Here is a 57671-nt window from a genome sequence, read left to right as displayed (position 1 = left end):
CACTATCGCCATCCATGCTGAATACCCCTTCTGAAATAACCAGTTTGTTTTCAGCTCGTTGGTGGGTATTTAAAATGCTGTCAAGATGTTGCATATCATTATGCTTAAAACGGTGCATTTTAGCAGCACTAATGGAGCCGGCTTCCATCAAAGAGGCATGATTTATTTTGTCTTGTACTAATAAATCATTTTTTGAGAGTAGTAACTTTATAAGAGCTTGATTAGCTGAATAACCAGAGCTAAAAAGTGCAACGGCTTCTAACCCTAACCATTCTTGAAGTTGTTGGGTCACATCGTGATGCACTTTATTATACCCAGTCACCAAATAGGAGCCACCACTGCCAATACCAAATAAATCAGCACCTTTTTTCCAAGCATTAACTAATAACGGGTCTGAAGCTAAGCCCAAATAATCGTTGCTAGAAAAATTAAGGTATTGTTTTCCGTTAACTTCAATATAACGAGCTTGTTTACCCGTGATGGGGACAGAAGCACGGTGCAAGTGTTGCTGTTTACGCTGAGCAAGCTGCTCAGCAATAAAGGAAAAGGCCATGTTTATACTTTACTGGTTGCATCATAAAATAATTCATCTTTCTCACTATGACGAATAATAGCGGCATCTACTGTTTTTTCGGTTTCGTAAGGAGATAGGTTTATTTCCTCTTTATTGATACCTAACTTATTAAACAAACGCATATCCGAATTTTCATCGGGGTTTGCTGTGGTTAGTAACTTGCAACCGTAGAAAATAGAATTCGCCCCAGCCATAAAACATAATGCCTGTGTTTGTTCTGACATATCTTCACGGCCCGCTGATAAGCGCACATGCGATTTAGGCATCAAAATACGTGCGATAGCAATAGTTTTAATAAATTCAAAATCATCAAGATCTTCTACACTATCCAATGGTGTGCCTTTGACTTTCACTAGCTTATTAATCGGTACACTTTCAGGTTGTACGGGTAAATTAGCTAATTGCACTAATAACCCTGAACGATCTTTCCCTTCTTCACCTAAACCAACAATACCCCCGCTACATACTTTCATACCAGCTCTACGTACATTGTCCAAAGTATCTAACCTTTCTTGATAGCTACGCGTAGTAATAATTTCACCGTAATATTCAGGTGAAGTATCTAAGTTATGGTTGTAATAATCTAAACCAGCGTTGGAGAGTTGTTGTGCTTGGTTATCATCTAACATACCTAAGGTCATGCAAGACTCTAAGCCTAACGACTTAACTTCTTTAATCATTTCTACAAGATAAGGCATATCGCGTTGCTTTGGGTTTTTCCATGCTGCGCCCATACAAAAACGGGTAGAGCCCGTCGCTTTTGCATCTTTAGCAGCCTTAATTACTTTTTCGACTTCCATTAACGTTTCTTTTTCAAGACCCGTATCATAACGTGCACTTTGCGGACAGTACTTACAATCTTCTGGGCATGCACCGGTTTTGATAGACAATAAAGTACTAACTTGAACTTGGTTATTTGGAAAATGAGCTCGGTGTATTGTTTGTGCTTGAAACATTAAATCCATGAAAGGTAATGCATATAACGCATTCACTTCTGCAACAGACCAATCGTGACGAATTTGTGTTTTATTAACCATGTTATTTGAAATAGCATTGTGCATTGTTATAACCCTGAGCAGAAAAATATTTGGTTAGTTTAATGTTGAAAGTTACACTGTCAACTTTAAAGCTCACTTTTACTTTACATGTGGTCACAAAATGAACGATAAACAGATAAATAAGCAAAAAATCGACTTATCTTATGATAAACAGCATATTTGGCATCCTTATACTTCAATGACATCACCCATTCCTTGTTATCCCGTAGACAGTGCAAGCGGATGTACTATTTCACTAACTTCAGGTGAAGTATTAGTCGATGGCATGTCATCTTGGTGGGCTTGTTTGTTTGGTTATAATGTTAAAGAATTAAACGAAGCCGCTACTCAGCAGCTCGCAAAAATGTCACATGTGATGTTTGGCGGCTTAACTCATCAACCAGCTGTTGACCTTGCAAAAACATTAGTAGAAATAACACCAAAGGGTCTAGAAAAAGTATTCTTTAGCGATTCAGGTAGCGTTGCTGTGGAAGTCGCCATGAAAATGGCACTTCAGTATTGGCAGTCACTCGGGCAAAATAAAACAAAATTTATTGCGCTTAAAAAAGGCTATCACGGTGATACCTTTGCTGCCATGAGTGTGACGGATCCTGACGGTTCGATGCATGAACTATATCAAGATTTTGTTGCTAAGAATTACTTTACTGAGCAGCCTAGTATTAACTTTGACCAACCTTGGCAACAGAGTGCAATGGATGATCTTTCTACTCTTTTAGCAGAAAATCATCAACACATCGCAGCTTTAATTCTAGAGCCTATTGTCCAAGGTGCTGGTGGCATGCACTTTTATCATCCTAATTACCTCAAAGCAGCAAGGTCTTTATGTGACCAATACGGGGTGCTATTGATTGCCGATGAAATTGCCACGGGGTTTGGTCGAACCGGAAAACTATTTGCCTGTGAACACGCCGATATAAGCCCTGATATTTTATGTTTAGGTAAAGCTATCACAGGTGGATGCATGAGTTTTGCTGCAACGCTTGCTACAGAAAAAGTTGCCACAACAATTAGTGAGGGTAAAGCGGGTGTTTTTATGCACGGCCCTACTTTCATGGGGAATGCATTAGCTTGTTCGGTTGCAAACGCTAATCTTAAAAAGCTCTTAAACACAGATTGGCAAAATTTAGTGTTCTCTATTTCTTCGCAATTAAATACTCAGCTTTTATCCTGTGAGCAATTACCAAGTGTTAATAAGGTGCGCGTATTAGGTGCGATCGGTGTGGTTGAATTACACAAAGCGGTTGATATGGTTAACATTCAAAAACAGTTTGTAGATTTAGGGGTTTGGATCCGCCCATTTGGTAAGCTTATTTATGTCATGCCACCCTACGTAGCATCCAAGCACCAAATTAATAAACTATGCGATGCGATTTACCAAGTATGTAAAAAAATCGATGGATAAAAATCGAAAGTAATAATAAATGAGCTAAATAACATTAGCTAAATAACATTAGCTTCAACTCTTTACTTTACCTTTTATTTTAATCTTGTATTTATCAACTGAATTAAACCCCACTAACGGGATAAAACCCTGTGGTTAGCGATGATGGCTATTTAATCCGCTTTTATAGGGCAATAGTGGCATTAATATAGAATGAGAGACTTGTATCTAAAACTGGCCAAGGTAATATAAGCAGCTATCAATATTTTTAGTATAAAACAGTTAAGACTGTGATTATGGAGCACTATTTAAGATGTCAAAAACACCAATTGTTGATATTTTCAACAGCAAATTTGCATTAGGCAGCCAAGTAACAGTAAAAGGTTGGATCCGAACTCGTCGTGATTCAAAAGCAGGGATCTCTTTTCTAAATATTTATGACGGTTCATGCTTCGATCCAATTCAAGCTGTTGTACCTGCTGAATTAGAAAATTATACTGCCGATGTATTGAATTTATCAGCAGGTTGTAGTGTTGCAGTAACTGGTGAGTTAGTTGAAAGCCCAGGAAAAGGCCAGCAATTTGAGCTACAAGCAACATCTGTAGTAGTACATGGTTTTGTACAAGACCCAGACACTTACCCAATGTCAGCTAAACGCCATAGTATTGAATATATGCGTGAGCATGCACACCTTCGCCCACGTACTAATATGTTTGGTGCTGTTACCCGTGTACGTAACTGTTTATCTCATGCAATTCATAACTTCTTCTATGAGCGTGGATTTAATTGGATCAGCACGCCAATTATTACAGGTAGTGATGCTGAAGGTGCAGGTGAAATGTTCCGAGTTAGTACATTAGACTTAGAAAATTTACCTAAGAATGATGCAGGTAAAGTAGATTATAAAAATGATTTCTTTGGTAAAGAGACATTTTTGACTGTTTCTGGTCAATTAAATGCTGAAACTTATGCTTGTGCATTAAGTAATGTTTATACTTTTGGTCCAACTTTCCGTGCTGAAAATTCAAATACAACTCGCCACTTAGCTGAATTTTGGATGGTTGAGCCTGAAATCGCTTTTGCTGATTTAGCAGATGCAGCTCAATTAGCAGAAGACATGCTTAAATATGTATTTAACGCGGTATTAACAGAACGCGCTGATGATATGGCCTTCTTTGCAGATCGTGTTGATAAAGACGCTATCAAACGTTTAGAGAAAATGGTGAGCTCTGAATTTGTTCGCATGGACTACACTGACGCAATCGAGATTTTACAAAACTGCGGTAAGCAATTCGAATACCCTGTTGAATGGGGTGTGGATTTACAATCTGAGCATGAACGTTACCTTGCCGAAGAACACGTTGGTGCACCAATCATTCTTCAAAACTACCCTAAAGATATTAAAGCCTTCTACATGAAGTTAAATGCAGATGGTAAAACGGTTGCTGCAATGGATGTATTAGCACCGGGTATTGGTGAAATTATCGGTGGTAGTCAGCGTGAAGAAGATTTAGACGCGCTAGACAAACGTTTCGAAGAAATGGGGTTAGATAAAGAAGAATACAGCTGGTACCGTGATTTACGTAAATACGGAACTGTTCCTCACGCAGGTTTCGGACTTGGTTTTGAGCGTTTAGTTTCATACGTGACGGGGGTTCAAAATATCCGTGACGTTATCGCATTCCCACGTGCTCCAGGTAGCGCAGAATTCTAAACACGTCAGTAATTGGCACTAGTAATTATTCTAGTAAAAAATTTAAACCAGCTTAATCGCTGGTTTTTTTATAGCTAAAATAAATCTATTAACAATTTGCCAGTAATATTTACCTACAAATAAGCTATCAATAATCTAATTAAATGCATGTTCAAATATTACGTAGAGGATAGATAACATAATTTTTAAGATGGATTTTTCATTGAAGCAAATACTAAAAAGCACAGCCGAAGCTGTGCTTTTACATGACTCTAAAACAACTAATCAATAGGATTACGATTCGTTGTACATTTCTAAGTTAGCAATTTCTTCTTTTTGAGTTTGGATTTTCTTCGCATCTTCACTACGTAAACTTGCTAAATAATCAAAATATTCTTTATTGATACCCGCAGTCACGTACTTACCATCAAATACTGAACACTCAAACTCTTTAATCGATGGGTTTTGTTTACCAACCGCATCTTTTAAATCCTGTAGGTCTTGGAATATTAATTTATCAGTACCAATACAATCGCTGATTTGTTCAACATTACGACCATGTGCAATCAACTCTTCAGGTGTAGGCATATCAATACCATACACATTTGGAAAACGCACTTCCGGTGCAGCTGAAGCTAGGTATACTTTTTTAGCACCCGCTTCTCTTACCATTTCGATGATCTGCTCTGATGTTGTGCCACGTACAATTGAATCATCAACTAATAAAACATTTTTACCTTTAAATTCAGCGGTAATTGGATTTAACTTACGACGTACAGATTTACGACGTTGAGTTTGTCCCGGCATGATAAAGGTACGGCCAATGTAGCGATTTTTTACAAAACCTTGGCGATATGGTAACCCTAATTCAACAGAGATTTCTAATGCGATATCGTTTGAAGTTTCTGGAATAGGAATAACCGCATCAATTTCTAAATCTGACCACTCACGTTTTATTTTTGCACCTAATTTACGGCCCATTTCTAAACGTGCTTCATAAACAGAAACACCATTTAATGTTGAATCTGGGCGTGCAAAATATACATATTCAAAAATACATGGCGTTAACGATGTTTTCTCGGCACATTGCTGGGTGAATAACTTTCTGTTTTCAGTGATGTATACTGCTTCACCCGGTTCAACGTCACGTAAGAATCTAAAACCAATAGTATCAAGACCTACACTTTCAGAAGCAACAATGTACTCAATATCACCTTCATCTGTTTGACGAGATCCAAGTACTAAAGGACGGATACCATCTGGGTCACGAAAAGCAATTAAACCATGGTCAATGATCAATGCAGTCACTGCATAAGCACCACTGATTTGTTTATGTACTTCTGAAATTGCATTAAAGATATCGTCAGCGGATAAATGATCTGTTTTAGTTTTACCTAATTCAGCAGCCAGTGTATTTAACAACAACTCTGAATCAGAAGTGGTATTAATATGACGACGCGACTTGATTAATGCAGCACGTAATTGCTTGGCATTAGTTAAGTTACCGTTATGTGCTAGAGAAATTCCCCAAGGAGAATTAACGTAGAAAGGTTGTGCCTCAGCAGCGCTAGAGCTACCTGCAGTAGGGTAACGCACGTGACCAATGCCACTATTACCTTTTAGACGTTGCATATGTTTAGTTTCAAAAACATCTTTAACTAAACCGTTTGCTTTACGTTGTTTGAAGTTACCACCATATGTAGTAACAATCCCCGCTGCGTCTTGCCCGCGGTGTTGCAATACGGTCAATGCATCATAAATACTTTGATTGACAGGAGTTGAACCAACGATACCCACTATTCCACACATAAGTTAAAGCCTTTCTATTTTTGAGAGTGTTCACAAAAAAGTACAGATTAATGTACCTTAAAATTGAGTAACTAATTTAAATCAACCGCTAAATAGTGGTCGATTTAATGTTTTTTAGAAAACTTGACGATCCTTCCAAATGTTCAAAAAACCATTCGATTACAATCCCAAATTCAGGGATTAAAGTAGATTCTTTCCACCACGTGCTGTCATGGAATGAAGTAAAGGAATCAATAAAAAAGAGCACTGCACTGACAATTAAAATGCCACGTATTGCACCAAAAATCACACCTAACAAACGGTCTGTTCCTGATAACCCAGTGACAGCAACAAGGCGATTAATGATGTAATTAATTAAAGCGCCAATTAATAAAACCGCAATAAATAGAATGCCAATAGCAGCAATATTACGTAGTTTATCGTCATTGATTTGAGTTAAGTATTGTGTAACTTCAGGATAAAAATTGCTGGCAACAAAAAATGCAGCAAACCAAGTAACAAGTGAGATGGCTTCTTTGGTGAAACCGCGAACTAAACTGATTAATGAAGAAAAACCAATTACACCGAGAATAGCGATATCAAACCAATTCATAAGAACCCTAATTTGTAGTAAGTATTAAACGCGCGCATTCTAACAGAGATTTTTTTGAAAGGCTTCAAAAACTAAGGCTCAATCGGTGTAAACGGTACTAATTTTCCGTTTAAACTGGTCAAGTTTTTTAATCTAGGCAATTGACTTTCAAGCTTTTCTTTGGAAACATCTGGACCAACAAATACACGGGTTAATTGCCCGTCCATCACAACTTTTGGAATGGTATGTGCCCTAAATCCAGCTTTATTAAGCTTTTTCAATAAGGCATTAATATTGGCTTTATTTTCAAATGCACCGAGTTGAATAGTCCATGCAGGGTCAGTAAAGTTCACTTTTTCATAACTTGAAACAGCATTACTGTGTTTAGTAGGTGCCGCAGTCTGCTTAGTAGATGCTGTTTCTGTTTCTAAGACAGCAGCAATTTCTTCTACTTTCCATTCTGCATTGTTGGTTTTTTCTTTAACTGACGGAGAATTTTTTTGCTCAACAGTTTTAATAGATTGAGAGACTTTGATGGGTTCGACAACCAATTTAGGATCATTAATGCTCACAGGCTCAGCGAAAGTTTTAGTATGAGGTTGTAATTCTGGTTTGATAGGCGTTGCAACAAACTCTTGTTGGTATGATGTTTTTTTACCATCAATCAATGAAGGTAAAAAGATCACCACAAGGGCAACTAAGATGGTGACGCCTACTAAACGGTTTTTAAACTGAGTTGCCACGTTTTACCCTTGCCAATTAGTTAAAATATCAGAAACGGTATGAAAAGAACCGAATACAATAATTATATCAGAAGCTGCTGCACTTTTGACGACTTGATCGACAGCACTCTGTACATTTTTATAACAGGTCACATTATGCCTATTATTGATATTGCTAGTAGTGTCGTTATTAATGTTGCTAGTAATGTTGCTAACAATGTTGTTAGTAACATTATTATAATTTTGACTGTGTTGATAAGCTTCTAAAAGTAATGCTGAAGATGCGCCTCTGAAACAATTCAAATCAACAAAACTATAATCTGAAATAAATAAATTAGTTTCTGCTAGCGTAGCACTCATATCTTTATCAGATAACATGCCCACGACAGCATGTACTTTACAATCTTCGCCTTTGTCTGCTTTTAATCGTTGTAATTGTGTCGCTAGATATTGTGCAGATTGCGGGTTATGTGCCACATCAATATAGAAGTCACAAGGATAACCCGATAATGCTTGTAAACGCCCTGCTAACGATGCCGTTTCAACGGATTTAATAAGCTGTTGAGGAGCAATATCTATCGCTAACGCTTCTATCACTGCTATGGCAGTCGAGGCATTTTGCATTGGCATCAATGTTTGTTTAATGGGAGACAATTCTTTTTGCCCATGCCATGACCAATTTTTATCATCAATAACCGAAAAGTTAAAATCTTTACCGGCTAATTTAAGGTCAGCTGAAATGGAAGCCGCATGTTTTAAAATGGAGACTGGAGCATCTAACTCACCACAGATAGCAGGTTTGTGTGATCTAAATACTCCGGCTTTTTCAAAACCGATCACTTCTCTATCACTGCCAAGCCAATCAATATGATCGATACCGATGGTAGTGACTACACTCAAGTCAGATTCAACCATATTGGTGGCGTCTAGACGACCACCTAATCCTACTTCTAATAAAATATAGTCACAGTGCTGCTTTTGAAGTAAGTATAAACAGGCTAACGTAGCATACTCAAAGTAACTTAATGATATATCTAATCGAGCTTGTTCAATAATGGCAAAAGCTTCACAATGAGCTTTATCATCGAGTTCTTTTAGATTAATACGTAATCGTTCGTTGTAACGATGTATGTGTGGAGAACTATAAACGCCAACTTTAAACCCAGCATCAATTAATATTTTTTCTAAATAAGCACAGGTTGTACCTTTACCGTTGGTACCAGCAACCGTGATCACTTTAGCATCGAAATGAATTAAGTTAAGACGTTTACCCACTTCAGTAATACGTGTTAATCCTAATTCTATTGCATTTGGATGTAATTTTTCTAAGTGCGTTAACCATTCACTTAATGTCTCTGAACTGAAAACCGGTTGTATGGTGTTATTAGTCATAATAAATTTGCCACATTAAATATCTAGAAATAAAGGCCCACAAGCAGGTCTCGGTAATTCAAATCTTTCTGGGTAATCTACTTCTACAAGATACAAACCACCGGGCTTTGCTGTTGCAGCCGCTTTTGAACGATCTTTGTAATCGAGTAAAGTATTTAACCAATCAACGGGCTGCTTACCTTGGCCAATTTCAATTAAACTACCCGCAATATTACGCACCATGTGGTGCAGAAAAGCATTTGCTTTAATATCAATAACGATAAAGTTACTACGTCTTGTTACATTTAAATATTCAATGGTACGTACAGGGCTATTCGCTTGGCAATGTAACGCTCTGAACGATGTGAAATCTTGTTCGCCAACCAATTGTTGTCCGGCTAAATGCATTTTGTCAGCATCTAAATCACAGTGATAATGGCTTAAGCCTTTACTTAAAATACCAGGACGATAAACACCGTTATAAATAATATAGCGATAGCGTCTCGCCGTTGCGCTAAAGCGGGCATGGAAAGAGTCATCAACTTCTTTTACCCAACGTACTGCAATATCATCGGGCAATTTGGCATTAACACCTAAGGTCCATGCTCCGATCTGGCGGTCTGCATCGGTATCAAAATGCACGACTTGCCCTGTACCGTGAACACCGGCATCGGTTCGACCTGCACAATTGACACTAATCGGGTGATTGGCGATATTGGATAATGCTTTTTCAAGTTCTTCTTGTACAGAATTAACTTCTTTCTGTCTTTGCCAACCGTAATAGTTAGCACCATCATATTCAATACCTAAAGCAATGCGCATTTGAAACCACCCTTTTAAAAAACGCTAGTATATACAAATGTTTAAAAAATTAAACAAGCAAGCATACTGAAGCGAATAACATTCTTACTAGATGATGAAAAAACAAGCACTAAGCTAACGCTATATCTGGAAAAGCAATAATAGGCAGTAAATACTCAGTCACCATTTTAATTAGTTATAAAATTCATCAGATATAAAAATGGCAGCGAAAGCTGCCATTTTTAATTCAAAGAAAAGTTACTTTTTCGCTTTCGCTTTTTTAGCCACTTTCTTCTTAGGTATCTCTTCTACCCATTTATTATCGATATATTTTGCAGTCCAACCTGTTGCCTTTTTATCGATTTCGGTCATCACATATTGTTCTTTATTTTTTCTGCTATAACGAACAATTGCTAAATTTCCATCGGGATCTTGTTGTGGCGCATCAGCTAAATAGTAAAACTTTTCAGAAATTCTATCGCGGAATTTTGCTAATTCAACCACTTTAGGTGCACGTGTTTCTCGCGAACGAGGGAATGTACTCGCTGCTAAAAAGATACCTGCAGCGCCATCACGTAAAATAAAGTAAGCATCACTTTGTTCACATTCTAATTCAGGCAAATGAACCGCATCTTCTTTAGGAGGAGCAACTTCACCACTACGTAGAATTTTACGCGTGTTCTTACATTCCTCATTAGTACAGTCCATATATTTACCAAAACGACCATCTTTAAGCTGCATATCAGAACCACATTTGTCACACTCAACAACTGGGCCGTCATAACCTTTAATTTTGAACTCACCGACTTCAACCGTATGTCCATCACACAATGGATTATTACCACAAACATGCAATTTACGGGTTTCATCAATTAAGTAGCTATCCATCGCGGTATCACATTTAGGACAACGATGTTTTGCCATTAATGCAGCAGTTTCAAGATCTTCTGAACTTAAAATATCTTCAACTTCTTCACCATCAACTAAATTGATGGTTGTTTTACAGCGCTCTTTGGGTGGTAATGCATAACCTGAACATCCTAAAAACACACCGGTACTTGCAGTGCGGATACCCATAGGTCGCCCACAGGTTGGACATGAGACATCATCAATGATCACCGGATCATTAAGACGCATGCCACCTTCTTCTACGGGTAACTCGGCAGTATCAAGTTGAGTGGTTAAGTTTTTATAGAAACGGTCTAACTCTTTATGCCAATCAGCTTTGCCTTCGGCAATGGCATCCAGTTTTTCTTCCATTGCCGCAGTAAAGTCATAGCTCATTAAATCGGTGAAATTTTCTGTTAAGCGATCCGTTACAATTTCTCCCATTTTAACCGCAAAGAAACGGCGTTTATCGACTTTTACATAACCACGATCTTGGATAGTAGAAATAATGCTCGCATAAGTTGAAGGTCGACCAATACCTTGCTTTTCAAGCTCTTTTACTAATGCCGCTTCAGAAAAACGCGCTGGCGGTTTAGTAAAATGTTGTAAAGGCTCCAGCTCAACTAATGTTAATACTTCACCCACTTTTAAGTCTGGTAAATTAACTTCATCTGCTTTACTTTTTGTAACAGGTTGAGCTTTTGTCCAACCCGCAAAACGTAATGTACGGCCTTTTGCACGTAATTTATAATCACCTGCTTCAATAACCAAGGTAGAAGAGTCATAAAGTGCAGGTAACATTTGACATGCAAGGAACTGACGCCAAATTAATTCATATAAACGTTTTGCATCTTTATCGGTTACATCAATCAGCTCAGCACGTTGCAATACATCCGATGGACGAATAGCTTCATGGGCTTCTTGTGCTCCGGCTTTACTGCTGTAAGAAACAGCCGCTTCCGGTAAATAATTACTACCAAACTCTTTTTCTATAAAATCACGAGCAGAGGCAACCGCATCTTTACTCAAGTTTGTAGAGTCAGTACGCATATAGGTAATGTAACCCGCTTCATACAGACGTTGTGCTAACATCATGGTTTTTTTAACACCAAAACCTAAACGTGTACTCGCTGCTTGTTGCAGTGTAGAAGTAATAAAAGGTGCACTTGCTTTACTTTTAGTTGGTTTATCTTCACGTGCATGTAACGTGAAGGTTGCCTCTTTTAAGGCATCCACTGCAACTGCAGTTTCTTGTTCTGTCACTGGGGCAAATGTTTTATCGTTATGTTTATAAACTTCTAAGCGAAGTTGTGTTTTATCTTGCGCAACTGTTTGTGCATGTAGATCCCAAAATTCAACGGGATTAAACGCCTTAATTAAACGTTCACGTTCAACTAATAGTTTTACTGCAACAGACTGAACGCGTCCGGCAGACAAACCACGTGCTACTTTTTTCCAAAGTAAAGGGGAAACCATAAAACCAACAAGTCGGTCTAAGAAGCGACGTGTTTGTTGTGCATTAACGCCATCAATATTTAGTTCAGTTGGATGCTTAAAAGCTTCTTGAATCGCAGATTCGGTTATTTCATTAAAAACAACACGTTGATATTTACTGTCATCGCCACCTAATATTTCTCTTAAGTGCCATGCAATTGCTTCACCCTCTCTATCCAAATCGGTTGCGAGATAGATAGTAGGAGCGTCAGCAGCTAATTTGAGTAACTCATCGACAACTTTTTCTTTACCAGGCAAAATCTCATAATTTGCTTCCCAGTTTTTATTTGGGTTAATGCCCATACGCGTAACGAGTGCAGCTTGCGTTCTTTTCGCTGTTTCTTTTGCTTTTTGCGCGGGTGTTAGGCCAGCTAAAGATTTTTTCTTTTTAGCATCGATTGATTTTTTGGCACTGCCACTTGTTGGTAAATCACGTACGTGACCAACACTTGATTTAACAATAAAATCTTTACCAAGATATTTATTGATTGTTTTTGCTTTGGCAGGTGATTCTACGATAACTAGAGATTTGCTCATATTGCTTTGATACCTAAATAGTCTTGTCTTAGACGGAATGTAAACATGTCCACTGAATTTCTCTTTTTATATAATCCAAACTTTTAACGAATAGCAACCTATTTCTTTCATTTTGTACAATAAAAATAAAAGCCGACTGGTTCATAGTCGGCTTTTGCAATTATTTCAAGGTGAGCTATTTAAACAATCTAGAAATATTAGTATGCATAATTTGTAATAAGCTGGATTCTACAGAGGTTGCGACACTCTTACCTATCTTTTCAGCTAATTTTTTACTTTTTTTGTATTGTACTTGCACAATATGTTTAGATTCGAGCTGTTCGAGTAAATAATCATCACTGGTTTGAATCTTATCGACTAACTCTAAATCCAATGCCTGAGTGCCATACCAATGTTCACCCGTTGCAATTTTATCAATGTTTAATTGCGGGCGATGCTCACTTACAAAGAGTTTAAATAATTGGTGTGTTTCTTCAAGCTCTTGTTTAAATTTTTCACGACCAAGATCATCGTTCTCACCAAACATAGTTAACGTACGTTTGTATTGTCCTGCCGTTAATTGTTCAAATTCAACATCATGTTTTTTAAGTAACTTATTAAAATTTGGAATTTGTGCAATCACTCCAATTGAACCGATGATAGAAAAAGGCGCCGCAATCACTTTATCTGCTACACATGCCATCATATATCCACCACTTGCTGCGACTTTATCTACAGCAATGGTTAATGGAATATTTTTGTCTTTTAAACGTTGTAATTGTGAAGCAGCTAGTCCATAACCATGAACCATACCACCACCACTTTCAAGTCGTACAAAGACTTCATCTTGTTCTGAGGCAACACTCACAATAGCGGTGATTTCCTCTCGCAATGACGCCACTTCTTTTGCATCGATACTACCTTTAAAATCAAGTACATAAAGTTGAGGTTTAATGGTTATTTTGGTCTCTGATTTTGCTAATGCCTTTTGTTCTTTTTGCTCAGCTTTATGCGTTTTTTTGTCTTCTTTATGTTTTGCTTTTAATTGAGCGGGTGTTAATAATTGCTCGCTGATTGATGTTTTAGTGTCATTAATTTGCTCTGATAAATCGGTAATTTCCAACTCACCTTTCTTTGCTTTTTGCTTGCTGGTTAAAGCAATAATAGCAATCAAAACAGCCACTATTGTGATCACAAAGGTCACGGCTTTGGCTAAAAATAGCCCATACTGCATTAAATAATCCAAAATAAATCCTCTTTATAAATTAATTGTGCTCATAATGACAAAAAATGTCTCAACCTACAAAAGAGATTGTGAGTTTTTTTTAAAAAAAGCTATCATATTGTTTTTTTTACAACAAGAGAACAATAAATGGACTATATAGCGCCTGATAATTTATTAGAAAATAAAACTATCCTGATCACCGGTGCAGGTGCAGGTATAGGTAAAACCTTAGCCATCAAATGTGCAGAACTAGGTGCTAACGTTATCCTTTTAGGTAAAACAGTAAGTAAATTAGAAGCTGTTTATGACCAAATTGAAGCATTAAATAAACAATCGGCAGCTATTTTACCTGTGGATTTAAATGGAGCTTCAGAAGAACACTATCGAGATCTTGCCGATACGGTATTACGTGAATATGGAAAACTTGATGCACTTGTTCATAATGCCAGTCAACTAGGTGTATTAAGTCCATTTACGCAAGTTGAAAGTAAAATGTGGGATGAAGTAATGCAAACCAATGTTAATGCTGCATTCTTAATGACCAAGTATCTGATACCTGTATTGGCAAAAGCTCCACACGCGAGTACTATTTTTACGACATCAAGTGTTGGACTCAAAGGAAGAGCCTACTGGGGCCCTTATAGCGTGTCTAAATTCGCAACTGAAGGCATGATGCAAGTTATCGCTGATGAGTACGAGAATAGCACCTTACGCTTCAATGCGATTAATCCAGGTGCAACAAAAACCGCGATGCGAGCAAGTGCTTATCCCGCTGAAGATGTGAGTTTATTAAAAACACCAGAACAAATATTAGATGTTTATTTATATTTGTTAGGTGATGAAAGTATTGAAGTCACTGGACAACGCTTTAACGCCCAATAATATTGGTTTTATAGCGTTTTTGATTATCTTAGATAGGCTAACAATGAAAGACAGCAAGCTGTCTTTCATTTTTTAAAACATGTGAAATAGTTTTTAAACATGTAGAATTTTATAAAATTTTAAAGAGAATAACTGGCATTAGTCTCTCCTAGCATTATCCTTGCTTATAAATTTTCAAGCCAACTTCAGGCCTTGTTTTAAAGAGTTTTAAAGTCCACATGTACTGCGCCCTATTTTCATTAACAACACGTTCAATGGCAGCATTCATTAGATCAGTATCCTTTTGCTCGTCACCACTTGGAATGTCAGTTAATGGTGCATGACAGATCACATCCACTTTACCAGTTTTGGCGTTATAAGACGTATAGGTAGGGATCACGATAGCACGCCCTAGTTTCGCTAATCGACCGATAACTGGTAAGGTTGCTTTTTGTGTAGCAAAAAATGACGCAAAAAGACTGCTATCTCGACCATGATCTTCATCAGGCAAATAGTAGAAATGTGCTTTATCACGTAAGCTTTTAATACAAGGTTTCAAACCTTCACTACGGTGATACAAGGTGCCTTTATCATTAAGACGGCTAAAACGGGTTCTATAACTTGTAACAAACCAATCAAAAATAGGGTTTTTGTAATCATTAAACATGCTTGATAGAGGATAACCACGCGCAGAAATAGCGGCGACACCCGCAAAATCAAGACCATAACAATGCGGCGCTAAAAAGATGATCGCTTGCCCTGCTGCTTCCGCTTCTTTTACGTAATGTTCGCCGATAAAGTTAACACGTTTCTTTAGAAATGAAGGACTACGAAATGCAATTTCACCTAAGGCAAGTGTAATTTGTGCCACTGAACGTAAATTTTCACGCATCAACAAATCTTTTTCAAGCTCACTGTATTCTGGAAAACATAAGCCAATATTTATAAAAGCTATCTTTTTACGTTTATTGAGAAATTTTGCGTTATAAAATCGATCTGCCAACCATGCTGCAAATTTATCTCTAATACCAGTCGGAATAAAGCTAGCTATGAATAGTAGGCCTAACAAAATCCATGTTCCCCAATATTTTGGTAGAAAATGTTGTGCTTTAAGGGATGTATCAAATCGAGAATTATATTGGGTCATAATTAGACCTTAAGAGACTAAAGTTGAGTAAGGAGTGTATTATTATATGGATTTAACTAAATGAGTTCAATTAACTGAATTCTAATGTGCGATTGGAGTGATGTGGGTGGTAGACCTCCCAGCAAACTCTCGGCACTTGAATCACCTACTATGGCTGCTGCCTTCCGGCTCTGACCAGGTTAATAAGTTATCAATGCGAGAAACCAAGAGGCCTACCATTGTCACTGCATCAAGTCTTAACACTTGATGCGAGGAATTATACGTAAGCCAATTGATAATTCAATAGATAAATAACAGTTTTATGTTCAAACGATTAAATAGTCAGCAGTTTATTGAAAAATAAGTATTTTTATTAAATTAGAAGCACAAAATATGAGCATTAGCAGGATCAAACCACTCACTATGAATTTGTGTTGTGAATGAATAATTAAGGTAGCAATGATTTTTGGGGAATATGGATTAATTTTATGAGTATTGACTTGTTATGAAAATAACAATACTGCCAGTGTGTCCTAGTAAAATGGAGGGAATACGGCTAATAATTAGAATTGGAGCAGTCAGCGAACTATCTAATTATTATATTCAGTTTAACTATTTCACTCAGTTTAATAATTTAGGGGAGCAAAAATTAAAACGTCATCACTGTTAGCTTAAACGACAACGTTTGATTAGGAAATATCTTAAATGATACCTTTGATTATCTTATCTGCTTTTAATCTTCTTAATCGAGAGATAAGTTGTTTAACTTTATCAGGGTAAGTATCAATATCATCAATACCTTTATAACTACCAATTTGTCGAGTATGTTCAAGAATATTACTCAACTCCTCATTCATTTGCCCTGCTAACTGTTGATTTGGATCATCCACTAACAGTCCATTTTCTAGGTCTAAGCGCCAAGCACGAGGGTTAAGATTATGCCCCGTCAATAATGAAAATCTATGATCAGAATAAATGCCTTTTAAATGAAAACTATTACTATCATGCTTCCATAAATGCAAATTAAGATGCCCTTGTAAAATAGAAGTATGATGTTTTTTTGCAAAGTTTCTTAAATTCACTTCATATAGAAAAGGTAAAGCACCAATTGTTTTAAATGGTTTATCTTCAGGGATATAGAAATCATTCGCGGTTTTATCGCCAACAACGATAGTAATATTTACTTTGCGTTTTAGTAATGCAGTTATATCACGCGACAAAGCAGTAGGTAGATTAAAGTAGGGTGTAAACAACACTAACTCTTTCTCTGTAGAATGAAAAATGGCACGAATAACTTTGTTTAACAGATTTTTATTGGTCCCGATCCCTGTTAATGGCCGGATAGCTAAACCATCAGTGTAAACTGGGTCGAAACGGTATCCTGCTAACTTTAAATTGCGACTTAAATTTTTATGTTGTTTCTTAAAATCATTAAATTTTGGAACACTAGGCGCATTTAATTCAACCACGGCTTCACTGTTAATGATGACTTGCTGCAGGTAATCCACCATCGAATCAGCGAGAGCATGATCCTTAATCAACCAATAACGATCAAATCGGTATCGTTGTTGTTGATGAAGGTAGATATTATTAATACTGGCTCCACTATAAAAAACCATATCATCAAAAATAAAACCTTTTAAGTGTTGGACGCCAAATAATTCTTTTCTTTTTACTGGTAGGCCAATAATTTTAACACCGCGACCTTTTAGACTAGCAATCTGCTGATACCAGGTTGTATTTGTTTCTCCGCCCTTTACAGAACCAATCAAACCTCGTTGTGCACGATGAAAATCGATACAAACAGTGATATCCATTTCTGGATGGCGTATTTTTGCCGCATATAATGCATTCAATACTTCAGCACCAGCTTCGTCTGCTTCTAAATATAGAGCTGCGATATAGATCCGTTTGGTGGCTGTATTAATTTGATTAAATAACTCAGTTTTAAATGCAGTGGTAGTTAATAAGCATTTTACTTCGTCTGCAGATATTGGCAGCTTTTTCAATTTTGTTAAAAATGAAAGACTTTGATTTATTTTTTTACTCATAGATCTCTATTATGTCATATTCTCTTTGTCTCGTGTAGCTAGATAAAGAGAATAAAAACAATATTTTGATTGCAATAATGTGCTGCTTTTTATCTTCTAGTGATCGATTCTATTGATGATTAATAAACCAACAGAAAAAATACAAAAAGGTATACATGACAGCCAAAAGATCACTGTAACAATGAAATAAATAGATGCTCAATAGTGCTGATTGTAAAAAGCGAGTTATTAGTTAACTGTTATGTGACGACAGCCCTAATTAAACTCGCTTTTAAATCTAGCTTTATTGTTGAATCACATCAATAAATCGTTATTAATTAGATAACTTTTGCTAATGCATCACACAATGGTTGCATGTTATTTTTAGTCATACCGGCTACTGAAATACGGCCAGAACCAACAATGTAAACTGCAAATTCTTCTTTAAGTTGATTAACTTGCTCAACACTCAAACCAGAGAAAGAAAACATACCTAATTGGCGACTAATGAAACTAAAGTCACCAGGGACACCTTTCTCTTTAAGTGTTGCTACAAATAAATCGCGCATTTCTTGAATACGGTTACGCATATCAGCAACTTCTTGTACCCATTGTTCATACAATTCTTTGTCGTTCAAAATTGTTGTCACAATAGCCGCACCGTGACAAGGTGGGTTTGAGTAGTTAGAGCGTATACCTGATTTAACCTGGCTAAATGCAGCTTCTGCTATGTCACTGTCTTCTGCTACCAGTGTTATACCGCCAACACGTTCATTATATAAACCGAAGTTTTTAGAGAATGAATTAGCAATCAAAAGTTCTTTATTATATTGCGCAAATTTACGTAACCCCTGTGCATCTTCTTCAACGCCATTACCAAAACCTTGATAAGCAAAATCAAAGAATGGAATAGCACCTAGCTCAGCGATTAATTTAGCAAGGATATCCCACTGCTCTGGTGTTGGATCAATACCCGTAGGATTATGACAACAGCCATGGAATAATACCAACTCGCCGGGTTCAACAGATTGCAATGAAGCAATCATGGCATCAAAGTCTAGATCTTTTGTTTCCGGATCGTAATAATCATAAGTAACAACTTCTAATCCAGCAGTTTTAAACACGTTGCCGTGATTTGCCCATGTTGGATTACTTACCCAAATCTTTTTAATACCTAATTTGCTTACAGCAAAGTCAGCACCGGTACGTAACGCGCCAGTACCACCAGGAACCTGTGCAGTACGAGCACGTTTAGAAGATATTATTTCAGCGCCTTGACCAAATAATAGTGTCTGAACAGCCTCACCATAAGCTGCTATTCCTTCAATGGTTAAGTAGCTTTTGGTGGTTTCTTCAGCAAGTAGACGTTTTTCAGCTTCTTTTACTGTCGCTAGAATTGGGGTTTGACCCATTTCATTTTTATAAATACCAACACCTAGATTGATTTTATGATCGCGTTCGTCTTTTTTGAATGCATCTGTTAAGCCTAAAATAGGATCTGCAGGCGCCATACTTACTTGTTCAAACATACTTATTCCTTTATTAGTAATGATAAGATCTATACGTTGATGCTTTTATACCATTACTACTTTTTCAATCAATCAATTTAATGACTATTCTGACATTTTGCTGTCTATTTCGGCAATTTTCGCTTTCCAAATAGCAGGGCCTTGCTCATGTACGTTATTTCCTTGACTATCAACAGCAACAGTTACAGGCATATCTTCAACATCAAATTCATAGATAGCCTCCATTCCTAAGTCATCAAAAGCAACAACACGAGATTTTTTAATTGCCTTAGCCACTAGGTAAGCTGCACCGCCCACGGCCATCAAATAAACAGATTTATGCTTAGCAATTGAGTCCACCGTTTGTTGACCACGTTCAGATTTGCCAATCATGCCTAGTAAGCCCGTTTCTTCCAACATAAAGTCAGTAAACTTATCCATTCGAGTAGCGGTAGTTGGACCAGCAGGACCGACCACTTCATCACGTACTGCATCAACAGGCCCTACGTAATAAATAAAGCGACCTTTAAAATCAACTCCCTCTGGTAAGCCTTTACCACTGGTGATCAATTCTTGAATACGTTTATGTGCAGCATCACGACCAGTTAAGATTTTACCTGACAGCAATAATGTATCTCCACTCTTCCACTGGCTCATATCTTCTTTAGATAGACCATTAACGTTAACGCGTTTAACATTTTCGCCAACTTCTCGCGTAATTTCTGGCCATTGATCCAACGATGGTGGTGTTAATGTTGCTTCTCCTGAACCATCCAAAGTGAAATGTGCGTGTCTTGTGGCTGCACAGTTAGGGATCATAACCACAGGTTTTGAAGCCGCATGAGTTGGACAACTTTTAATTTTAATATCAAGTACTGTAGTTAAACCGCCTAACCCTTGTGCACCAATACCAAGATTATTTACTCTTTTGAAAATTTCTAACCGCAACTTTTCATCGGTATCTAAAGATTCAGGGTCAGCTTTTGCCTTAGCCTGTAACTCAAAAATATCCACTGGTTCCATTAATGACTCTTTTGCCATAACCGCTGCTTTTTCTGCAGTACCACCAATGCCTATGCCTAACATACCCGGTGGGCACCAACCTGCCCCCATGCTAGGAACTGTTTTTTCGATCCAGTCTTCAATAGAATCAGATGGATTCAGCATTGCCATCTTAGATTTATTTTCAGAGCCGCCGCCTTTAGCTGCAACCATGACTTCTACCTTATTTCCTTTGACCATTTCAACATGCACAACAGAAGGTGTGTTGTCTTTAGTATTTTTTCTTGCACCAGCAGGGTCTGCGACAATCGAAGCACGTAACGGGTTGCTTTGGTCGTTGTAGGCTTGTCTTACGCCTTCATCTACCAACTCTTGTACAGTTAACTCAGTGTCAAAGGATACTTTCATGCCAATTTTAACAAACACGGTTACAATCCCCGTATCCTGACAAATCGGACGTTTTCCTTCAGCTGACATGCGAGAGTTGATAAGTATTTGTGCTATTGCATCTTTAGCCGCCGGATTTTGTTCTGCTTGATAAGCTTTATCCATGGCTTGGATAAAATCCAATGGGTGGTAATATGAAATAAATTGCAGTGAATTTTTAACGCTGTTAATAAAATCTTGCTCTTTAATGACTGTCATCAGTCGCTCCCAATAAATAGTAAACCGTTTTCAATAAAACAATGGTAATATTATTGGCCTTATCCGCCTAACTTTTTGTTATAAGAATGTTGCCTAAATACGAAAAAATGACTTATATATCAACTAATACACTCATAAAACCTCTATTTCTTTCTGAAAAGATAATCACTCTCATTAAGCAACAACTTTCTTGCTTAAACTGGTCTATGTTTTTGGAATCTGCTAGCCCTGAACATGTTGATAGTAATTGGTCTATTTTCACAGCAGATCCAATTGCCACACTCACCTCTTTAGAGAGTGATGCGATTTTTCATGACCGACTTGCTGATACAACAAGCAATATGGGAAAAGATCCTTTAACTGCACAAAAAAAGATGCGTGAACAATTATTTCACCATGATGACCAATCCGATTATCCATTCACAGGGGGCGTAATCGCCGCTTATCATTACGAGATGGGTGAAGTGTTTGAGTCACTGCATAAACAACAAAAAAATTCAGGGTTGAACTTAGGCCCATTTCATTGTGGTTTTTATGACTGGGCAATTTTATATAACCTTAAACAGCAACAATATTTTTTAGTTCAGCAACGTACAACCAATCAAAATAAAACGGTCGAAAATCTTTGGCAATCTCGATATCATTGGCTTGAACTGCTTGCAGGAGAAAAATCAGGTGTTTTGAGCTCGGCTAGCACTTTCAATTTAAAAGAATCTTGGCAGTCTAACTATACAGAGCCTGAATACAGAGCTTCATTTAATAAAATACAAGATTATATTGTAAGTGGAGATTGCTACCAAGTTAATTTAGCTCAACGATTTCAAGCACCTTATCAAGGTGATGAATATCAGGCCTATCAGGCTTTGTTACTGGAAAATCAGGCCCCTTTTGCAGCCTTCATTCGTTTACCTGAACAAGTCATTATATCCTTATCCCCTGAACGTTTTTTATTACTATCAGGTAAACAAGTTCAAACCAAACCCATTAAGGGAACAACCCCACGGCATTTAGACCCTGAGCAGGATTCAATTAACAAGCAACGATTGTTGAATTCTGAAAAAGACCAGGCGGAGAACCTAATGATTGTGGATCTATTACGTAATGATATAGGTCGAGTTTGTAAGTCAGGTAGTGTTTCTGTGCCTAAATTATTTGATATTGAGAGTTTTCCCGCCGTGCATCATTTGGTGAGCACCGTCACAGGTCAATTAGATGCTCAATATCGTTGCGAAGATTTACTACGAGCATGTTTTCCAGGCGGTTCTATTACTGGAGCGCCTAAAATAAGATCGATGGAAATCATTTGTGAACTAGAAAAATTTCAACGTGAAATTTACTGTGGCAGCATTGCGTATATTAATGGTAATGGCGATATGGACAGCAGTATTACTATTCGAACTTTAGTGTGTAAGAACCAACAGATATATTGCTGGGCAGGCGGAGGTATTGTTGCAGATTCAAATGTTGAAAGTGAATATAAAGAGTGTTTCGATAAGGTCAGTAAAATTCTTCCCGTGCTAGCCAAACTCAATCACTAATTTATCTAGTTACAGAGGGTTTAATAGCAATCACACTAATTAACCTATTTTTTTGCTTGTTAAAATAACTTACTGAATATAATTGCTACAAAATATAATAAAAGCCCATCATGGGCTTTTATTAGTTAATACTGTACTGCTAAATAATATTGCGAAACTAACGAGTGGGTAACTCGATATCTTCAAATAACTTATTTACTTCTGCGGTATATTTAAGTTGGATAGCTTTTTCAACTAAAGGTCTAGTTAGGTGTGGTGCGAATCGAACCATAAAATCATACATATAATCACGCAGGAACGACCCTTTCCTAAATCCGATACTAGTCAGGCTAGATTTAAAGATGTGGCTTGCGTCCAACACACAAAAATCATCATCCTCATTAATCGCCATAGTCGCGATCACGCCAACGCCGAGACCTAAACGGACATAGGTTTTAATTACATCTGCATCTGTTGCGGTAAAGACTACATCTGGTTTATAACCTGCTGCATTAAAGGCTTCATCTAATTCTGAACGCCCTGTGAAACCGAATATATAAGTAACGATAGGATGTTTTGCAATGTCGTCAATAGTTAAATGTTTGATATTAGCTAAAGGATGGTCTTTGGGGACAATTACAGAACGATTCCAATGATAACAAGGCAACATAATCAAATCTTGATACAAATGTAGTGCTTCCGTTGCGATTGCAAAATCTGTTTTACCCTTAACTACAGACTCACTGATCTGTGTCGGCGTGCCTTGATGCATGTGCAATGAAACTTTTGGATAACGCTTGATAAAACCTTTAATAACATCTGGTAACGCGTAACGTGCTTGAGTATGCGTAGTAGCAATATTCAAGGTTCCCTGATCTGGCATAGTATATTGATTAGCGACCGCTTTAATACTCTCAACTTTGCCTAAAATTTCAGTTGAGTAGCGAATTATCTCTTTTCCCGCCGGTGTGACTTTAGTCAGATGTTTGCCACTTCGCTCAAAAATTTGAATGCCAAGTTCATCTTCCAACATACGTACTTGTTTACTGATACCTGGTTGAGAGGTAAATAGGTTCTCAGCAGTCGCTGATACATTTAAGTTGTGATTCAATACTTCGACAATGTAACGTAATTGTTGTAATTTCATAATGTTATCAGCTTATCATTCAATGAATTAAAATTAGGGCTTATTCCATTTAATTCTATCAGAGTTCTAATATTTACAAAGTTATACTTTCCTATTTTGCATACCACCATATATTTACACTAAATATTGAATTCGCTGTTTCGTTTTGTTATTTATAACCGTTACTATAAAGATCCAAATATTAGTCAGCTTTTACGGCCCTAGTTCTGTAAAAATAGTTCTAATTAATAATGTAACGTGAGGTATGTCTATGGATAATAATGATCAGTTAGATTTCAGCACAATATTAGCGACTAGCATCCATGACATGAAAAATTCACTATTTATGTTAATGCAGTCAATAGAAGATTTAGATCTAGCAGATAATTTGACTGCACATCAACATCAAACCGTTGCTGATTTACATTATCAAACCTCTCGTGTTAACGGTACTTTAATGCAGTTATTAGCCTTATACAGGGATGAAAAAAAACAATTACCTATTTTTATTGAAGAGAATTCAGTTAATGATCTAATGAATGATATTGTTGAGCGTCATCGACTCTACTTTCAAAGTCGTCATATCGATGTATCGCTTAATATAGATAAAGATTTATTCGCTTATTTTGATTTAGATTTAATAAAATATCTGCTCTCAGACATTTTCATTAATGCGTTACGTCATACTAAAAGTTTAGTTGCTATAACCGTTGTTCAAACGCCACCATATCTCGTTTTTAAGGTCGAGGATGATGGTGATGGCTATCCGCAGCATATGTTGGATGTCAATCATGGGACATCAAATTCATTTAATGCCAATAAGGGTCGCAGTGGTTTAGGGCTTTTATTTGCAAAAAAAATAGCAGAACAGCATATAACAAATCAACATAAAGGTTATATTTCACTTGAAAATAAACCTAACAATCGCGGCAGTATATTTACCTTACATATACCTTAATAAGATAATCCCCATGATGGGGTGGTAATGTTCTATACTCTGCCTTTCAACGCATTTTTTATTTAAGAGTTTCTATGTTATATACAATAATTTTTGGTCTGATTGCTTTATTGCTTTTTGTTTTAATTGGTTACAACATAATTGAACAATATAAACAAAAAGCTGAAGCTGAAAAACGTATTACTATGAGTAAGCAACGGGCGATCATTACTGAGGTCGACGAACTCCTATTAAACGCAACCAAAATTCCATTCACTAAATCATTGCTATTAATAATGCAAAATAGAATTAGAAATGCGCTTTTAACCATGGTAAATCTGTTTCCTAGCACCCCTGCTATTAGAGAGCACCTCACTAATACTGATTCGCAAATTAAACAAATTAGAGAAAACTATACTACACCCGATAGTAATAGTTTTAGAACACCAGAAGATAACAAAGAAGCGCTGGCGTTATTGCAAGTCACTAAAAAGATACGTGCTGTGCTACGCTCAGAACATGCAAAAGGTAAAATCAGTACTGATATATTTGTTGCAGAAGCACAACAAATTGAGATGATGCAGCTAAAAATAAACTTAGAAAATAGCATTAAACGTATTAACGAATCTAAAGCTGCACAGCAATTTGGCAGTGCGAATCAAATGATAAACAGAGTATTAAAAGCCATTGATTCTGTGCCCACCAAAGATAATTATCTGCAAAATAAAGAACAACAATTGAAACAATATGCAGAAGAAATACGATCCCATTTAGTTAAAACGAGCAATGAAGAGTTACAAGCAATACAGAAGAAAGAATCCGAAAATAAAAATGATTTAGATGCTTTATTTGCTGAAAGGAAAAAATGGTAGTCACAGCACTTTAGCTGTTATTTAAAATGAGCCTAAAAATCAAAATAGACATGATCTAAAATTGTATGCCTCTTAAGCAGATACATTTCACTTCATATTGATTAGTTAATATGTCAAAAAATAGTACTAAAAAAGATGTTCAATTTGATATAAATCAATAACTTTTAAATAATCTTACTTATTATAAGGGTACATAATAATGAGTAAGGCAATTGCTATGCAAGAAATTACAACTGAGCAGCAACATATTTTACAGCAGCACCTATTGTCTGAGTTTGCGGTGTTAAAAGAGAAAGTGAAAGCAAGATTAGCTACTTCATCAAAGTCATACCTTAATGACTTAGTTCCACAGGTAGATAATATGAATGCAGATACTTTGATAGATAGCTTAGTACACAGCGAAAGTCATTCACTTAACCTCTACAAAAAACAAATAAAAAGCATAGATGCAGCCCTGCAAGGTATGGAATTAGGGTTATATGGTTTATGTTCTGATTGCGAAACAGAATTAGACATTGATGCCCTCCTTGAATGTCCAACCAAACAGCGTTGTGATAGTTGCGAAACTAAATACCAACAACAAAAGGTTAAGGGTTTTAAACTATAAGCACATTTTATTGTTAACTTTATTAGGAGGGATGTGATAAATTGCCCTCCTTTAACGTTAACTAGAGCATACATTTTGACCAAAACTATTTCGCCTTTAACTTCAAGCAATGCCTCTAGCAAGAATGATCAGATTAGTGAGCAAATATATCCCCTGACGGCACAGCAATGTACAACACATTTTGAAGCCTACCTTAAACAGTATAAAGAAATTGAAAAGGATGAATTAGCAGAGCTCTTTCCCGACGCTGTTTCTATTGTTTCGCACTATTTAAAGTTGCCTACACCACTGTTATTAATTAATAGTCGTCACTGGTTAAGTGCAGAGCAACTGCTTAAACAGGTGATCCCTGATACATACCCTACTCAGTATCTTTTAAGTTTTAATCAAGAGACATTATTTGGACGCATATCATTAATGAATGATGGCGAGTTAAATTTTGCTGATGGACAGTTGAAAAAGTCTAATGGCGGGTTACTAGTTCTTAACATTAGTCCTTTATTAGTTGACCCTGGCCTATGGTTTAAACTTAAGTCGGTATTACAACGTCAACATTTACTCGCGAGTGATGCCATTAATGCTGAAAGAATAAAACAAGTATTACCTGATTTATCAACTCAACTTATTACGACCAAAATCATTTTAGTCGCCAGTCGGTTGCAGCTTGAAGAGTTAATTCAAATCGATCCTGAATATACACAAGTGTCTTCATTATTTTGTGAATTAGCAAACCAAGTACCAGTGTCTCAAAAATCTGTCAATGCGATTGTTACTTATTGTCATAATTTAACACAGCGATTAGGTTTGAAATCACTACAGGATGAAGCGTTAGCGACGTTATTAAATTTTTTGTCGATTCAATGTGAACATCAAAAACAATTGCTATTTTCACCTGAATTATTCAAACAAGTATTACAATATGCAAACCTGTTCACTGACAATAAAGAAATCACTAAACTTGATTTGATTGCTTATTTCGAAGAGATAGATCAAGCCCAGTCGTTAGCTAGAAAGTACAGTGAACAATCCTTACTTGAAGGACAAGTAAACTTGCAGTTGTCGGGAGAAAACATTGGACAAATTAATGGCTTAGCAGTTGTTGAGCTATTAGGTTATCCCTGTGAATTTGGTGAAGTATTTAGAATCTCTGCCAGTGATATGATTGGAGATGGTGAAATTATAGATGTTGAACGTAAAGTTGAACTTGCGGGTAATATCCATGCAAAAAGTACCTTAATCGTACAGGGGTATTTAAATCATTTCTTTAGCCATATCAGCGCATTTCCATATTCTTGTAATTTAGTTTTTGAACAATCTTATCAAGAAAGTGATGGAGATAGCGCTTCATTAGCTATATTGTTAGCTGTTAGCTCATGCTATGCACAATTTCCAGTGAAGCAAAATATCTTTGTAACAGGGTCATTAGACCAACATGGTAACGTACTAGCCATTGGTGGTATCAATCAAAAAATAGAAGCTGTTGCGCGTTTATTTGAATTGGGCTTGTTAGATGATCCTATTTCAATCGTAATGCCAAAGGCCAACCAAATAAATTTAACACTTAATTTAAATACTTTAGCATTAGTGGAATCAGGTAAAATAAATATTCATTCAGTTTCACATTGCCATCAGGCTTTTCCTTTATTATTAGGAAAATCCTTTGAGCAAGTAATTAAAGCAATTAATACAAGAATTGAGATCACTGCTAAAGAAGAGATGGAAGAAACATCAGCTGGCTTGTTTTCTCGGCTAAAAGACTCTATCTTCCATTAGTAGAATAAAAAATAAAATACAATCAAGGACTTTGATTATTCTTGATTGTTTTTACTAGCTCATATACAGTATGGCGCTCATTATTTCGTGGTATTAAGTTAATTTCCTCTTTAATACCCCACCTTATCAATTATCTTAAGAAAAGTGATTATGACTAAAATCGTATCCCAAAAAGAGTTGGGTAAAAACTCTTACAACAAAGAAGAACTTATTAAATGTGGTCAAGGTGAGCTATTTGGTGAAGGCAACTGTCAACTACCTGTTGATAACATGCTCATGCTGGATCGCATTATTTCTATTACTTCCGATGGTGGAGAGCATGGTAAAGGTGAATTAATTGCTGAATTAGATATTGATAAAGCTTTATGGTTTTTTCAATGTCACTTCCCTAATGACCCTGTTATGCCTGGCTGTTTAGGACTTGATGCAATGTGGCAACTAGTTGGCTTCTTCTTAGGTTGGAGCGGAGGTCCGGGTAAAGGACGTGCATTAGGTGTAGGCAACGTAAAATTCACAGGCCAAGTATTACCTACCGCGAAGAAAGTAACCTACCGCATCACAATGAAACGTTTAATTATGCGTAAACTTGTAATGGGTATTGCTGACGGTGTTGTAGAAGTAGATGGAAAAGTTATCTATACAGCAGAAGATCTAAAAGTAGGTTTATTTGTTGATACTTCAAGTTTCTAATACTAACTAATTTAAGAACACTTAAATTGGCCAAGCATTAATTAGCGAAGAAACTTTAGCTAAAAAAGCACTAATTATTCAAATAATTGGTGCTTTTTTATAGTTACTATTAGTTCCTATCTGTGTTTATATCAATTTCATTAAGTGTATGGACAATTATTAACAAAGAAAAATCCATTAATTTAATATAGAAATTACGTCAAACAGCTTGTCCCCTTTGTAAAACTTATAACGCACAAACGGTGAATTTTAAGCAACAACAATGATCAGCTATTAGGCAGAATTATTTACAGGGCCGCATAAGCACCAAACCATTTACCAAAAGTTATCTAACATCTTACCTTTATTGCACTTTTAACTTAAAAAACGTTTATTATAACTACCTTATAAGAGCAATATCAGTGTGACCTAATTTACTATCACTCACCTTTTTCTCTCAATTTACATTAATCATCACTGCATTTGAAGGATCAGCTATGGCTTTTATATTTCGCTTTATTAACCAGCTTTTTAGAAAATTATTTAAACTGATTAATTGCCTCCGTTTAATCATACTTAATACCATCTTTATTTTTATCGTTTTGTTAATTGTTGTTTCATTCAACGATACAGAAGAAAAAATCTATGTTGCCGATAACTCTTATCTGCAAATAAACTTGAATGGTTATATCGTGGAGCAAAAACAACCTGCAGATCTTTCTCAAAAAATAACAGATCAACTAACCGGTACTGAACAAGAGCAGGTACAAGAATTCGAAACACAAACACTAATTAATACAATTCAACATGCACAACGAGATGAAAAAATTACTGGTCTAGTGTTAGAGCTTAGCGGATTAATATCAAGTAGTTTAGATCAACTTTCGGATGTTGGTGAAGCAATCAATGAGTTCAAGAAGTCAGGTAAGCCAGTTTACGCTTATGCAGATAATTATAGCCAAACGCAATACTATCTAGCCGCCTATGCAGACCATATAACGCTTGCTCCCAATGGATTAGTGATCTTACAAGGTTATGCCGTTAATCGTTTATATTTTAAAGACTTACTAGATGAACTATTAATCACACCGCATATTTTCAAAGTCGGTACTTATAAATCTTTTGTTGAACCTTTTACTGAAACAAAAATGTCTCAATTCAGTAAAGATGCAAACAAACATTGGTTGGATCAATTGTGGCAGGGTTATATCGACCATGTGCTAGTACAAAGAAATAATATTGACTCTTTAACTACACAATCCATCAACCCAACTTTATTTCAGCTTAAACAACAATTACAAGCAGTCTCTGGCGACGGCGCACAGTACGCAATTAGTGTAGGTTTAGTAGATGAACTTGCCTATCATGAGCAGTTTATTGCTAATTTACCGATTAAAACAGATATGGAGAATAAACCACTAAATCGAATTAGTTATAACCGCTACGCGTCAACCTTACCTCCAGTTTATACATTTACCGGTAGCAGCAATCAGATTGCTGTTATTCATGGTTCTGGAGAAATAGTTTCAGGCAATAGCGATGCAACATCGATTGCAGATAAAAGCTTTAATGCATTATTGAAGCAAGCCCGCTTAAATAAACAGATAAAGGCCGTTGTTATTCGACTGGACACACCCGGAGGCAGTGCAACCGCTTCAGAGTTGATACGTCAGCAGATACTGGCATTAAAAGAACAGGGAAAAAGTGTTGTTGTATCAATGGGGTCAGTAACCGCTTCAGGTGGTTATTGGATAGCCTCTGCGGCTGATAAAATAATTGCCTCCCCGACCACCTTAACGGGCTCTATCGGTATATTTGGTATGTTTGCCACTATTGATAAAACTTTAAATAAAATAGGTATTCATCAAGATGGTGTATCGACCAGTCCATTATCTAACGTTGGTATAACTCAACCTCTTAACCCTCAACTTGCTGAAATTTTTCAGATAGGCATCGAGCACGGCTATCAAAACTTTTTAGAAGTGGTGGCTGAAGGGCGAGATATGACAGTGCAGGAAGTAGATAAAGTCGCTCAAGGTCGAGTATGGACAGGCGTTGACGCATTGAAACTGGGTTTAGTTGATGAATTGGGAAATTTACAAACTGCGATCAACTCAGCAGCACAATTAGCGTCATTAAGTGAATATGATATTGTGTCAATCCAACCTGAAATATCACCAAAGCAGCTATTCATCAATAAATTACTATCACAATCTATTAGCTTTTTACCGTCAGCAATCATGCAATCTTCGCCTTTAATTGAAGCTTTGCTTAGTTTAGAGAAACAAAGCAACTTCATTACACGCTTAAATGATCCAAAGAACCATTTTATTTACTGTACCCAATGTAATATAGATTAAACGTAAAATAAAACATGCTTAAACTTGTCTCATCATCACTTATTGAAGTAATGGTGAGGCAAACTTTTTAACTCCACAGTCAGTCAAAATTGTTAAGGCTTATTTGTGCAGCGATAAATTGCTTACCAGCTTTAATACTTGATCACAAATTTGGTGCGTGATCAAAATGTCCTCAGCAATACTTTTATTAAACAAACCAATCTGTAGTTGCTGTAACCAATCTTCAATTAATGAAACGAAACCTCGCTTATATAAAGTTTGCTCCCAATCATTAAACGATAAACGTTTGAATTGTTGTTGTTGATAAACCTCACCTTCATTCAAGTTGTCAACCTGCCAACTACTATCTTTAATGGTTGCCGATATTCTTTCTTGATTGATTCCAGCGATACGGTTCATATTGGCATTCACAATTGAAAATTGGCTCTGCCATGATACTTGTAGATTTGCTAATGAATCTGATTCAAATTGAGCCATTACATTTATATGCTTGGGATGAAAATTAGACTCACCTTCTAAGTAACGCACAGTATCAATAACATGTATAAAGTCGTCAAAAATAAAAGTTTCGGCTGCAGCAGGTAAATTAAATCTATTTTTTTGTACTGTGATATTTTTATTTGCAGTAACATTTTCACTTAATGATGATTTAATTTGCTGCACCAGTGGGGAGAAACGACGATTAAATCCCACATAAATTAAAACATTATATTGCTCTGCTAATTGTATTAATAAATTAACTTGCTGAATGTTATCGCTTAAAGGTTTATCTACATAGACTGCAATATTATGCTCAATAGCAAGCTTTGCGAGATGATAATGAGCAGATGTTGCGGCGTGGATCATTATCGCATCAGGTTTGCTTTTAAGTAACATCTGATAATCATCAAACACTTCTTCAATTCGATATTTATCTGCTAATAATGACAATGTGTTAATATTTCTAGAACAAAGTACGGGCGTTATTAGTGGATGATGCGCAATGATCGGCAAGTATGCTTTTTGAGCAATATCACCTAGCCCGACCATCGCAATGCGTTTTTTAATTAGATTATTTTCGCTCATTAACAATTCCTATTAGTATTCACCAGCACTTTCAATAATAATGAGATAAAAATTATTGAGTCAGCTATGAAAAAACGTTTATATGCATTACATCATTATACAGAATCCGGTGATTTAAAGGCGCCTCCCATACTGTTATTTATTTTGTTATTCCTTTCTAGGACATGGGTATTATTAATTATCTCTGTCGCTTCACAACAAACAGGTAATACACTACTACAAATTTTTTATCCTGAAAAAAGTCATTTCTATTTAGGCTTATCAGTCGGCGTACTCCCAGTACTTATTTTTGTTATTTCAGGACGTCGTCACGCACAGGACAAATGGGCAATACGTTGTTGGCCTTGGTGTTTCTTTCTTATTTTATTAACCACTTTCAGTGATTTAGCATTGCAGTTATATTATTTATATATGATGCATTTTACCTATTCAGTCGCTGCATCTTTACAAATAGTGTTGGTTACCTGGAGTTGTTTATATCTGTTCAAAAGTAAACAACTAAGAGATTGCTTTAACATTACAAATTAAAAAGGCATGAACAAAAATGCCTCAAACAAAGTGAGGCATTTTATTATTTTGAAAGCGTTAAAAATAAATAAGTCGCATTAGCAATAAATAATGAAACTTTAAGAGTTTAGATTTAATGTAACTTTAAGCGTGGACGTAAAACACGGTTAATACGTTCAACTAAAGTCATTAAGCCAGTTCGAATATAACCATGTAATGCAACTTGGTGCATACGATATAAGGAAATATAGACAACACGAGCTAAACGCCCTTCTATCATCATAGAACCTTTCATTAAATTCCCCATTAAACTACCCACTGTACTGTAGTTACTTAATGAAACTAATGAACCGTAATCAGTATATTTATAATCAACTAATGGTTTATTATTCAATGTAGCTAAAATATTTTTACCCACTAACGATGCCATTTGATGAGCAGATTGAGCACGAGGAGGAACAAAGCCACCACTTGGTAATGCACAACTTGCACAGTCACCAATCGCATAGATATCTTTATCTAAGGTAGTTTGCAATGTTTGTTTAACTATTAACTGGTTAATTCTATTGGTTTCTAAACCTGCCAATGATTTCATGTAATCAGGTGCTTTAATGCCTGCCGCCCATACGATCAGATCTGCTTTGATCAACTCACCAGATTTAGTTAACAACCCTTCAGAGTTTGCTTCAGTAACCATAGTATTAATACGTACATCTACACCTAGTTTTAGTAACTCTTGATGTGCTGATGCTGAAATACGTTTAGGTAAGGCAGGTAAAATACTATCACCCGCTTCTATTAAGCTAACATGTAAATCTGCACTTTTAATATGTGAGAACCCATAGCTAGAAACTTGTTTAAGTGAATTATATAGTTCCGCAGATAGCTCTACACCCGTTGCGCCAGCACCGATAATTGAAACATTTACAGATTTTGTTTCTTGAACTCCTAACTGCAGGTATTTGTTTAACATGCGATGATGGAATTTTTTGGCTTGTTGTGGACTGTCTAAGAAAATGCAATGTTCACGCACTCCTTTAGTATTAAAATCATTACTGACACTACCTAACGCCATCACTAAAATATCATACTCAACTTCACTAGCTGGTAATATCATAGTGCCTTCTTCATCTATCAAAGGGTCAATTGAAATAGTTTTTTTAACGCGGTCAAGATTACGCATTGCGCCAAGTTTGAAGTTAAAATGATGGTTAGTTGCGTGAGCACGGTAACTTACCGCATCAATACCGTCATCTAATGATCCGGCTGCAACTTCATGTAAAAGAGGTTTCCACAGGTGAGTACTATTTTTATCCACTAGCGTGATATGCGCTTTTTGTTTACGCCCTAATTTATTGCCTAATTTAGTTGCTAACTCTAACCCGCCAGCACCACCACCAACTATTACTATTTTCTTCATAACCACCTCAATAATTTAATTTTTTTACGAAAAACAACTTATTTTGTGACAAAAAGTATTCTTTTGTAAAAAAACTGACCTAGATCTTATTATTAAGAATTTAAGGTTATAAAAAAAGGCGACTCAAGTCACCTTATTTTATAGTTTGATTGTCAATAATGTTACTTGAAAGCTATTTTAGCTAGGAAAAGTAAAATTATTACCGTAAGAAGTGATTAACGCCTGCGAATGTTATACTTATTGAGTAGATAAATCCTGTGCAAAATATCTACATATACGGATTATATATCAATCATCTTTGAATTTTTTAATTGTCTGAAGGTGAGCTGCAATATCAGAAAATTTATGACTTTGTTTATCATCAACAATAATAGGGTAATAATTCGATAACTCATAATCACCAATTTCGGTGTTTCTGACCAAATCCGTTGCAGATAAAATGCATAAACAATTAGGTTTATTTTGCTCTCTAAAGTCACTAGCGCATTTAGTTGCGATATCTAAATATTCTTCAGGCCATTCAATACGACCAACCATATTATCTTCAGGGTGTAAATTAGGATTAAAAATAACTTGTTTAATACCACATAAAAAGCCTATACGTTCACTCCAATATCCACCTAAGCCTACACCACAAATCAGTGGAGATTTGTCATCACTATCTTGCACATGTTGATGTACCTCTTTGAGGATGTGGCTCATATCATGCTTAGGGTGAATAGTACTGTAATGAACAAAACGAACATCTTGATCAATGAATTTTAATTGCATCACTTTCTCGTGATTACCAGGGCTCGTCGCATCAAAACCGTGTAAATATATGATCATTTTTAAATTCCGCCTTTATTATTCTTAACTGTTATTTAGCGATCTGTCTTTTGAGTCTATAAAGCTTGCTAACGTTATTTTATTTTTTAAAAATTAGTGAGCAAGTCTTATTGTGATATTAGTAGTATAACTAAATCTCATTGCTAGTGCCTAAATTAAAAAATACTCTCAAAACCGGCACACAAACTAGCTTAATCTAGTCTAAGTAAATTGTTTCAGAGTGCAAGCCTTGCTTAATACTAATTAGACTCGCTTAGCAGTATTTAACTTTGATCAGAAAATTCAAGTAGTAAGCGCTTATTTTTCAACCAAATTTGGTTCTTTTGTAAGGGCAATTTAAGTTTGTTTTTTTGTGCAAGTAGCGACAGAATTAGTGATTCATTATTTCTATCATCAGTTAATGTTAATCCGTCTAAAATTTGCATCGCGGCAGGTGTGTCATTACACGCTAAAATAAGATCGCAACCAGCATTGATAGCACTTTTAGCTCTTGAAAGGTGATCACCTACAAAACTAGCACCATGCATTGAAATATCATCACTAATTATTGCGCCTTTAAAGCCTAATTGCTGCTTAAGGATTTTCTGCAGCCAATACTCAGAAAATCCACAGGGTAAATCATCGCATTGAGAATAGACAACATGTGAAGGCATGACCGCATCTAACTGACCGGCTTTAATCAACTCGATGAAGGGTTGCATATCATTGTTAAATATTTCCGACTCACTGCGTTTATCAACGGGCAATGCAATATGAGAGTCTGCTTTAACACTACCATGGCCAGGAAAATGCTTACCTGTACTCGCCATACCCGCTTCTCTCATTCCATCAATATAAGCACTTGCTATTAAACTAACTTGATCATGGTGTTGGCTAAAGCTACGTTCTCTAATAACATCAGAAATTCCGTTAATATCCAACACAGGTGCAAAGCTTAAATCAATATCACAGGCTAGTAATTCACTGGCCATCACAAAAGCACTGGCTTTTGCTAATTTCACAGCTACTTGTAAATCATCAGATTGCGTTAATAAGTCTCCACATGCAGGTAACGATGTAAACCCTTCTCGGAAACGTTGCACTCGCCCACCTTCATGGTCTACAGCAATGATAATCTGGCGTTTTGCATAAAAGCGGATTTGCTGCACTAGTTCTTTTAATTGCACAATGTTGTCAAAATTACGGGTAAACAAAATTACCCCCGCCACTAAGGGATGAGCTAAATATTCTTGTTCTGAAGGTGTTAAAGAGACCCCTTCCACATCCAAAATAATTGGTCGCATACTATTTATTCCAATTTAAAAAAAAACCAGCAATGCTGGCTTTTTAGATAGACAAATATCGGGTTAAAAGACTAGTGAGCTATGTTTAAAAAAATTTGCTCAATTAAGCTTTCCAGATAATTAAGATACTTAGTTTATCTGTTTAATCGATTGATTTAAAAATATTATTTAATTCTTGCAAGTAATTTTTGAACCTCTTTTAATTTATCATCTGACGCAGTGGTTAATAATTTGTTTAAAATATCTTTGGCCCCTTCTTTTTCATCGATTTCTAAATAAGCGCGTGCCAAATCTAACTGTGCAGCCATACCATCATCATCGCTATCAAACTCGGTGAATGATTCAACCACATCCGGGAATTCATCAAGACCAAACTCTAGATTAAAGTCTTCTTCGTTTATAACATCGCCTCCACTACTTGTTAATAATGTGTCGATATCAATAAATTCATCGTCTTTACTTTTATCTATTGTAGGTAATTCAACGTCCTCATCAAAGGCACCCTGACTTAATTGTTCTGCTAAAGAATTTTCTTCGCTTTCACCGACTTGATCATCTGATTCTTCATCATCTGATTGGTCACTTAATTGCTCTACATCAGTTTGAGCTTCTTCTGCTGCATCTAACTCGGAAATGCTTTGGTCAACACTTTTTAAAGTCGAAAGATCGACATTTTCAAATTCACTTAAATCGTCGTCAATAATGTCATCTGTATTAACTGTTTCACTTGACTCGTCTGATTCTGTTGATTCAACAACAGTCTCGTTGGCCGCTTCAACTTCTTGATTAATCAGTTCGTCGATATCATCAACGGCTTCACTTGAAGTTTCTGGTTTAACTGCTTCAGTTGGTTCGCCTGATTCAGTTGATTCAACAACAGTCTCGTTGGCCGCTTCAACTTCTTGATTGATCAGTTCATCGATATCATCAGCGGTTTCACTTGAAACTTCTTGTTTAACTGATTCAGTTGGTTCGGCTAATTCAGCCGATTCAACACCAGTCTCATTCGCCGCTTCAACTTCTTGGTTGATAATAGGATCAATATCATCAACGGTTTCACTTACAGCTCCTGGCTTAATTTCAGTAGCGGCTTCTTGCTCAAGCAGTGCATCAATATCATCTACTGCTTCACTGGCAATGTCTTCTTTAGCTTCAGATTCAACTTCTGCTTCTTGTTCTATTTGAGAATCGATATTGTCTACGGTTTCACTTACATCTTCTGGTTTGACTTCTTCTGTATCGACTTCATTTTGCTCAGTATCAGCTATAGAGGTAGCGACATCTTCTTCTATTTCTTTTTCAGTGTCAGCGCCTTCGGCAAGTTGTGTTTCCCATTCAGCTGCTAAATCTAAATCTTCTTGGTTAATGTCAGCATCTAATGAAAGGTCAACTTCAGATAACTCGATAACCTCTTCTTTACCTTCAATTAGAGAATCGATGTCAAAATCTTCGCTATCAATTAACTCTGCTATACCAAAAGGATCATCTTCATTAGTTTCAGGTTGCGTAAATTCATCATTATTTTCAATTACTGGACTTTCTATTTCAGTATCATCAGGGCTAGCAAGCTCGATTACTTCATTGTCATCAACAACTTCATTATCATTAATAATCTCGCTTTCAACTATATCGAAATCACTATCACTTTCTGCGATCAGTGAACTTTCATCTTCTGTTGATTCCTGCGGTTCTGCTTCGAGAGGAACTGCTGCAAGCTCAACATCTTCAGTGAACTCTATATCATTACTGATTTCTTCGTTTACCTCATCTTCATCCAGATCATCTGTTAATAAAGAATCAAACTGACCGTCTTCTTCCATCAGAATAGAAGTCGACTCCGCAATCTCTTGCTCTCTTGATGCAAGCTCTCGTTTAGACTTTAAACGTAAGAAAATTAAGAAAACAGCAATCAGAAATAATAAAGGGGCTAAAATTGTTAGCATTAAGCTTGAAATAGAAGCAGTCATGGTCCGTAATATTTCATTCAATAAACCTGGGCCACTAAAAGGAGGTTCTTCAAAAGCTTCTATTTGTTGGCGGTATTGGTCAATTATTGCCTGTAATTCTTCTTGAGTGGCAATATCTTCCTCTACTTGTTGTGCAAGGCTATTAACTTGATCTGTTAATGGTTGTAATTTTAGTTTTAAACTTTGATTGGCTTCTGTGGCAACTATTAGTTGCTCGCTCAATAATTGGAACTCTTTTTCTTGATCGACTAACAACTTATTTTTTGCTTCTAAAGCAGAAGCTTTATCTAACGCCTCTTTTTTTAACTGATCAATAATTTCAGGTTCAACGACCTCGGTTGATTCAGCCTCAATTTTATTAGTTTCATCTTCGTTGACTTGTGTTTGTAATTTTTCAGTCTGTGTAATCACCGGTTCAACGGGTGCCGTTTCAATTATCTCTTTTTTAACAACTGGTTTTGTTACTTTTGGTGCAGGTTTACGTGGTCTTAATAACTGCTCTGCTTCTTTATTCGTTTGTTGTGCTATGAAGGCTTTATTCGGTATTGTTATCACCGATCTAGGTATAATTCTATTAATGTCACTTTGATAAAAAGCACTGGGATTTGCTTTGTATATAGCCACTAAAGTCTGAAATACAGACACACTCGAATCGGGACGCAATTTTGACGCAATAGACCACAAAGTTTCACGAGAAGAGATAGGTCCATACTTTGATATTACCGGAGAAGTGGCCGGTGTGGATGTAGTATTTGACGAAGGTGCTTGAATTGTCTCAGCGGGTTGTGCTAATTGGTCTTGATCATTAGGACCAACTAAATCAACACTTTGTACAAGAGGTACATTGAATAACAATGGAGAACAGAAAACTAGACTAAGCAAAATGCGCTTCATAAACGTTCCTTGTGAGGAAAAGCTGAATAATAATGACTATATAATAAACTAGGACAAGTAATAGAAGATGTTTAAAGCAAGTAATAAGGCTAGAATTGAGATCTAGCCCACTTTAACGTAATTACTACAACTTTATAGATAGGTGAAAGCTAGTTTTTCCATTACTAACACTGCATTAGTTGCAATTCCGTAATGAACATTATCAGCACAAACCCACATATTAATACCAGCAGCATCACAGGTATCTTTACGTAAACGCCCCACGTGAACTTCAACATTACCGACTACATCATCAATCATATTAGCGTAATCACCAACTGATTCTGATAATACAATGTTGTCACTATGGTGTAGCGCATTTGCAACTTCGCTCAGCTCAACAGGATAATGGGTTACAACATGAACCGCTTGCGAACAACCATAAAACATAGGTACAACAACCTGTGTTGTCGACACCACCATTTCAGGGTCATTTAGTAAACGTCTTGTTTCAGCCATTAAACGTAGCTCAGAAAAAGCAATACCATCTTCATCAAACTCATCAATTTGTGGAACAACATTAAAAGCGATTTGTTGCTTAAATTTATGCTGCTCTATTCCTTTAGCATTCAATAATCGTGCCGTTTCTCCCGCCAATGCTGTGACGCCATCTTTACCAATACAAGAAACTGATTGAAATCCAGCAACGGTGACACGTTTAATACCTACTTCTTGATGGATTTGTTTAATAGCCAGCGTTAATTGTGCTGTTTCAGGACTTGGGATCGCAATAATATTTGACTCGCTATAACGAGTAATATCATCTTCATTAATTCCCATTTGCACTAATGGCACAGTTGGATCTTCTAAATAATAACCACTGATATCGATCACGACACAATGCTCTTTAGCTACAGGTATCCATTGCATTGCAACATCACGGCCAGAAAGAAATAAAGCAATATCCACTTGTTCCCAGTCAAAAGATTCAATTTCAATAACATCAACAGGCTTGCCTGAATACATCACCGAGTTTGTATCGCTTTCACCAATACTGAGAGGGAACAGGTTATTAATTGGGAAGTCACGTTTTAAAAGTACTTCCAGTGTTGCTTCTATACAACCATCAATTTCACCAATGAGTGCAATGTTATATTCTTTGTTCATGTCGACCTTTTATTTTTTATTTACTGTAAAACCGATTCTGTTTAAATCAATTGCTTTCGAACTAGGACTAATAGTATCTATTAAAGTAAGTGTTAATGTAGATAATTCCCTACGCTCAGGATAATTTTTCCGCATTTGATCAAAGCCATTCAGATCATTTACTTTTGCTCTAAATAACGCATCATCTCTGCGCACATCATATATTAAATGTACTAAAGATTTTAACAATTCTGCACTAATGCTAGCCGAAATAGTTATTTCGGTAATATTTGCTTTATCTTTAAAATCAAGACTATTTAAAGTTGGCGATACATTTAAATGTTGGTTAAGTGCTTGGTATAACATTTCAGTGCCGCGTACACGACCATCTAAGCTATAACCGGCTATATGTGGCGTTGCAAGTTCAACATAAGGTAATAATGCTTTTTCTATATTAGGTTCATTTTCCCACACATCCAATACTAATATGGGGGCCTTTTCTTGTTGTGCCAGTGATAATAGAGATTGATTATCAACTACCTCACCACGACAAGCATTGATTAATATTTGTTCACAGTTCAACTTCTGAAGTACACCTTGGTCAAAGAGATGAAATGTTTTATACTCGCCATCCATCGTTTTTGGCACATGCAAAGAGATAATATCAGCAGCGAGAACATCATCAAACTCACAAAACTCTCTTTGATCACCAGCAGCTTGTAGTGGTGGATCATACAATTTACAAGCCACACCAACTGCCGTTAAGCACTCGTAAACCGCACTACCCGTATTACCAGCACCAACAATCGCCACTGTTTTATCATTTAATACAAACTGTTTACGCTCTGCTAAAATTAATAGAGCACTAAGTACATATTCCGCAACCGAAATTTTGTTACAGCCTGGCGCACTACTAAAAGTAATATTACGTTGCTTTAAATACGCTTGGTCAATATGATCTGTGCCGATAGTTGCAGTCCCAACAAACTGAATACGTTCGTTCAGAGCAAGTAAGCCTTCATTGACCTTAGTGATTGAACGTACTAATAAGATATCAGCATCTTTTAACTGTTCTGCTGTTACATTACGACCTGAGAAAGTAATGACTTCCCCAAAACTGTTAAAGAAATCTTTGCCATGCGGCATATTCTCGTCAATATAAATTTTCATATTCATTTAACCAATTTAATTTGTACAAATCATATCTTGAATTGAAGTAACCAGTATTCGCTTTTGCTTTTTAAAAAATCATTTATTACAACCACTCTTAGCCGTCAGGTTACATTGAGCCAAGTTAAGTTAAAATAAGTGAAATTAAGTTATTTTAATGACCTATAAGCAAAAACTACGCTGAGCTTAAGTGCTTTAACAAACTAGTAAAACAAAAAAAGGAGCCTAGGCTCCTTTTTTAATTACAATATTAAACTTTATTGATGACGTTTAAAAATTAATGTTGCGTTAGTTCCACCGAAACCAAAGCTATTAGACATAACGATATCTAATTTAGCAGCTTCTGATTTATTTTTAACGATTGGCAAGTTAAGCGCTTTCTCATCAACTTCTTCAATATTACAAGAAGGAGAAATAAAGTCATTTTCCATCATTAATATACTGTAAATTGCTTCATGAACACCCGCAGCACCTAGTGAGTGTCCTGTTTGTGATTTAGTTGAGCTAATTTTGGGAGCATCGTTACCAAATACAGCATTAATTGCTTCTAACTCTTTTACATCACCAACAGGGGTTGATGTACCATGAGTATTTAAGTAATCAACTTTACCTTCAACTGTGGCAAGTGCTTGTTGCATACAACGTATTGCTCCTTCACCAGATGGCGCGACCATGTCGTAACCATCTGACGTTGCGCCATAACCTACGATTTCAGCATAGATTTTAGCGCCACGAGCAAGGGCATGCTCTAATTCTTCAACAACAACCATACCGCCGCCGCCAGAGATAACAAAACCATCGCGTTTTGTATCATAAGTACGAGATGCTTTATCTGGCGTTTCATTATATTTACTTGAAAGAGCGCCCATTGCATCAAACTCACAAGCCATTGTCCAATCTAACTCTTCACCACCACCGGCAAAAACAATATCTTGTTTGCCAAGTTGGATCTGTTCAAGGGCATGACCAATACAGTGCGAACTTGTCGCACAAGCAGAACTCATTGAGTAGTTGATACCTTTAATTTTAAATGGTGTCGCGACACAAGCCGAAGTAGTACTCGCCATCGTACGCGGTACCATATAAGGACCAACACGACGAACGCCTTTGTCTTTCATAATTTGGCATGCATCAACTTGGTTTTTTGAAGAACCTCCGCCTGAGCCTGTCACTAAACCAGTACGTACATTAGAAACCATGTCTTCTGGTAATTGAGCATCTGCAACTGCTTGCTGCATTGACAAATAAGTGTATGCAGCTGCATCACCCATGAAACGCATTACTTTACGATCAATATGCTCTGAAGGATTTATTTTTAAATCACCCCAAACTTGGCTACGCATCCCAACTTCTTTGAATTGTTCAGAAAATGTAATGCCTGACTTGCCACTTTTAAGTGATGCTAATACTTCTTCTTTATTGTTACCTATACTAGAAACAATACCGATACCTGTAATTACTGCTCTTTTCATTATTAAGCCTTTATTGCTTGAGGGACTAATTATATGATCATCAAAAGTAAACCAATTTTCTTAAATCAACCTGACTGTTATGAAATATGATCGCATATATAGAGGAATATAACTTGTCTCAAGCCAAAAACAATATAATTAAGCATGCACAACTTAACTGGTCAGATCAGTCAGAGCCATATTCGACTATGTTTGATGATATCTATTTTAATAATAATCAAGGTCACTGCGAATCTCAATATGTTTTTTTTGAAGGCAACCATTTAGCTCACAGATGGGTTAATTTTAAGCAAAAACAGTTCTGTATTGTAGAAACTGGCTTTGGTTCGGGTCTCAACTTTCTTAATAGTGCGCAACAATTCATCAATTTCAAAAAAAACAATATAGAAAAACCACTGCAACGTTTACATTTTATTAGCTTTGAAAAATACCCACTTACTAGCAATGATATTCAGTTAAGCCTTAAAAAATTGCCACAATTTAGCAACTTGCTTGAATCTCTTGTGGTGCAATATCCGATGCCACTACTCGGATGTCATCGATTATTCTTTGATGGTGGCAATATTATTTTGGATTTATGGTTTGGTGATATTAATGAACAAATCGACAACCTAAGTAATACCCACAATGGTATTGCTGATGCTTGGTATCTCGATGGTTTTAATCCCAGCACTAATCCAGATATGTGGCATCTAGCATTATTTAAAAAAATGGTAGCATTATCTAACCCTCAAGCAACATTAGCCACTTTTACTGCGGCAGGTTTTGTAAGAAGAGCGTTGAACGAGTCCGGTTTTATTATGCAAAAGCGAAAAGGTTACGGGAAAAAACGTGAAATGCTTGTAGGGTATATTCCTGAAGCGAATCCCATTGATAACCATGTAGCGTTCTCAACAGGAACAACTAGAGCAACCCCCAACCAAGCAGATGACATCGCTATCATTGGGGGTGGTATTGCAGGATTATGCTCCGCCCTTGCATTAGCAAAACGCGATCATAAAGTAACTGTTTATTGTGCGGAGTCAACATTAGGCACAGGCGCGTCTGGTAATTTACAAGGAGCCTTATATCCTCTTTTGAATGGACAACATGATGCACTTGGACAATTATTCAGTAATGCCTATCAGTTCGCTTTGAATTTTTATCATGAAGTTAATCAACATCATCCTTTTTCACATCAATTTAATGGATTAATTCAGCTCGCATACGACTCAAGCTCGACGAAAAAATTACAAAAGATAAAAGAAGCAGGTTTGCCTGAACAATTAGTGCATTGGATAGATACAAACTCAACAAACCAATTAGCAGGTCTAGAAATTGACCACCCTGCTTTATATTATCCACGAGCAGGATGGTTGAGCCCTCGACAATTAATAAACTCGTTAGCGCAGTTATTAGCTGAATATGACAATGTCACTATTCATTGTAATCATCATATTGAACAGATTAGTTATAACCAGCATGCAAATGATAATGAGCAATGGATATTAAAAAGAAAGCGTACTAGTATTTCAAAAAATGCCCAACCTGAAAATACCTTAGATATATCACTACAGACAACCCCAGAGCAGAGCCAAACAGAGAACGTAACAGAAAATACAGATACCTTTAAACATCAAACTCTGGTGATTGCGGCTGGTTTTGATTCACTTAATTTTCAACAGTGTAGAGCCGTTCCTCTTTCCGCTGCGCGTGGTCAAGTCAGCCATATCGACTCGACACCTGAACTGACAGCGTTAAAACGAACCCTTTGCCATGAGGGTTATTTAACACCTGAAATAGCGGCGCAACATTGTATGGGCGCGACATTTAAGCGCCATGATAGTGATACGGCTTATCGTGAAACAGAGCAAACAGATAATCACCAAAAATTGAAAAAGTGTATTACTGACAAAACATGGGTAGATAATATTGTGTTAAATGATCAAGCACATACCGCTATTCGCTGTACAACCCGAGACCATTTCCCCTATGTAGGTGAATTAACCGATTATGATAGCCTGAAAAAAAGTTATGAGATGGATGAGTCTGCCACCTACCCTATAGCATCGCTACCTAATGCTTACCTATTGACAGGTTTAGGTTCTCGAGGTTTATGCAGTGCTCCTTTATTAGCAGAGATTTTAGCAAGCAAAATAAACAAAGAAAGCTTACCTGTTGCTAATTATATTGATGAAAAAATGAAAATTCCGCGCCAATGGTTAAGTTATATAAGCAAAAACAAACCGTTAAAAGCTTAAAACTAGCTAATTTTCATCAAAACTAACAGTAATTAGAAGTCAGTTTAGGATTGGACTTTGTTAAACTCAGAATATACGGTAACCTACGCCTCCGGTTTAAGGGTTGATTAAATTGGTCCTTTTTGAAGCATTAATGAGAAAAATTACAACTTAATGAAATATTCCCGCGTTTATATCAATAGTATGGCTTATGAATTAGCCCCAGAAGTCGTTTCAAGTAAAGATCTAGAAGCTCGTCTTGCGCCTTTATATCAAAAATTACGTATACCAGCTGGTCAACTCGCTGCCTTAACGGGCATTGAAGATAGACGTTGGTGGCCTAGCGATCATCGCTTATCAGATGGTGCAATTGAAGCAGCAAAAAAATCTTTAAATGAAACAGGCATTAATGTAGAAGATATTGGTGCAGTTGTTTATACGGGAGTATGTCGCGATCAACATGAGCCTGCTACAGCTTGTCGTATCGCTGCTGAAATTGGTGTTAATAAAAGTACCGCTATTTACGATATTAGTAACGCATGTTTAGGTGTGTTATCGGGCATTTTGGACATCGCTAACCGTATTGAATTAGGCCAGATAAAAGCCGGTTTAGTTGTCTCCTGCGAATCCGCAAGGCATATTGTAGATATTACTATCGACAACATGATTTCTAACCCAACTATTCAAAACTTTTCACAATCATTGGCCACTTTAACTGGTGGTTCTGGTGCGGTAGCAGTATTGCTGACCGATGGTTCATTGCAGTTAGATAACCAACGTCAACATAAACTATTAGGTGCTAGCCACCTCTCTGCGCCACAACATCATGATTTATGTAAATGGGGCTTACAAGAAGTGGGTCTTAAATTACACCGAGAATTTATGCGCACTAATGCAGTCCCATTACTGAAAGAAGGTGTCGCCTTAGCACTTGATACTTGGCAACATTTTTTAACACAGCAACAATGGACAGTAGACAGCGTCAATAAGGTGATTTGTCATCAAGTTGGTTCTGCCAATCAAAAACAGGTACTTGCTGCATTAAATATTCCCGTGGAAAAAGAATTTCCGACTTATCAATACCTCGGTAACATGGGAACCGTCTCACTGCCGGTTACTGCTGCATTAGCAGATGAACAAGGATTCCTACAAAAAGGTGATAATGTCAGCTTCTTAGGAATAGGCAGTGGTTTGAATTGTATGATGCTTGGATTGGAGTGGTAACATGAGTCTTGATAATTTATTGCCCTTCAAACGCAATTTTCTAGATCTAAATGGTCAAAAGTACCATTACTTAAATGAAGGTTCTGGCGAACCGGTTGTGATGGTACATGGTAACCCTAGTTGGTCATTCTATTACCGAAATTTAGTGAGCGCGTTAAGTGCACAATATCAATGCATTGTTCCGGATCATATCGGTTGTGGTTTATCAGACAAACCATCGGATAAAGACTATGACTATACCTTGGTACAACGCATCGATGACCTTGAAACCTTATTGGATAGCCTTAATATAAAAAAAAATATTACCCTAGTCGTACATGATTGGGGAGGCATGATCGGAATGGGTTATGCAGCACGTCACCCAGAGCGAATTAAACGTTTAGTTATTTTAAATACAGCTGCGTTTAATTTACCAAAATCTAAAAAATTCCCTATCCCATTATGGATTTGTAGAAATACGTATTTAGGTACGGTACTTGTGCGTGGCTTTAATGCCTTCTCCTCTGCCGCTTCATACGTAGGCGTAAAACGTAATAAAATGCCTAGTGACATTCGTCAAGCCTATGTTGCTCCTTTCAACTCATGGAAAAATCGTATTTCAACACTAAGATTTGTGCAAGATATTCCGTTATTACCACATCATCGTAACTATCAGTTAGTGGAAAGTATTGATGCAGGTTTACAACAATTTCAGAATATTCCGACTGTCATTTGTTGGGGATTGCAGGATTTTGTTTTCGATAAACATTTTTTAAGTGTTTGGAAACAAAAAATGCCACACGCACAGGTACACGAGTTCGCCGATTGCGGGCATTATATCCTTGAAGACGCAAGTCATGAAGTGATCGATATAGTGAAAAAATTTATGGATAAAAACCCATAAATGTACAATGCACGTAAGTCATTAAAGAAAAGCACTAAAAACCAAAAAAACAAAGGAAACTTGTGCCGCCACTTAGTGACAGCCTCGAAAGAGTTTCCTGAAAACCTTGCGGTTAGCGTACAAAAAAAGACCTTAAAAGGCTTAACTTATCAACAGCTAAGCTTTGCTGAGTTGCACCAACAAAGTGATGATATCGCCTATGCACTAAACCGGTTGGGTCTTAAAGCAGGAGACAAAGCGGTATTAATGGTTACCCCAAGTATCGCATTTTTTAACCTTACCTTTGCTCTCTTCAAAACAGGTATTATTCCCATCTTAGTTGACCCTGGAATGGGGGTTAATAACCTCAAGCAATGCTTTGAAGAGTCACAACCCGACGCTTTTATCGGTATTCCAAAAGCACACCTCGCACGATTGCTTTTTTCATGGGGCAAGCAAACCATTAAACACGTTATTAATGTTAATGGTCCGGCCTTTTTTGGTGGTATTCAACTATCGAGTTTATTAAAAAAATACCCTCGCGCTAAACCCTACTCAATGCAACAACTTAAGCCCCATCAGTTAGCTGCTATTTTATTTACTAGCGGTAGCACAGGAACCCCTAAAGGGGTGGTTTATAGCCATAGTATGTTTGAAGCGCAAATCAGTGTGTTAAAAAATGATTATCAAATTCAACCGGGTGAAGCGGACTTAGCGACTTTTCCATTATTTTCACTATTCGGCCCCGCGTTAGGAATGACTTCGATAGTGCCTGAGATGGATGCCAGTCAACCCATTAAAGCTAATCCAAACTATATTTTTGCCGCTATCGAAAAATATCAATGTAGTAATCTATTTGCAAACCCCGCTTTATTAGATGTGTTAGGCCAAGCAGGACAGAAACAACAACACACTTTACCTACTATTAAGCGTGTTATTTCTGCTGGAGCCCCCGCTTCTTTAGACGCAATTAATCTATTTAGTCGCATGTTAAGTGATGATGCAGAAGTGATTAACTCCTATGGTGCGACAGAATCATTACCAATCAGTAAAATCGGTAGCCAACAATTATTAACCACCACTAATATTACCGAACAAGGTGGTGGAATTTGTGTGGGTCATGCAATTGAACATGTTGATATAAAAATCATTAAGAACACTGAGCAAAACATAAATACATGGCATGATCAGTTAATATTAGCCCCCTTTGAAATAGGTGAGATTGTAGTAAAAGGTCCACAGGTCAGTGCCGCCTATTACCATCGTCAGCAAGCAACAACACAGGCTAAAATTAAAGATGGTAATAGTGTGCGTCACCGTATGGGCGATTTAGGTTATCTGGACGACCAAGGTAAATTATGGATGTGTGGTCGCAAAGCCCATCAAGTTTTGTCTAGTCACCGTGAGTGTAATAAACCTTACTATTCTATTCCCTGTGAGCGCATATTTAATACACATAAAAGCATTAAACGAAGTGCATTAGTGGCTGTAGTTATAGATAAAAAAGTCACTCCGGCTGTTTGCATCGAAGTTGAAAAAAGCAATACTTATGATTCAGCTCGTTTATTTCATGAATTAAAAGAGATAGCTAACCTGCATACACAAACACAAGGTATTGAGCTGTTTTATATCCATAAAAAATTTCCGATGGATATTCGCCATAATGCTAAGATATTCAGAGAAAAATTAGCGCTATGGGCACAGCAACAAATTGAGTAGATTCAATACGGCACACTTAGCCAACTACTAGCGACAACGAGATAAATTATGGCGATAACTCCCCTTCTCTTTTCTGAGCTTCACCCGAAGCTACAACTTGCACTAACAGAGCTTCGCGAACAGGTTGATTGTGTACTTGTTACCGGTGCAGGTGGCTTTTTAGGGACGGCATTATGCCGTTGTTTACGCGCAGCGAATATTAAAGTCGTTGGGTTTGCTCGTGGTCATTATCCGCATTTACAAGCACTCGGTGTAACCTTAATTCAAGGTGACCTGCAGGATAAACAATCATTGATTAATGCAATGCAAGGTTGCTCCCTTGTATTCCATGTTGCCTCAAAAGCAGGAGTATGGGGAAACAAACAAAGTTACTTCAAACCCAATGTAATAGGCACTGACAATGTTATTGAAGCATGTCGAATCAATAACATTAATCGACTAGTGTATACCAGTACACCTAGTGTCACTTTTAGTGGAGATGATGAAGCTAATATTGATGAATCACAACCCTATGCAAAACAATTTCTTAATTTTTATGGTTTATCAAAAGCCGTCGCAGAGCAGAAAGTGCTGCAACAAAATACAGCAAATTTAAAAACAGTTGCCTTAAGGCCGCATCTTATATGGGGACCAGGCGATCCACATTTAGTGCCTAGAGTAATTGAGCGTGCTAAGGCAGGTAAATTAAAACTAGTGGGGAAAATAGATAAATTAGTGGATACTATTTATATTGATAATGCCGTTTATGCCCATCTGCTTGTTGCAGTAGAATTGAATAAAGAAAACGCACAGTGTGCGGGAAAAGCATATTTTTTAAGTAACGATGAACCTATTTTAATGGCCGCAATGCTTAATAAGATCTTATCAGCGGCTAGCTTACCAAAAGTCACAGCCAGAGTATCGAGTCACCTTGCCTATGTTGTTGGTACTCTATTAGAATGGTGGTACTTACGCACCGGCAATACTAATGAACCAATCATGACTCGTTTTGTAGCAAAGCAACTTTCCACCAGCCACTACTTTAATATAAGTGCAGCAAAACAAGACTTTAACTACCAAGCATTAGTGACAATAGATCAGGGGATGGCGCAATTAAAAGATCATTTGAGAACGACTGACTAAGCGGTAAATTAGCTGCATTCCATTTAGCTTAGCCTGTTTCATTTAGCTTCATTTAGTTTAATCTGACTCACTAAATAAGTTAACCTACAGTTATCGCAACACTATGATAGTGTTGAAGATAAACTAGTAAATCCCACCTTTCAACTCCAACTGCGTTAGATACAAGCGCATTTCAAACTCTAATTGATGGTAATCCGGTAACATATGCTCACACAATTGGTAGAAAGCTTTATCGTGATTTTTCTCACGAATATGACTTAACTCATGAACCACAATCATCTCTAAAAAAGGTTCAGGCGCCACTTTAAAAACTTCGCTCACACGAATTTCGTTTTTACTTTTTAATTTACTACCCTGTACTCTTGAAACAAAAGTATGTAAACCCAGTGCGTTGTTCACTACATGGATTTTTTTATCATAGATAATTTTACTCAGCGGCGATGACTTGCGTAAATAACGATTTTTAATATCCAATACATAATCACGCAATAATTTATCATTATTAATATTATGTTGTTCAGGGTGTTTTTTTAATAAAAACTCCCCTAATTTATCTTGCTCGAGTAGTGTCTGTATTTGAGTTTGCACCTGTGGTGAGTACGCAGAAAGATATTTAAGTGTGGCAGCTTGATTTAATGGTTTAGACATATTCGAATCTTTAGGTAAATAATGAAATTATAACTTACATATTTTTAATAATGTAATGATAAGTTTAATAGTAAGTTAAGGCAGTAAAGTTTCTATAAAATAACGTTTTACTCTTTATTTTTTATAATCACTCGTGTTTATCTGGCGATCAACAGTCTCATTACACTTTCTATTACAGTTTTGTCACTAAAATTAAAAACTCAGTTGAACAGCTATTTACGTAATTATTAATGATATACGACCTTGAAGGTTTAATTAGTCGAAATATGTGAAAAAGGCTTGTTAAGACCTTTTGTGGAATCACTTAATACACTTTAATAATTGTATTTCAAACAACTCATCAATAGTATTATTGATCAATTCAACTCGACTTTCCGAACACTCATCTAATACAACTTCAGTAAGTTGACCTGCAGTGAAATTATACCCAAAAAGACCTTTATCGGTAATCATAACGGCTTTCATACGATCAACTTTTAACTCTGTTAATAACAAGGTTAGCTTCTGATACTCAAATACTTTATCAGATGAGAAACGCCACCCGATACTATAAAAACCTTCACCTTCATTAATAGCTTTAAGCATGCCACTCTCTGGAATAGTCGCCTCTGAAGCAAGTGGTTTACTATGTAGATGATGATGGTGGTGGTGATGCTGATGGTGTTCATGATGTGAAGATTTTTCATGAATAATAGCATCGCCTTCAAGCTCCGCGAGCAAAAAGGCACCGTGTTCTGCCAATATCACTTTCGTATTGGGGCGACTCACTCTTGCGACATAAGCTGTTAGTTTGCCTAAATCCGCCGCTTGATAAAGATCCACTTTGTTACCGACAACAATATCTGCAATGGCAATTTGTTGGTTGAAGGTCTCATGATTGGTATATCGCGCGTCAGATAAATTACGAGCGTCGACTAAAGTAATGTTTTTGTGTAGTGATAATACGTCACGATAATGGGTTGAAGTTAATACTTCCATCACCTCTTTTGGATGACCTAGTCCTGTTGGCTCAATCAATAAACGATCTGGATTTGCTTTCAATAGCAACTGATTAAGTGCGATTTTCATGGGTAAACCAGCAGCGCAGCACATGCAACCACCCGCGACTTCACGGATGAATACTTTCTGTTTATCAATTTTTTGCCCTTTCACTAAACTACCATCGACACCAATCTCTCCAAACTCATTAACTAATACGGCCCAACGTTCGTCATCAGGTTTATTTGCAAGTAGATTCAAAATAGCCGATGTTTTCCCTACGCCAAGAAACCCCGTAATAATATTAGTTGGAACCCCTAAAATCGGCTGATTTTCAAAACTCATTAATAATTCCCCTATAACCTTGTACAAATGATTTATTTGCAGACACAACAAACTCTGAAAAAGTTGAAGACTTGGGCCGTTCTACCGAGATATTTTTCAAAATTATCGCCCCTTGAGTAATAGAACTATGTTAATAGAACTATGTTAATAGAACGGTGTTAATAGAAGAACCATGATCATAGAAAATCGATCGCATATAATACCTGGGGAATCTGTTTTTAAATGAATGATAACATTAGTATCAGAAAGCGCTTTACTCAGATACTTAAAGATATTGTTTGTTAGTACTAAATATATTAACTGTTGTCCATGAAGGCTTAATTATACACATAGGTGATTAATGATATCTACATTCTAGAATGAGTCCTACTAAACGTCGAACTGTAACCTCATTCCTGAAGCAGTTTTTCCGTCCACTTGTTAATTTGCATACACCAAATCACCATTAACTCAAGTATGTTTGATTTGTGCTGAAAACGAGTGCCCTGAAAACGGCGACCAACCACAGTGATATAAACTATTTTCATTGCTAACCACTGTTGGAATTTTTGTATCTACCAAGACTAAGTCGGCATAAAAACCTTCTCGAATAAATCCACAATCTTTAATCCTATAACGAATAGCAGGATTATGTGCGGTTTTTTCAACGATTTTAGCGATGCTCATGTGCCTTTTTTCACTTGGTCAAATAAACTGTTCAAGGCATGTTGAACTAAAGGCAAACCTGTTGGTGCTTGAGCATAAGGAACGTGTTTTTCATCCTAAGTATGGGAAGCATGACCGGTCGCAATAATATCGATTTTATCGGTATTCAATGCCTTCACAACATCTCACGATCACTTCCATATTTAATGGCAGGGTTGCATTTTATTTGGTTGCCAAGCTGTGCATAATCTTTATTGCTAAACCAAAAATGATGTACACAAGCTTCAGCGGTGATATGTTTATTTTGAATAGGCCCTGCGTCAAACAATGCGATTTATTGATTAACATGGATTAGCACCTTGCCCCTACCTTATTAAATTTTTACTAATAGACATGATGATTGGTTACAAAAGTCGATGACCTTAAGTTGAACAAAGTATCGCTATTTAACTAATCGAACAATGGAAAATATCACTATGGAATTACTCGAATTACTGATCATTTCTTAAAACACGATTAATTTTTTAGTGGTGAGAACTTGTTTATCTTTTTTATTGAAAATGCAATGATGCCAAACCTAACCCTATACAATCACTACAAAATTATAAGAGCCTACTCACCTATGTTTAAATCCTTTTTCCCCGATCCTAAGATTTTTTTCATCTCTGTATTGATATTTTCCGGACTTACTTGCGCTGTTTGGTATGGGTACAATGAACAGATGGCCGCTTTGCTCGATCTTGATATAACAGACGCAGAACCTGTTATTGGCTTAAAACATTTTGTAACAGATTCATTTATATTGTTTTACGGTTATTACTTTGTCTGTACAGCGTTGTTTGCAGTTGCTTGGTTCAAGATGTCTCCGCATAAGTGGCAATGGTGGTCAATTATTGGCTCATCAACCATATTGTTTTCGACTTACTTCTCAGTTCAAGTGTCGGTTGCGATTAATAATTGGCGCCGTCCCTTCTTTGATTTAATTCAATCATTATTAAAACCTGTTGGAAGTGATGCACCGATAGAAGCTGTTAATGCACAAGCCACTAGTACAGCAACTGGGCAATTGTTCGATTTGTTAATTGTATTTGGAGAAATCGCTTTTTTAGCTATTTTCATCTTCGTTGCAACGCGTTTCTTGGTCAGCCATTATATCTTTCGCTGGCGAACGGCCATGAATGATTATTACACTGCACATTGGCTTAAATTAAGGAAAGTTGAAGGGGCATCGCAGCGTATTCAAGAAGATACGATGCGTTTTGCCTCTATTATGGAAAACCTTGGAGTGGCATTAGTGGAGGCGATAATGACATTATTTGCTTTTCTACCTGTGCTATGGAGTCTATCTGAATACGTCTCTGAGTTACCAGTAGTTGGTAAAATTGCACATCCCCTCTTCTATGCAGCATTATTTTGGTCAATCTTTGGCACTGGTTTATTAGCATTGATTGGTATTAAGTTGCCAGGGTTAGAGTTTAATAACCAAAAAGTGGAAGCGGCATTTCGCAAAGAGTTAGTGTATGGAGAAGATAACGTTGAACGTGCCATGCCCATTACATTAAACGAACTGTTTTCAAATGTACGCAAGAATTACTTCCGTTTATACTTCCATTATATGTACTTCAACGTAGCGCGCATGTTGTATTTACAAGCAGATAATATCTTTGTGTTTATTTTGTTAGTGCCTACAATTGTTGTCGGTGCAATCACCTTCGGTATTCTTCAGCAGATCCTAACGGCCTTTGGTCAAGTTAGTAATTCATTTCAATACTTAGTAAATTCTTGGACTACCATCGTTGAATTATTGTCAGTACGAAAACGTCTCACTGCTTTTGAATCAACATTAGATAATGACTAACCGTCTTTACAGCCCCTCTCGAAATTTTATTGATGTTATTACAACTATAAAAGTTTAGTTTGGGGCTTTTCTTGCTATTCTCAAGTCACTGAACATAGTCACTTGAGCATAGTGACTTGAATATAGTCGCTTAAAATCGCTATTTTCACTTTGTTCGGTGCAATTATATATAGCATTAGCTCAGATTGGATTTGATATTGATAGCCTTTTTAGAAGTTATTATTACTTTTTACACATCTATTTAAGCATCCCTAAACTTATTGGCCTTACCTTATTGACCTTAGGTGCCGCAGCCATTCGTCCCATTGTGGTAAATTATTATTATCGTCTCCCCAATCTATATGAATCATTGGTAAGGTTAGTAAGTCATCAACACTCGAGTTTTCCTTTAGTGAGCCATTTAATTCCTTACTTACTGATCCAATTGATAGTTCTTTAAATAGCCCGTTTGTTAGTTCAGGGCTAACCACCATGGTGACAGTATCAGTAAATAACTTTTGTTTATGCATTCATGTGTATCCACTCTGACCAAAACTCACACACATGTCATAAGCGCTATGATTAAAGTTTATTTTTGTATGGCCGGCTTGAATACGAATTTCAATATCGGGATGTTTCTCCATCCACTCTAAAACAAGTGGCATTAACCACTTTTGTGCCACTGCGCTGATGGTCAATACATCTAGATGACGAAATTGAGTTAAATGCTGTTGCCCTAACCTCAACTCATGTAATCCTGCTTGTACAAACAGTATGTAACTTTCACCTGCTCTGGTTAATTTTACACCTGTTTTCGAACGATGAAACAAGGCAAGATCTAAATGCGATTCTAATGTTTGTATCTGTTGACTGATCGCAGCAGGAGTGACGTATAAATATTTGGCGGCGTTAGCAAAGCTTTTATGCTCAGCTGCGGCCTCGAATGCTAATAATGTGCCTAAGGGAGGTAAACGAGACTTCATCATGTTGCCTTATTATTATTTTATACAGATTAAATACCATGTGTTAAGTTTTACTTATGGTTGACGATAGAAATAATCACTTTTAACTGTAGCTATCATTAACTATTCTAATGTTAAATAAAAGGTAACTACTCAGCACCCATTAAAACTGAGTGCTTTTTACCAAAATAAAAACGTAAATGCTCAGGGCTAAGCTATTTATGCTTAGTTCAAGGCGAAAAAGCGCAGTTTAGTGGTTTAAATGAGCATTTTTCAACGAAGAAATAGGCTTAAATAGCGACGGCCTGAGTAGTTACAATAAAAGTTGCTCTCTTGTTAAGTTAGAAGTCGACATTATTCATTGTCACTTAGTAGCTCAATAATTACTTCTTGGATTGAGCAAAATAGCTTGAAGTTTAAGGTTTAAATAAAACTAAATATAATCAAGGAATTAAGATGAAGCTAAATCAAATTGTACAGTTAGATAAATTTCCTATTACTGACCCGGTGTTTATAAAACAATGTAAACATCAGCTAGATGCTGATGGTGCGTTAGTATTAGCTGACTTTTTATCTGACTCCGCGATCCAAGAAATCACACTGGAAGCAATAGCTAATCAACATCTCGCTTTCTATTCATCTAAAAAGCATAATGTTTATCTAAGAGAAGCTGACCCGACTTATTCAGATGCACATCCAAGAAACAGACAAATTACCTCATCAAAAGGTTGTATAACCGATGACCAGATCCCAGAAAATTCAGCATTAAAAACATTATATGATGATCCGGCATTTAGAACCTTTCTAGCAACTATTTTTAATGAAGTTAGATTATATAACTATGCAGATGACCTATCTTCTATAAACTTGCATTATGCGCAGCAAGGGCAAGAACTAGGTTGGCATTTCGATGAGTCTTCGTTTGCTGTCACCCTATTAATCCAAGCACCAGAATCTGGTGGAACCTTTGAATATATTGAGAATATGCGCGATGCAGATGCAGGAGAAATGAATTATCAAGGTGTGGAAAAAGTATTGGATAATGCATTAACCGTTAAAACGTTGATAGCACAAGCAGGCACGCTCACATTATTTAGAGGAAGAAATGCCATTCATCGTGTGACCCCTACCGAAGGCGAGACCACTCGGATATTAACGGTATTAGCTTACAACTCAAAGCCTAATGTTGCCTTATCTGAGTCTGCACGCATGACTTTTTATGGGCGCATTTGATAAGCCCGATAATTTAGGGTCTTAGCGCTTACTCAATATCAAGTAACAAAGTCACCTAACGTTGCAACGCATCTTCATTTATCGTGGATGCTAAGCAGTGACAACATCAAATTTCACAGGAGATTGAGCCAGTATAATTTCCACCAAATCTAGCCCTTTAATCGCAAGTGATAGGAAAGCAATGGAACCAGATGCAGCAAAATACAAAAGGAGATCTAAAAATATCAAGCAGAAAGCATTACGCTTCCTTCAAAAACATAGCATTTAAACCGGCAATTACACTTCAAAGAACACCTACTTGTATTAACGTTTCTTATATTATGCTTCTAATTTTAGACTACCTCCTTACTCCTCCATTTTTTTAAAGAAATTTAAATGGTGACTGGGATAAATAACCTAAAAAACTCGCCTTTTAATACTGACACGTTACAATTATTTAATATTTAAATAACATCAACGAGAGAGAAGTAATGATTGAACGTCAACAAACTAAACAACGCATGAGCCGTGTAGTAAAACATAACGGAACTGTTTATCTATGTGGTCAGGTCTGTGCCGATGCGACTAAAGATATTAAAGAGCAAACACAGACTATGTTAGATAAAGTAGATGAACTATTAATAGAATCAGGTAGTTCACGTGAGCATATGTTATCTGCCACTATTTACGTTAAAAATATGGCGTTACACTTTGCTGGCATGAACGAAGTGTGGGATGCTTGGGTTCCTGAAGGTCATGCGCCCGCCCGTGCTTGTGTTGAAGCAAGCATGGCAAGAGATGTATTGTTAGTTGAAATTTCTGTGATTGCAGCAGTTAAATAACTATCGTTTAAACAGTTATTTTAACATGTTACTTGGTTAGAAATAATACTGAATACCCATATCGATGCTAATAGTACTTGCATGCTGTAATAGCATCGATATGTTTCCCCTCTTTTATTACCGTTAGGAAAACAGAATGAGTTCTTTATTGCCTACACTACATCCTGTATTTGTTTCACAATTACCTGC

Annotated in this window: 43 protein-coding genes, 1 other RNA gene and 2 pseudogenes (1 of these 46 running past the window's edge); 19 read left to right on the top strand and 27 right to left on the bottom strand. The window is 36.7% G+C overall.

The window, feature by feature from the left end; all coding sequences use genetic code 11:
* Positions 1-553, bottom strand: partial view of an 8-amino-7-oxononanoate synthase gene (gene bioF / locus MT391_RS10365; protein ID WP_499497885.1) — the beginning only. The gene continues 623 nt to the left of window position 1, outside the view; the window shows 553 of its 1176 coding nt (coding positions 1-553); it begins with the start codon at positions 551-553; its stop codon lies off the left edge, out of view.
* Between the two features lie 103 nt (positions 554-656).
* Positions 657-1611: pseudogene (bioB, locus tag MT391_RS10360) on the bottom strand (biotin synthase BioB); the annotation flags it as partial.
* A 121-nt stretch (positions 1612-1732) separates the two neighbouring features.
* On the opposite strand from bioB, the gene bioA reads away from it, so the two are divergent.
* Positions 1733-3034, top strand: a complete 1302-nt coding sequence (gene bioA / locus MT391_RS10355) for an adenosylmethionine--8-amino-7-oxononanoate transaminase (protein ID WP_499497883.1) — start codon at positions 1733-1735, stop codon at positions 3032-3034.
* A gap of 292 nt (positions 3035-3326) precedes the next feature.
* The gene (gene asnS, locus MT391_RS10350; RefSeq protein WP_299663436.1) at positions 3327-4727 is read left to right on the top strand and encodes an asparagine--tRNA ligase; all 1401 of its coding nucleotides are present in this window, start codon (positions 3327-3329) and stop codon (positions 4725-4727) included.
* Positions 4728-5000: 273 nt separating this feature from the next.
* Here asnS and purF read toward each other — a convergent pair whose 3' ends face one another.
* From purF to sohB, 7 genes are all read right to left on the bottom strand, one after another.
* Entirely contained in the window at positions 5001-6515 is a 1515-nt protein-coding gene (gene purF / locus MT391_RS10345; RefSeq protein ID WP_166369395.1) for an amidophosphoribosyltransferase, read from the bottom strand.
* Between the two features lie 88 nt (positions 6516-6603).
* On the bottom strand, positions 6604-7107 hold the full coding sequence (locus MT391_RS10340; RefSeq protein ID WP_166369393.1) for a CvpA family protein: 504 nt from the start codon (positions 7105-7107) through the stop codon (positions 6604-6606).
* Positions 7108-7178: 71 nt separating this feature from the next.
* Positions 7179-7829, bottom strand: a complete 651-nt coding sequence (locus MT391_RS10335; protein ID WP_499497881.1) for an SPOR domain-containing protein — start codon at positions 7827-7829, stop codon at positions 7179-7181.
* A gap of 3 nt (positions 7830-7832) precedes the next feature.
* Positions 7833-9200: a bifunctional tetrahydrofolate synthase/dihydrofolate synthase gene (gene folC / locus MT391_RS10330; protein ID WP_499497880.1), complete on the bottom strand. Its 1368-nt coding sequence runs from the start codon at positions 9198-9200 to the stop codon at positions 7833-7835.
* A 15-nt stretch (positions 9201-9215) separates the two neighbouring features.
* Positions 9216-10001: a tRNA pseudouridine(38-40) synthase TruA gene (gene truA, locus MT391_RS10325; protein WP_499497878.1), complete on the bottom strand. Its 786-nt coding sequence runs from the start codon at positions 9999-10001 to the stop codon at positions 9216-9218.
* 237 nt (positions 10002-10238) lie between these two features.
* Entirely contained in the window at positions 10239-12899 is a 2661-nt protein-coding gene (topA, locus tag MT391_RS10320) for a type I DNA topoisomerase (protein ID WP_299663426.1), read from the bottom strand.
* A gap of 175 nt (positions 12900-13074) precedes the next feature.
* Positions 13075-14124 carry a protease SohB gene (gene sohB / locus MT391_RS10315; protein ID WP_499440301.1) on the bottom strand — a complete coding sequence of 350 codons (1050 nt, stop codon included), beginning with the start codon at positions 14122-14124 and terminating at the stop codon, positions 13075-13077.
* 126 nt (positions 14125-14250) lie between these two features.
* On the opposite strand from sohB, the gene MT391_RS10310 reads away from it, so the two are divergent.
* On the top strand, positions 14251-14985 hold the full coding sequence (locus MT391_RS10310) for a YciK family oxidoreductase (RefSeq protein ID WP_499440300.1): 735 nt from the start codon (positions 14251-14253) through the stop codon (positions 14983-14985).
* Positions 14986-15139: 154 nt separating this feature from the next.
* Here the strand turns inward: MT391_RS10310 and MT391_RS10305 are convergent, their stop codons facing one another.
* The 5 genes from MT391_RS10305 to MT391_RS10285 all read right to left on the bottom strand — a co-directional run bounded on the left by MT391_RS10305 (position 15140) and on the right by MT391_RS10285 (position 21275).
* Positions 15140-16111 carry an LpxL/LpxP family acyltransferase gene (locus MT391_RS10305; protein WP_499497876.1) on the bottom strand — a complete coding sequence of 324 codons (972 nt, stop codon included), beginning with the start codon at positions 16109-16111 and terminating at the stop codon, positions 15140-15142.
* Positions 16112-16224: 113 nt separating this feature from the next.
* An RNA gene (ffs, locus tag MT391_RS10300) (signal recognition particle sRNA small type) lies at positions 16225-16320 on the bottom strand.
* Positions 16321-16791: 471 nt separating this feature from the next.
* The gene (pssA, locus tag MT391_RS10295) at positions 16792-18141 is read right to left on the bottom strand and encodes a CDP-diacylglycerol--serine O-phosphatidyltransferase (protein ID WP_499440298.1); all 1350 of its coding nucleotides are present in this window, start codon (positions 18139-18141) and stop codon (positions 16792-16794) included.
* A 317-nt stretch (positions 18142-18458) separates the two neighbouring features.
* On the bottom strand, positions 18459-19649 hold the full coding sequence (locus MT391_RS10290; RefSeq protein WP_499497874.1) for an amino acid aminotransferase: 1191 nt from the start codon (positions 19647-19649) through the stop codon (positions 18459-18461).
* Positions 19650-19733: 84 nt separating this feature from the next.
* A complete protein-coding gene (locus tag MT391_RS10285; RefSeq protein WP_166369373.1) occupies positions 19734-21275 on the bottom strand; it encodes a fumarate hydratase in 1542 nt (513 codons plus the stop codon).
* A gap of 107 nt (positions 21276-21382) precedes the next feature.
* Here MT391_RS10285 and pabB point away from each other — a divergent pair, with 107 nt between their 5' ends.
* Entirely contained in the window at positions 21383-22813 is a 1431-nt protein-coding gene (gene pabB, locus MT391_RS10280) for an aminodeoxychorismate synthase component I (RefSeq protein WP_499497872.1), read from the top strand.
* 157 nt (positions 22814-22970) lie between these two features.
* On the opposite strand, the gene cysB is transcribed toward pabB, so the two are convergent.
* Complete coding sequence (gene cysB, locus MT391_RS10275) at positions 22971-23939, bottom strand: HTH-type transcriptional regulator CysB (RefSeq protein WP_028870139.1); 969 nt, start codon at positions 23937-23939, stop codon at positions 22971-22973.
* Between the two features lie 250 nt (positions 23940-24189).
* On the opposite strand from cysB, the gene MT391_RS10270 reads away from it, so the two are divergent.
* The 6 genes from MT391_RS10270 (at position 24190) to sppA (ending at position 31136) form a co-directional block, all read left to right on the top strand.
* The gene (locus tag MT391_RS10270) at positions 24190-24876 is read left to right on the top strand and encodes a sensor histidine kinase (protein WP_166369369.1); all 687 of its coding nucleotides are present in this window, start codon (positions 24190-24192) and stop codon (positions 24874-24876) included.
* Positions 24877-24950: 74 nt separating this feature from the next.
* A complete protein-coding gene (locus MT391_RS10265; RefSeq protein ID WP_166369367.1) occupies positions 24951-25727 on the top strand; it encodes a DNA repair ATPase in 777 nt (258 codons plus the stop codon).
* A 199-nt stretch (positions 25728-25926) separates the two neighbouring features.
* Positions 25927-26334 carry a molecular chaperone DnaK gene (locus tag MT391_RS10260; protein ID WP_299663405.1) on the top strand — a complete coding sequence of 136 codons (408 nt, stop codon included), beginning with the start codon at positions 25927-25929 and terminating at the stop codon, positions 26332-26334.
* 75 nt (positions 26335-26409) lie between these two features.
* Positions 26410-28107 carry an AAA family ATPase gene (locus MT391_RS10255; protein WP_499497870.1) on the top strand — a complete coding sequence of 566 codons (1698 nt, stop codon included), beginning with the start codon at positions 26410-26412 and terminating at the stop codon, positions 28105-28107.
* Positions 28108-28257: 150 nt separating this feature from the next.
* On the top strand, positions 28258-28797 hold the full coding sequence (gene fabA, locus MT391_RS10250) for a bifunctional 3-hydroxydecanoyl-ACP dehydratase/trans-2-decenoyl-ACP isomerase (protein ID WP_028870135.1): 540 nt from the start codon (positions 28258-28260) through the stop codon (positions 28795-28797).
* Positions 28798-29273: 476 nt separating this feature from the next.
* Positions 29274-31136, top strand: a complete 1863-nt coding sequence (gene sppA / locus MT391_RS10245; protein WP_499497868.1) for a signal peptide peptidase SppA — start codon at positions 29274-29276, stop codon at positions 31134-31136.
* Positions 31137-31235: 99 nt separating this feature from the next.
* Here the strand turns inward: sppA and MT391_RS10240 are convergent, their stop codons facing one another.
* Positions 31236-32201: a Gfo/Idh/MocA family protein gene (locus MT391_RS10240; RefSeq protein ID WP_499497866.1), complete on the bottom strand. Its 966-nt coding sequence runs from the start codon at positions 32199-32201 to the stop codon at positions 31236-31238.
* Positions 32202-32267: 66 nt separating this feature from the next.
* Between MT391_RS10240 and MT391_RS10235 the strand changes: the two genes are divergently transcribed.
* Positions 32268-32729, top strand: a complete 462-nt coding sequence (locus tag MT391_RS10235; protein WP_499497864.1) for a DUF2919 domain-containing protein — start codon at positions 32268-32270, stop codon at positions 32727-32729.
* A 112-nt stretch (positions 32730-32841) separates the two neighbouring features.
* Here MT391_RS10235 and MT391_RS10230 read toward each other — a convergent pair whose 3' ends face one another.
* The 7 genes from MT391_RS10230 to fabB form a co-directional block, all read right to left on the bottom strand.
* Positions 32842-34128: an NAD(P)/FAD-dependent oxidoreductase gene (locus tag MT391_RS10230; protein ID WP_205962951.1), complete on the bottom strand. Its 1287-nt coding sequence runs from the start codon at positions 34126-34128 to the stop codon at positions 32842-32844.
* Between the two features lie 288 nt (positions 34129-34416).
* Positions 34417-34956: an alpha/beta hydrolase YcfP gene (gene ycfP / locus MT391_RS10225; protein WP_499440287.1), complete on the bottom strand. Its 540-nt coding sequence runs from the start codon at positions 34954-34956 to the stop codon at positions 34417-34419.
* A gap of 263 nt (positions 34957-35219) precedes the next feature.
* Positions 35220-36239, bottom strand: coding sequence for a beta-N-acetylhexosaminidase (gene nagZ, locus MT391_RS10220; protein WP_166369353.1), 1020 nt, complete (start codon positions 36237-36239; stop codon positions 35220-35222).
* Between the two features lie 164 nt (positions 36240-36403).
* Complete coding sequence (locus MT391_RS10215) at positions 36404-39100, bottom strand: FimV/HubP family polar landmark protein (RefSeq protein WP_499497862.1); 2697 nt, start codon at positions 39098-39100, stop codon at positions 36404-36406.
* A gap of 132 nt (positions 39101-39232) precedes the next feature.
* Positions 39233-40246 (bottom strand): aspartate-semialdehyde dehydrogenase, encoded by a 1014-nt coding sequence (locus tag MT391_RS10210; protein WP_499497861.1) that lies wholly within the window; start codon positions 40244-40246, stop codon positions 39233-39235.
* A gap of 9 nt (positions 40247-40255) precedes the next feature.
* Positions 40256-41395, bottom strand: coding sequence for a 4-phosphoerythronate dehydrogenase (locus MT391_RS10205; RefSeq protein ID WP_499497859.1), 1140 nt, complete (start codon positions 41393-41395; stop codon positions 40256-40258).
* A gap of 257 nt (positions 41396-41652) precedes the next feature.
* Positions 41653-42867 carry a beta-ketoacyl-ACP synthase I gene (gene fabB / locus MT391_RS10200; protein WP_166369345.1) on the bottom strand — a complete coding sequence of 405 codons (1215 nt, stop codon included), beginning with the start codon at positions 42865-42867 and terminating at the stop codon, positions 41653-41655.
* A gap of 113 nt (positions 42868-42980) precedes the next feature.
* Here fabB and mnmC1 point away from each other — a divergent pair, with 113 nt between their 5' ends.
* The 5 genes from mnmC1 (at position 42981) to oleD (ending at position 50013) form a co-directional block, all read left to right on the top strand.
* A complete protein-coding gene (gene mnmC1 / locus MT391_RS10195) occupies positions 42981-45107 on the top strand; it encodes an FAD-dependent 5-carboxymethylaminomethyl-2-thiouridine(34) oxidoreductase MnmC1 (protein WP_499497857.1) in 2127 nt (708 codons plus the stop codon).
* 153 nt (positions 45108-45260) lie between these two features.
* Positions 45261-46310, top strand: coding sequence for a 3-oxoacyl-ACP synthase III (locus MT391_RS10190; protein ID WP_299663381.1), 1050 nt, complete (start codon positions 45261-45263; stop codon positions 46308-46310).
* A 1-nt stretch (position 46311) separates the two neighbouring features.
* On the top strand, positions 46312-47193 hold the full coding sequence (locus MT391_RS10185; protein WP_499497855.1) for an alpha/beta fold hydrolase: 882 nt from the start codon (positions 46312-46314) through the stop codon (positions 47191-47193).
* Positions 47194-48891, top strand: a complete 1698-nt coding sequence (oleC, locus tag MT391_RS10180) for an olefin beta-lactone synthetase (RefSeq protein WP_499497853.1) — start codon at positions 47194-47196, stop codon at positions 48889-48891. It abuts the gene before it with no gap.
* A 48-nt stretch (positions 48892-48939) separates the two neighbouring features.
* Complete coding sequence (gene oleD / locus MT391_RS10175; RefSeq protein WP_499497852.1) at positions 48940-50013, top strand: 2-alkyl-3-oxoalkanoate reductase; 1074 nt, start codon at positions 48940-48942, stop codon at positions 50011-50013.
* Between the two features lie 123 nt (positions 50014-50136).
* On the opposite strand, the gene MT391_RS10170 is transcribed toward oleD, so the two are convergent.
* The 3 genes and pseudogenes from MT391_RS10170 to MT391_RS10160 form a co-directional block, all read right to left on the bottom strand.
* Positions 50137-50661 (bottom strand): YgjP-like metallopeptidase domain-containing protein, encoded by a 525-nt coding sequence (locus MT391_RS10170; protein WP_499440272.1) that lies wholly within the window; start codon positions 50659-50661, stop codon positions 50137-50139.
* A 300-nt stretch (positions 50662-50961) separates the two neighbouring features.
* A complete protein-coding gene (locus MT391_RS10165; protein WP_499497851.1) occupies positions 50962-51984 on the bottom strand; it encodes a CobW family GTP-binding protein in 1023 nt (340 codons plus the stop codon).
* Between the two features lie 420 nt (positions 51985-52404).
* Positions 52405-52963 (bottom strand): annotated as a pseudogene (locus MT391_RS10160) (amidohydrolase family protein); the annotation flags it as partial.
* Positions 52964-53251: 288 nt separating this feature from the next.
* Here MT391_RS10160 and sbmA point away from each other — a divergent pair.
* Positions 53252-54487 (top strand): peptide antibiotic transporter SbmA, encoded by a 1236-nt coding sequence (sbmA, locus tag MT391_RS10155; protein WP_499497850.1) that lies wholly within the window; start codon positions 53252-53254, stop codon positions 54485-54487.
* A 509-nt stretch (positions 54488-54996) separates the two neighbouring features.
* Here the strand turns inward: sbmA and MT391_RS10150 are convergent.
* Positions 54997-55449, bottom strand: a complete 453-nt coding sequence (locus MT391_RS10150; protein ID WP_499497848.1) for a LysR family transcriptional regulator — start codon at positions 55447-55449, stop codon at positions 54997-54999.
* 435 nt (positions 55450-55884) lie between these two features.
* On the opposite strand from MT391_RS10150, the gene MT391_RS10145 reads away from it, so the two are divergent.
* Both MT391_RS10145 and MT391_RS10140 read left to right on the top strand, forming a co-directional pair.
* A complete protein-coding gene (locus MT391_RS10145) occupies positions 55885-56661 on the top strand; it encodes a HalD/BesD family halogenase (protein ID WP_499497846.1) in 777 nt (258 codons plus the stop codon).
* Between the two features lie 470 nt (positions 56662-57131).
* Positions 57132-57482: a RidA family protein gene (locus MT391_RS10140; protein ID WP_499497844.1), complete on the top strand. Its 351-nt coding sequence runs from the start codon at positions 57132-57134 to the stop codon at positions 57480-57482.
* Positions 57483-57671: the final 189 nt, after the last annotated feature.

Origin of the sequence: Vibrio sp. 1-Bac 57 (genome assembly GCF_037546855.1) — a bacterium.
Lineage (GTDB): Bacteria > Pseudomonadota > Gammaproteobacteria > Enterobacterales > Psychromonadaceae > Psychromonas.
This window is presented reverse-complemented; position numbering and strand designations above follow the sequence as displayed.

What these genes read in the sequence shown, in the direction of transcription:
- bioA (WP_499497883.1), top strand. Translation starts at nt 1,733, where the DNA reads ATGAACGATAAACAGATAAATAAGCAAAAAATCGACTTATCTTATGAT.
- asnS (WP_299663436.1), top strand. Translation starts at nt 3,327, where the DNA reads ATGTCAAAAACACCAATTGTTGATATTTTCAACAGCAAATTTGCATTA.
- purF (WP_166369395.1), bottom strand. Translation starts at nt 6,515, where the DNA reads ATGTGTGGAATAGTGGGTATCGTTGGTTCAACTCCTGTCAATCAAAGT.
- MT391_RS10340 (WP_166369393.1), bottom strand. Translation starts at nt 7,107, where the DNA reads ATGAATTGGTTTGATATCGCTATTCTCGGTGTAATTGGTTTTTCTTCA.
- folC (WP_499497880.1), bottom strand. Translation starts at nt 9,200, where the DNA reads ATGACTAATAACACCATACAACCGGTTTTCAGTTCAGAGACATTAAGT.
- truA (WP_499497878.1), bottom strand. Translation starts at nt 10,001, where the DNA reads ATGCGCATTGCTTTAGGTATTGAATATGATGGTGCTAACTATTACGGT.
- topA (WP_299663426.1), bottom strand. Translation starts at nt 12,899, where the DNA reads ATGAGCAAATCTCTAGTTATCGTAGAATCACCTGCCAAAGCAAAAACA.
- MT391_RS10310 (WP_499440300.1), top strand. Translation starts at nt 14,251, where the DNA reads ATGGACTATATAGCGCCTGATAATTTATTAGAAAATAAAACTATCCTG.
- MT391_RS10305 (WP_499497876.1), bottom strand. Translation starts at nt 16,111, where the DNA reads ATGACCCAATATAATTCTCGATTTGATACATCCCTTAAAGCACAACAT.
- pssA (WP_499440298.1), bottom strand. Translation starts at nt 18,141, where the DNA reads ATGAGTAAAAAAATAAATCAAAGTCTTTCATTTTTAACAAAATTGAAA.
- MT391_RS10290 (WP_499497874.1), bottom strand. Translation starts at nt 19,649, where the DNA reads ATGTTTGAACAAGTAAGTATGGCGCCTGCAGATCCTATTTTAGGCTTA.
- MT391_RS10285 (WP_166369373.1), bottom strand. Translation starts at nt 21,275, where the DNA reads ATGACAGTCATTAAAGAGCAAGATTTTATTAACAGCGTTAAAAATTCA.
- pabB (WP_499497872.1), top strand. Translation starts at nt 21,383, where the DNA reads ATGACTTATATATCAACTAATACACTCATAAAACCTCTATTTCTTTCT.
- cysB (WP_028870139.1), bottom strand. Translation starts at nt 23,939, where the DNA reads ATGAAATTACAACAATTACGTTACATTGTCGAAGTATTGAATCACAAC.
- MT391_RS10270 (WP_166369369.1), top strand. Translation starts at nt 24,190, where the DNA reads ATGGATAATAATGATCAGTTAGATTTCAGCACAATATTAGCGACTAGC.
- MT391_RS10265 (WP_166369367.1), top strand. Translation starts at nt 24,951, where the DNA reads ATGTTATATACAATAATTTTTGGTCTGATTGCTTTATTGCTTTTTGTT.
- MT391_RS10260 (WP_299663405.1), top strand. Translation starts at nt 25,927, where the DNA reads ATGAGTAAGGCAATTGCTATGCAAGAAATTACAACTGAGCAGCAACAT.
- fabA (WP_028870135.1), top strand. Translation starts at nt 28,258, where the DNA reads ATGACTAAAATCGTATCCCAAAAAGAGTTGGGTAAAAACTCTTACAAC.
- sppA (WP_499497868.1), top strand. Translation starts at nt 29,274, where the DNA reads ATGGCTTTTATATTTCGCTTTATTAACCAGCTTTTTAGAAAATTATTT.
- MT391_RS10240 (WP_499497866.1), bottom strand. Translation starts at nt 32,201, where the DNA reads ATGAGCGAAAATAATCTAATTAAAAAACGCATTGCGATGGTCGGGCTA.
- MT391_RS10235 (WP_499497864.1), top strand. Translation starts at nt 32,268, where the DNA reads ATGAAAAAACGTTTATATGCATTACATCATTATACAGAATCCGGTGAT.
- MT391_RS10230 (WP_205962951.1), bottom strand. Translation starts at nt 34,128, where the DNA reads ATGAAGAAAATAGTAATAGTTGGTGGTGGTGCTGGCGGGTTAGAGTTA.
- ycfP (WP_499440287.1), bottom strand. Translation starts at nt 34,956, where the DNA reads ATGATCATATATTTACACGGTTTTGATGCGACGAGCCCTGGTAATCAC.
- nagZ (WP_166369353.1), bottom strand. Translation starts at nt 36,239, where the DNA reads ATGCGACCAATTATTTTGGATGTGGAAGGGGTCTCTTTAACACCTTCA.
- MT391_RS10215 (WP_499497862.1), bottom strand. Translation starts at nt 39,100, where the DNA reads ATGAAGCGCATTTTGCTTAGTCTAGTTTTCTGTTCTCCATTGTTATTC.
- MT391_RS10210 (WP_499497861.1), bottom strand. Translation starts at nt 40,246, where the DNA reads ATGAACAAAGAATATAACATTGCACTCATTGGTGAAATTGATGGTTGT.
- MT391_RS10205 (WP_499497859.1), bottom strand. Translation starts at nt 41,395, where the DNA reads ATGAAAATTTATATTGACGAGAATATGCCGCATGGCAAAGATTTCTTT.
- fabB (WP_166369345.1), bottom strand. Translation starts at nt 42,867, where the DNA reads ATGAAAAGAGCAGTAATTACAGGTATCGGTATTGTTTCTAGTATAGGT.
- MT391_RS10190 (WP_299663381.1), top strand. Translation starts at nt 45,261, where the DNA reads ATGAAATATTCCCGCGTTTATATCAATAGTATGGCTTATGAATTAGCC.
- MT391_RS10185 (WP_499497855.1), top strand. Translation starts at nt 46,312, where the DNA reads ATGAGTCTTGATAATTTATTGCCCTTCAAACGCAATTTTCTAGATCTA.
- oleC (WP_499497853.1), top strand. Translation starts at nt 47,194, where the DNA reads ATGTACAATGCACGTAAGTCATTAAAGAAAAGCACTAAAAACCAAAAA.
- oleD (WP_499497852.1), top strand. Translation starts at nt 48,940, where the DNA reads ATGGCGATAACTCCCCTTCTCTTTTCTGAGCTTCACCCGAAGCTACAA.
- MT391_RS10170 (WP_499440272.1), bottom strand. Translation starts at nt 50,661, where the DNA reads ATGTCTAAACCATTAAATCAAGCTGCCACACTTAAATATCTTTCTGCG.
- MT391_RS10165 (WP_499497851.1), bottom strand. Translation starts at nt 51,984, where the DNA reads ATGAGTTTTGAAAATCAGCCGATTTTAGGGGTTCCAACTAATATTATT.
- sbmA (WP_499497850.1), top strand. Translation starts at nt 53,252, where the DNA reads ATGTTTAAATCCTTTTTCCCCGATCCTAAGATTTTTTTCATCTCTGTA.
- MT391_RS10150 (WP_499497848.1), bottom strand. Translation starts at nt 55,449, where the DNA reads ATGAAGTCTCGTTTACCTCCCTTAGGCACATTATTAGCATTCGAGGCC.
- MT391_RS10145 (WP_499497846.1), top strand. Translation starts at nt 55,885, where the DNA reads ATGAAGCTAAATCAAATTGTACAGTTAGATAAATTTCCTATTACTGAC.
- MT391_RS10140 (WP_499497844.1), top strand. Translation starts at nt 57,132, where the DNA reads ATGATTGAACGTCAACAAACTAAACAACGCATGAGCCGTGTAGTAAAA.